This is a genomic window from Mycoplasma sp. 4044 (genome assembly GCF_053851695.1).
This window is the reverse complement of sequence record NZ_JBSQBD010000001.1, coordinates 288,358-346,028: the sequence shown is the minus strand read 5'-3', so window position 1 is coordinate 346,028 and position 57,671 is coordinate 288,358. Positions and strand designations below refer to the sequence as shown.

Genomic DNA, 57,671 nt, shown 5'->3' with positions numbered 1-57,671 from the left:
TCTAATTTTGTCAATCAGTGTGGTTTTCCCATGGTCAACGTGCCCCATTATTGTAACAACCGGTGGGCGTTGTGTAAGTTTAGCCCCTTCATGACTAATAACCAATGAGTCAACAACATTTTGGGCGTTAACATTTTCACTTTTGACAAAGTCATAGTCAAATTCTAAACATAGTTCAGCAATTTCTTCTTCAGTTAATGATGTGTTCAGCGTTTTAGCAATACCCTTTTTGAAAAAGTGCATAATAACATCATTTGGTTTGATTGATATTGACTGACTAAAGTCCGAAATAGTCATTGGTCCAGTAAAGTAAAAAACACCATCTTGCAACTTTATTTCAGCGTTTTTTAAATGACTTTTTACGTCTTCTAAATTTGATTTTCTTTTTGTTTTGCAAGCCATATTTTCACCTCTTCTTCTAGTTGTTTATAAATTTCTTGTTGAATGTTCATTCTAAAGGCGCGATTTAGGTATTTACGACTAAACATTGTATTAATAGTTTGTTCGTCGTTTAAACAATATCCTCCTCGACCTCCTAATTTATGTTCAGGATCAAAATGAAACGTATTATCTTTAAATTTGGCAAATCTTAACATTGAGTTTGCACTATATACTTTATTGTCAACGCAATTTTTGCGTAAAACTGTGTCTTTTTTCAATGTTAATCTCAGTCCTCGTCGTCTCAGTTAATGTTTTCAAGACCACTAGCTAAATCTTTGTCAACTTTAAAGTCTTTCATTTTGGTTTTGGTAATTTTTTCATAATCTTCAGAAGGTTGTTGTTTTTGTTTTGAGTAAACATCACTATCTTCTTTTTCATCTAGCACCATTGATTCTTCTTCATTTTGCATTTCATCTAGATAGTTTTTAATCATGTCGTCGCTAATGAAATCTGTGTTAGCATTCATTTCCATCAATGCTTTCTCAAAGTCATCATTTTGGTAGCTGTCCATTTCTGAGTGGAATTGAGCAATTTCAGACTCTCACATTTTGTCAATGTTGAAGTTTTCGAATTTTCTTTGTGATTTTTTTTGAACAGAAGCTTTAGTAGGAACACTAACTTTCAATCTGTGTCCTCTTTCAAGTTGTTCAACTTCTTCTTGTGTAATGTTCCCGTTTCACTCAAAATGAATTCCATTTTCAATAGCTATACTCTGTGAAATAACATTGATTTTTGACTTAGTTAATTCAACAGCCAAAATAACATTGTTTCCTTTTCTTCCGATTGCAAGGGTGTGTTGGCGATCTGGAACAATTACATCAAAAGCTTGCATTGTTTCAGTATCAAGTGATTCATTTCTAACAACATCAATAACTCTTGCTGGTGTCAAAGAATTAATGATGTATTTTTTAATGTCAGAACTTCAAGCAACGATTTCGACTTTTTCACCATTAAGTTTTGATTCAATACTTTGAACTCTATTTCCATCTGGTCCAATCATTGTTCCTACCGGATCAATGCTTGCATCTTGACCTTCGGCCACACGCACTGAAATTTTCGATCTAATTCCGTATGTTCTAGCAATGTCCACGATTTCAACAATTCCTTGTGATAGTTCAGGAATTTCTTCACGTAGAATTTTTTCTAGGATTGCTCTTTCAGAACCAGAGATGATTACTTGTGCGTTCTTAGACTCTTCTAAAACATCAATAATTACAACATCCATAATAGTTCCTACTGGAACGTTGTGAATGTAATTTCCTGATTTAGGCATGAACGCTTCAGTCCCATCTTCCAAAACAAATAAGTAAGATTTGGATGTCTTGGTTTCCAATCTTGCTTTGATGATTTCACCAATTTTTGGGAAGTATTTACGATATACTGCTTGTTTTTCTCATTCGCGAATGCTTTGTAAAAATAGTGAACGAATTTGAGTATAAGTTTTTCCTGAAAAACGGTCAAAGTCAACTTCTTGACTCATAATATCATCAACTTGTGCATTCGGATTGATTAAACGAGCTTCAGACAGTGGAATTTCACAACTTGGTTCATAACCTTCTTCATCTTCACTCAAGTGACTTTTATCAACATTTGGAACAACGTATTTTGTGTGGTTGATTAACTTAAATTCTTTATTTTTTTGGTCGAAAATAAATTCAAGTTCTGCATCTGCATCAAAATTCTTTTCAAAAATCTTGGTAATACAGTCTTTTACCATTTCTTGAATTTCAGATTCAGGAATGTTTTTAATATTTGACAAATCCGATAATTTTGTATAAAAATTGTTTGACATAAGGTCTCCTATTTTTTAATATCTATAAACTTTTCAATGTTTGTAATGTTAGTTTTATCGATAAGAATTTTTTGCATTCTTCCTTTGTTATTTTTAATTGCTAATAATTGCATTTCTTTAATTTCAACTAATTTTACGACTATTTTATACTCATTAAGGTATGGCTTTGACAATGACAAAACTATTTTTTGGTCAATGTATTTTTCTAGGTCATCTTTTGTAATAGTTAAATTATTTCCGCTTGAAAAAATATCTAAAACAAAAGATTCTGAGTCAAAAGCATCAACAAAAGTATTGATTTGTGCACTTATTTCTTGAACCTGCTCAAAATCCGACACATTCAGCTCAATGTTTAGCACTTTTTGGCCTTCACGATTTTCTCAATATACTTTACTTATTACATTGACAAATTCTTGTTTTAATTTTTCTATCATTACCGCTCCTTAAAAGTGTAAAAAGGCCTGCCATTGCTGGCAGCCCTTTAAAAAATATTTTCAAAATTAGGCTCTATTATTATAACAAATTTAATTATGACTTTTTGCCAAAGGTTTCTTTCATCTGTCTATTAACATGAAAATCATTTGAATTCCATAAATTACTAGTGATGCTGATTGTCACACTGTAGCTATAACAATAGGTAAAATTGACTTGTTTTCAACTTGTAAAATGTGTATTTTTGAAGCTCAGAAAATGATTCAAAAAACGTTATTGAAAACAAAAAGCATGATCATATAAATACTTACACCACCAAAATCTCTATTTTTGAAGCTAAGAATAAGTTGTGGCATGAAAGCAAAGGTTGTAAACACTGGTACGATGGCACCTAGAATTGTTGAAACTGCTGTGTTTTTGATTGTAACATCAATTTTGTTAATTCTTTCATCGTTTAGAACACACAAGATAGTTATTGCGATTGAAGCTAAAACAAAAACTCCTAGAATTGTTGAAACATTAAACAACTTTGCTTTTGAATGTTTTTTCGACCCACTATGGTCGTATTGATAATAATATAAATAAAAAACTGTGAATGAATAAATAATGATTGAAATTAAGTTTGCTACAGCAGTCTGTAAAAGTGATCCTGGTAAAAATGTACCAAGAACTACTCAAGCAAATAAACCGAAATAAAAGATTCAAAATGAAACAAAACTAACATTTCCGGTTCTTTTCTCTTTTAAAAGTTTGATTAATTGGGGAACTCCTAATAAGACTGTAACAACTGCTGCAAATCAACCAAATACTTCACCGGCATTTATTAAGTGTTGATTTGTTGTCATACATAAAATTTTAACTTATTTTGGTTAAAAAACAACTTATTGAGTGTATATTTTAAAATAACAATATGAACTCAAAGGATAGAAAATGAAGATAGAAAAAAGTGCTGGTACATTGTGTGTTTTCTTGGCTAAAAAACCTAAGATTCTACTAGTCAAAAACAAAAATAAGTCCTGAGGATTTCCGAAAGGACATCTAGAAGGTAGTGAAAAAGCTTATCAAGCAGCAACAAGAGAAACTAAAGAAGAGGCAAATATTGATGCTAAATTAATAGAAAAATTCGCGATCAGCCAATACAACCTTCAACCAGATATTATGAAATTTGTGTACTGATTTGTAGCTACCAGCAACAGCAATAAAGCAAAAAGAAATCCAACTGAATCTTTGGCTGCTAAGTTTGTTTCTTTTAAAAAAGCCAAAAAAATGTTGACACACGAAACAGATAGAAAACATCTTCAAAATTTTGTTTCTTTGTTTGAAAATCAACGAATTGAATGAAATAAAAAAAGCGATATTGAATCGCTTCTTTGGGATTGAGAGACAAATTAGTCTTTTTGCAATCTAATCAAGGCATTAATGTAAATCTCTAAATCTTGTTTCATTTCGTCATATGTGAAGACTTCGTTTGGTGCATGCATTAGCTCCATTTTAGTAGTAGCACCAAAAGCAACACAATTTTCAAATGTTCTTGCATAAGTGCCGCCACCAATCGCTATTGGTTCTGCGCCTTTATCATCTGTTAAGTCGCGATAAGTTTGAATTAGTGTTTGAATTAATCAAGAATCTTTAGGAATATATTTTGCATTTTTATATCCGACCATTTTAAATTCACATTGATAATTATTTTTGTCTAAAAATTCAAGCAAGTCTTTTTGCACTTGATCAGCTTTGATAGTAGCGGGTACACGCATGTCAAAACCGATTGAAACATGGCCATTGGAAGTTCTTAAAAAAGCAGGATTTGATGTCAAAAGCCCGCTGTCATCTTGATAATTTTGAAAAATGTTCGACATTGAAAAATCACTATTTTGGAAGTTGTTGAACATGAATTTAAAAAAATCGTTTTTTAGAGCTTGTGATTCGTTTTTAACTATTGCTTTAACGAATTTTAATATTGCATTGTCGCCCGCATAAGGAGTAGAACCATGTCCTGCCACACCCTTGACAATTAGCTCAGTATCACTTTTTAAAATAACATCCTTTTTGTCGAAATAATTAGCAATTTCTTTTGCTCTATTTGAATGTAGTTTTAAGGCGTCAGGAATTTGGTTGTAAACCTCACCTGCTTCAAGTACAAAATCATCATATTGGCTAAAAATTAAGTCATAATCAAAAATAAGCTTTTCAGCAAAAATAATAGGTCATTCACCATCTGGGGTATAACCTAGATCTGGTGCGCCAAAATCTTGTAAATAAAATTTCATGCTTTCCATTGTTGTTTCTTCACTCAGTCCAAAAATCACTCGTATTGAGTACTTTTTGTTCACCAAGTTGTTATCAAGTAAGTATTTTAGAGTATACAAAGTGATAATTGTTGGCCCTTTGTCATCTAAAGTTCCTCTTCCGAATATTTCATTTTCTTTTATTAGTGGTTTAAAGGCTTCACTTTCTCATTGACTATTGTCACCACTTGGAACAACATCAAGGTGACATAGGATACCAATTAAAGTTTCACCATTACCAATTTGTGCATAACCATAACGATTTTTACTATCTTTGTGGGTTTGAAAACCAAAAGATTTTGATAAATTTAAAACATAATCTAAGACTTTATCAACTTCTTTACCAAAAGGGTATTGACTAGTTAAATCAGACGCTGAAATCGAAGGGATGGCGCACACGTTTGCAATGTGTTGCACCATTTCTTTGAATTCTTTTTCTGTTTGTTTGTAACGCATTATTTTGTTCATATCTAGACCTTTCTATCTATGTTGTTATAATTTTATTACAATTTGTAATAAAGGAGTTGACATGAAATACTTTGATGTCCATACACACCCATTTTTAGAATATTATGAGGATCCAGAGCAAGTAATTTCTTCGTGATTTAAAGAAAATATGAAATTAATGTTTTTTGTAGGAGTAGATGAACCTAGTTCAAAAGAAGTTGTGAAAATGATAGAAAAATTTGACAATCTTTGAGGCATAATCGGCATTCATCCAAACGAGTCACATGGTGCAATTGATGGTGAAATTATCGAAAAACTTTTAACTAAAAAAATTATTGGAATTGGTGAAATCGGTCTAGATTATCACTATGACAACACTCCATCAAAAGAAATACAGTTAGAGTCTTTAAAAAGTCAGGTTGAAGTTGCGAGAAAACACAATTTGGTTGTTATGTTACACATCCGCGATGCTATGGAAGATGCCATCCAATTTGTGTCCCAAGAGCAATATAAGGATTTAACTTTTGTGTTTCATTCGTACAGTGGAAATGCAGAAGAAACAGAAAAATTATTGAGACTAAACAATGTATATTTTTCAATTTCTGGAGTAGTAACTTTCAAAAATGCCAAGTCACTACAAGAAGCAGTAAAAATGATACCAATAGACAGAATTTTTACTGAAACTGACACACCTTATCTTGCACCAACTCCAATGCGCGGTAAAGATAACATTAGTCCTTACGTTATGTATACAACTAAATTTATAGCTGCTATGAAAAATGTGAGTGAAACCACCTTACTAAAACAAATTGAAGAAAATATAGAGAAAGTTTTTAAAGTACATGCAAGTTAAAGCAAAAAAATCATTAGGGCAAAATTTTTTAATTGATAACAACATAATCCAAAAAATAGTAAATGCTGCTGATCTTAAAGATAAACAAGTCATAGAAATTGGTCCAGGTCAAGGTGCAATTACTGAATTAATTGTAAAAAAGGCAGCAAGGTTGACTGCTTTTGAAATTGACAAGGACATGATAGAAATTCTACAAAACAAAATAAATGATGATAACTTTATTCTCAAACATGAAGATTTTTTAAAAGCTAATCTTGAACAAATAGGAAACAATAATATCCTGGTTGCCAACATCCCTTATTACATAACTTCTGATATTTTGTTTAAAGTTTTCGAGAATGTTGAAAAATTCGAAAAAGCAATTATTATGATGCAAAAAGACGTGGCATTAAGGATCACTGCAAATCCAGGTTCAAGTGAGTATTCAAAACTTAGTGTTTGCTGTCAATATCTATCAAAGGTAACAAAACTTTTTGATGTCTCACCCACTTGTTTTATTCCTGCACCAAAAGTTTTTTCGAGTGTCGTGGAATTTGATTTCAATAAAATTGACTGAGAAAAGACTGAACCATTTTTCGATTTTGTTAAAAAATCGTTTGCTTTTAGAAGAAAAACACTTCTTAACAACTTAATGATTTATTATGATAAAAACAAAATAATTGCAGCGATAGAGAAAAATAATTACAAATTGACAGTTCGCCCACAAGAAATTAACGTGTCAGATTATGAATCTCTATACCTAGAGTTAACTAAAAAAGAGACTAGCTAAAACATAATAGCTGGCCTCTTTTTTTTAGTTTTTAATTAAGTTCTTTAAGTATTCCTTGTACATCAATTGATACTTTGTCTTTGTTTGCTTCAATAAACAAGTTTACTAGTGAAGGGTAGTCGATAAATGGATTTCTAATTGCGTTCCCATTAACTTCGTATGTTGCATTATTTCTGTCTACATCAAATTTATCAACTGGATCAGACTTAGATCATTTAACCATTAATTTTAAATAATCTTCAGTAAAGAATGGGTAAACATTGTCTTCTCTAAATACCTTAATTCCATTTTTTTCTTTGTCAACTGTTTTAGCTAATTTACTGTATGAAACCACTGTATATAGGTAAATTCTAGCAATGTCACCTTTGAAAGCATCAATGGGTTCGAAGACTGTGTTACCATTTTTATCTTTTCCTAATTTAGATCCATTTCTAAAAGTTTTGATAACTGTAACAACTTCACCATAAGGATAGTTTGCTCTGTCTTTATTTACTTCAATATCTGTAGGTCAAACCATGTTGAAATCATAGACTAGTGGGGCTTGTCTATTGAATCATGATTGTGGAATTGTGTGCTCACGATTAAATCCTAAACCTTCACTACCGCCAGTACTGTGATCTTTGAAATTTAGTGGGTATTCATAAGGGTCTGAACCTGTTGGGTTTTCTGAATAAATATCTAATAATGTATTATCTTTTTCATAATACTTGTCAACAAAAATCTTTGCAACCTTGTCTCAAGTAACAACTTGGCTTATAGTCTTGTTCGCAGGTAAATTTTTAGTCTTTTCTTCCTGTAAAGTGATTAATGCGTTTAGAAGGCTTTCGCCACTTTTATCTTTTAGTGAGTCGTAATAGTCACTTGCAGCATATGTTGGTTTAAGACCTTGAGTTAAAAAAGAATCCATTTCTACTTTTGGAGTAGTTTCGGGATTTTTAACTGGAGTTTTATCAGTCTCTGGATTTTTATTAACACATGAAATTGTAACAGCGGGCACTAAAGCAGTTAGTGAAGTCAATGCTAATGAACTAATAAAAACTTTGAATTTATTTACTTTTTTCATATCATCCTTAAACAAAATTTAGTATGTACCTTTCAAAATAAGGGCACTATTTAATTATATAGAGCAGTGTGTGAAAATCAACAAAAAAATGAGTAAAAACTACTCATTTTGTGTGCTTTTTCAGTCTTCTATTATTTGACGTCTATTGCTGTTCCTTTATTTTCAAATTTAATACCTTCTGCATTGGTGAAAATCTTTGCCAACTCAGGATAATCGATGAAAGGATTTCTAGTTGTGTTAGTAACATCATAAGTTCTTTGGTTTCTAATGACGTCAAACTTGTCAACAGGATCCATAGCAGCTCATCTAGTCATCATTTCTAGATAATCTTTTTGGAAGAAAGGGAACTGGTCAGTGAATACACTAGCACCGTAACCGTTTGTTTTATTTAGTGAACTATATGAAACTACTGCATAGAAATAGATTCTTGCAATATCACCTTTAAAAGCATCAATAGGTTCAAAAACTGTTCTTCCTTTACTGTCTTTTCCAAATTTAGTTCCATTTTTTGATATATATTTAACGTCTTTTACTTCACCATAAATGAAATTGCTTCTCATAGCATTTAGGTATGTATCTGAAGGTCATACTTGTTGATAATCTGCTGCTAACTTATTTGACTCACCGAATCACGATTTAGGAATTGTGTGTTCTCTATTTCATCCACCAGCTTCACCTTTAGACCCAACTCCACTACTTAATACATACTTGTATGCATCTGCCCCTGTTGGATTTTCTGAATAAATATCAATTATCGACTTGTCGTCATCAAACATTGTGTCACTGAAAATTTTTGCCAAATTTGGTCTTGTAATGGCTTTTTTTCAAATAGTATTAGGCATTTTATCTCTAATAATATCACTTTGCAATTTTATTAAGTTGCTTACTAAATTTTGTCCTGCTAATCCATTTAATGATTTATAGTACTCATCTTTATTGTTATAGACTAAGGTACCACCTAGTAATGAAGGTTTATTTTCAACAGAAAGGCCGTTTTCGGTGTTTGTGTTTTCTTCAGTTGGTAATGTGTTATTTGTATCTTCTTCCTTAGATTCTTCTTTAGGATATGCATACTCAGGCAGATTTGTTAAATCAAATGTTGATTTTAACACTTTTTCACCAATTAAAGGTTTTTGTTTTCTTCCATTATATTGAGCTGCTTTGTATTCAAGAGTAGCAATATTACCTTCTAGTGTATAGTCAATTGTTGCTTTTGGGGAATTCTTTTTACCAATAGAATCAATTGCGTTAGCAATTTGATATTTTGTATCTTTTGGTTTATTTACAAATTCAAGAACTCCATATTTTTCTTTTGAATTATTTCAGTCAGGTTGTTCATTTTGAGGAATAGCTAAAATTACTTGTGCTACGTAATCATAACGAAGTGTGTAGCCTTCTTTTAGTGCTTTAACAAAATATTCTTTTTTGTCTTTAATGATTCTTAAACCGTCTTCTTCTAGACTTTTTTGATAATCAAAGAAGTTATCAATTGCCATTAATTGTTTTGGAGTTTCTTTTGTTTCATCCTTATTTTCTTCTTCATTTACAACTGGTTTTTCAGGTTGTGGTTTTTCTTGTTCATTGCTTGTTTTGGTTTCTAAATTGAAAGTAGTTGTTCATTGTTTAGGACTAACTTGTGCAATTTGGTTTTTAGCATCATAAAGCACGACTTTGTAAGTTAATATCAATTTGTTATCTTTTATTTCATATTTAATGATGCTGTTTGGTTTTCCGTTGCTCTGTAATGGAGAATCGCTATTTACATACTGAATATTAGTAACACTTGGTTTTTTGTTCAGTGTTAAATATGTTTTATTTTCTTTTCTTCAATCAACTCATCCATTAGGAGCGAACACTATTCTTTGTTCTTTAAAATCGTAACGTAGGGCAGCATGTTCATTACTTTGAAGTCCTTGAATTAATTCTTGTTTTGTTTCTTCATTAACGAATTCGAAAACGTTATTTAAGTCTTCTTTTTGATATTCTTCAAATCCTGCATGAATTACTTCATTTTTATCATTGTCTGGTTGGGGAACTGGTTGAGGTTGTTTAGGTTCTTCGGGTTTTGTTTCCGGTTTTACAACATTGTCGCTTTCACTTAAAACGAAACTGTTCGAAATTTCAATGTTAGATAAAATTAATTTATCTTTGTGTTGCAAAGCGATAGTGAATTTGATTGTTAAGACATTTTCATTGATAACTGCACCAATGTTGTCAGTCAATTTTTCAGCAGTTGAATCAGTTCCAACTATTTTAACATCTTTAAAAAGATCTACATATAATGGATTTACAATCAAAACCTTATTGGTTTCTTCTTGTTCATCAGTCAATGTATCATTTTCATTGTCCTTGTAATAAATTGATTGTGTTTTTGAGTTGTAGTGTAATTTTTTTTCTTGATTTACTTTTTGAATCAATAGCTTTTCTTTATTTTCTTCTATTTGGAAAGCCTTAGTGTTTAGCAATATTTCCTCAAGTGATTTTAACGCTATATCAATATCGTCTTCTGTTATGTAATCCAGTAGATTAATAGGAGTTGTGTAAATTTCCACTGAAACTGTATTGTTTAAATTGTTTTTTGCTCGATATTTAAAGGTTACAGTTTTTGTATCAACATCGAAGTCGTACAAGATTTTGTTACTATCGTCCGTCGAGCTGATGATTGTGAAATTTGAATTTGAAGGTAGTAGCTCAGATTTTAGAGAAATAGATAATATTGATTGATTATTATCTACGAAGTCAATTGTGTGTGTTTGTGGATTATATATAGCTTGTTTGTTTCTACTTAAAGCTTCAGTGAATGATTTAATATCCTCTTTCTTTAATTTAAAAGCATTATTTAATTTGCTTCTTCATTCCTCAAAGGCTTGAGTATTATTGGTATCATTGTCGTTAGACTGTCCTGGCTTTGGAGTTGGGTTTGCAATTTCATTATTACATTGAGCCGCAACAAAAGGCATAGCTAATGTTGAAGTTCCCAACAATACACCTAAGATTTTAAAAAGCCTAGTTTTGCTCGTTTTTTTCATTTTCTCTTTCCTTTTTTTAATAAAAAAATAACGGCAAAAATGCCGTCATTAGTGGGTTTGGATTATTAAAAACACAATGGCACACTTGGCCACGAAGGTTCTGCAATTTACAAACTTTTGTGTGTTTTTTTCTTTCATTTCCATAAAAATTATAATCCAAAGGATTTACTTTCTCAAGTGAAAAGTTTTTAACTTTGGATTGGGATTATAACCCCTTCCTGCCTTTGCTATCAACTCTTCATTCAATTTTGTTGCATCCGCACTGAAATTTACTCATATTTTAAGTAGTGAAGCACCCACTCCGTACCCGTCCACTGGAGCGTTTTGAGACTCAAATTCAGCAATCTTTTGAACATTAAATCCACTTGAAACATATATTTTTACGTGCTGTCCATTGTTTTTATCCAAGGCTTCACGAAGTCTTTTAATTTGGTTAACAGTTACTCCATATTCTTGCTCGTTATCTTGAAACATTTTATCTTTCATATTTTTTGACGTGTCGACACGTACTGCAAATAATTTTTTGCCAAATACTTTTAAGACCTTTAGACTATCAGTTATAACATCATTGTGAAAATCCACAAGAGCAACTAAATTATCATTTGGATAAAGTTCAGTATAGTACTGACAAGCTTTTACTAAATCACCCTTAGACATTTGAATTAAAGCATGTGGCATTGATCCAAACACTTTTGATTTTTTTGATACCGCGCTTGCTTTTGTTGCATGGTTATATATTCCACCTATTTCTATAGCTTTAGCATCTGAGCGAATATTACGGTAGTGATCTGCTCTGTCGGCCATAGAAATTACTAATTTTTCTCCTGCTGCTTTTTTAACTCGATAAGCATTAGTTGCAATTGAGCTTTGTCTAGCTAAAATTCCATCGATAATTCCTTCATAAAGTCCGAATTCATGATAAGGTCCAATCAGTTCTAGGACAACTTCCTTACTTTGTAGATGGCTTCCTTCGGGCAAATATTTGATTGCATAATTATTAATATTTGTATGTTTTTTAAGCAAATTTAGAACTTCTGTCATTCCACACAGGATTACATCGTCTTCCCTTTGAAAAAATTGCAAAGTTACAATTTGGTTATTATAAAAAGTCTTTGAAATGTTTGCTGTCTTTGAAAAATAAATGGCTGTTTTGTCTTCGAGTTTCATTTTTTTATCTTCCTAAGTAATTTATGAAAAGACCCCCTTCAAATTTGGGATCTTTTATTTTTAATAATGAGTTTGATTTGTATTAAGCAGTTGTTGTAGATTCTGTAGTTGCTGGTGCTGTTTCTGAAGGTGTTGTAGTGGCTGCTTCTGATGAAGGCTGTGATTCAGTGGTTTGTGGTTTGTAAGCACTTAAATCGATTGTTACTGAATATTCAGTTTGACCAATTTCTGGAGCAGCGTTCGGAATGAATTTAGCACCTTTAAATTTTAGTGTTAACTTGCTGTCTGTAAATTCATATGTTATTTGAGATGAGATAGCTGTTTGGTTTCTTTTATTAGTGTAGGTTGGATCTGTAGGGTTAGCAAGTTGAACATTTTGATTTAGATTTACTGATGAGTCTTCGGGTAAAACTAATACAGCATTAGCACTCGCTTCGGTTTTTCAAACAGGCGTATCACCATCTGATCAAATAATTGATCTTGAGTTTCTTTCATATCAAAGTTTTTTGTTTGCATTTAGTTTTTCATATAGTGTTTTTCCAGCAGCTTCGTCTTTAACTTTATATCCTTTTTCTGATACATATTTACCATATTCCTCTGCAGTTGCAATATTTTCTACTGTCGGAGTTTCAACCGGAGTAGCGGGAGTATTTGAACCTTCTGCTGGAGTTGCTGGTGTGGTTGCATCAGTGGATGGTGTTGCTGGAGTAGGTGTTTCAGGAGTTGGATTGGCTGGTGTTTCAGATTTTTTAGGATCTTCAGTTGTGTTATTGCATTGAGCTGCAATAGCAGGAACTGATAATAGTGATACTGATGCTATGGCAACAGTTGAAATCAAACTTCAAAATTTTTTAGTTTTTTTCATTTAGACTTTTTTCTCCTTGTGTTTGAATGAAGAATGACAATTCTCCATAATTAAATTATATTATATTTGCCATTTTAGTCAAAAAAGTGTGTTATTATGAGTGCTTTTTCAGTAAAAAAACGCCCCAAATTGGGCGTTAAATACAACTAAATGGTGAATGTTAGCGAGTAACTGTTTTGTGAAGCTTCTGGATTAGACTCAGAACTCAATGCTTTAAATGATACTGTTAATTGACTGTTTGCAGCATCATAAGTTGATGAAAGATAATAGTTAGGAACTTTCTTTTTCTTTCCATTTATAGGTCTGGAATCATTTGCTAAAACATATCCTGACTGGTTTTGTTTTTCTGATTTTAGTGACAGTAGAACGTTAGCTTTTTCTGCCTTTTTAGCAGTAGGTTTATCGCCTTCTGTGAAATATAGTGTTTGGGCATCGGGATCGTAGTGGATACTTGTTCCTTTTTCTTTTGCTAATAATTCTTTCGCTTGGTTAAGTTTTTCAGTATCACTTGTTAGGGTGAAATCTTCACTTGTTAATGATCTAGCTCAAGTTTCGTAAGCTTGTTCATTTAAAGGAGTTTCAGTTTCAGGTGTAGTTGAAGAACCTGAAGAAGAATCATTATCTTCTGTATTAGATGAATCTTGTCCTAAATTAAATGTAAATGTATAAACTTCATCAGAAACATTGTGAGGGCCTTGTTTTCCTTTGTATTCTAATGCTTTGAATTTAATAGTTAGTACGTTGTTGGCCACTTCAGTTTCAAGTTTTCCATTAGCTTCTGTTGTGCCTTGCTCTGAATCTGGAGAAGCAAGTTGGTAACTTGTATTTGTTGGTTTATTAACTAGCTCAAAGATGGTATTTCTTGTATCAAATTTTTTACCAGTTTTGTTAACGATTGTTCCTGAACGGTAGTAGTAATATAAGTCTAATTTATTGTCTTTGATTGCTTTTTTCAGTGCATCTAACTTACCATCTTTTAATTTAAGAGCATTAGTTTTTAGACTGTTTTTAAAATCATCAAATGTGTTTATCTCAATATTTTGATTTTCATTTCCTTCATTTGAAGGTTGTGTGGTGTTTGTATCTGAAGCTGGAGTTTCAGAAGATGAGGCAAGGTTGATTTCGTATGTAGTTTTTTGTTCTGAAACTTTAGGTTCTCTATCACCTGGCAACATAAACATTGTTGTGTAGTGAATTGTTAATTTAGCGGCTTGTTGATCGTATTCATAAGTTATAAACTTGTTTGGAGAATATGTTACTTCACCAGTTTCTTTATTTGTTTTCTTAGTGTACTGTTTTGCACCGCCATTAACAACTAGATATCTATCATTAGCTGGATCTAGTTTAGTTTTTAGTTCAAGAACTGTATTGTCTGTTGCAAGAGTTCCACTATTTGGATTGTCTTTTTTGCCTACAATGAAAATACTTTGAGTGTTTTCGTTGTAGAATAATTTGCCTTCTTTTTGAAGTTCAGAAATTAAAAAATCTTTTTTGTTTTCGATCACTTGGAATCCGTTTGTAGCTCCTACAGCTCAAGTGTCGAATTCATTTGTGTCAATAGGTAGTGAAATTTTAATTCTTAAAGGTTCTTGACTCTCATCTTTATATTCTGTTCCTTCATTTTGAATATATGCATGGAATAGAATGGTTAACTCTTTAGTTTCATCATTGTATTCAGTGTTTAATCATTTGTTATCAGTATCTGAATCGTTTTTGATTAAAACATTTTCAGGAAGAGCTGTTAATAAGTTAACAACATTATTTTTATCTAAAGTTGTTTGTTTTGGAGTTTTAGATGAAGATCAAGCAATTGTATTACTTGCTGCATTTAAGAAGAAGTGATATTTACGTTTTATTGCACTAGTTAGCTTTTCTTGATTAGTAATCTCAGTCTTGAAATTATCCTTATTTGAATATCAAGAAACAAAATTTCTTCATGTTTCACTTGCTTTAAATTGTTGTTCTGGATTTGGTGCTGGTTGAGGATTATTTGCATCAGGGTTTTCAGTGTTTGAACCTTGATTATCAGTATCGTTGTGTGTTGGCGGTGTTGGATTTTCAGTGTTATTATCAGTATTCGGTTGTTCTTGTTGCTCTAAGTTAACTTGAATTGTAATTGGTTGTTCAAGCTCTGCTTTGTATAGTTTATTTTCGTGTGAAATGTATGGGTAGAAAGTAATTGATACAGTCTTATTAGATTCATCATAGCTGAATGTAAGACTATCTTTTGTTTCGTCATTTGGATTTCTTAGTACAGTGTTTTCTGGGAATGTAGTTTCAAAAACAAATGATTTATTCTTAGTTCTTGTTGCTTGTGAGGGTGACACACTTGTTGATCATGAAATACTATTTTTACCACTTGTGTCTTTAGAATCGTTAAAGAATAGATTTCCTTTTGTTAGTCTTGTTTCAAGCTTTTTGTCTTTATCTTGAACTTTCACTTTGAAGTTTTCTAGATTTTGATATCAAGTTTTGAAATCATTTCATTCTTGACTTTGTTTAAAGTCTTGTTGTGAAGGTGGTGTAACTGGCTCTTCATGAACTTGTGGCAAGACCACACTTGCTTCAATTGGTTGTTCAAGCTCTGCCTTGTATTTTTTATCTCCGTCTTTAATATAAGGGTAGAATTTTAGAACTAATTTTCTTGTCTCTTGATCATAGGTGTAATCCATCAAATCACTATTTTCGTCATTAGCATTTCTTAAGACTACATTGTCTAATAGTGGAGTTACAAAAGAGAAAGTTTTATTCTTTTCTCTAGTTTGTTCAGTTGGATTAAGTTTTGTAGATCAAGAAATTGTGTTGTTTGAATCATTGAACAACAAGTGTCTTTTTTGTTTCAATCTTGATTCTAATTTATTGTCAGGATCATTGATTTGAAGATTGAAGTTTTCAGTATTTGAATATCAGTTAACAAAGTTAGTTCATGCTTCACTTTGTTTAAAAATTTGCTCTTCAGTCAATGGGGGTTTTTTCATGAACAAGAGCCCTGGTATTTGAATCGAAGTTTGGTATGTTTTTTGGCTGACTAAAGGTGTTTGCAAGGTTTTGTAAACATATGCTTCTTTATATTTAATAGTTATTGTTTCAGTTTCGGTATCAATTGAGTAATTCAATTTAACATTTGGTAAATTAAAACTACTTACCGGTGTTTCATCATTAACTAAGATTAATTTGTCACTAATAGCTGAGTCTAACGTAAACATCGGAGCATTTGAATTTGAAGCAAAATATTGATCGTTAGGAGATCAAAATACTGTTCGATTAGTTGTGTTGAAATATAGGCTTATACCTTCAGCAAAAACTTTATTTAAAATTGTTGGATTGTTTAGTGCTAGTTTCAATTTCTCATTTGCATCAGTCAGGATTTTTTCAAATTCTTGAGTGTATTTTTGTGTGTCTAGTGCTGCTTTTTTAAGATCTTTTTTGCTTACTTCACGAATTTGTGTTTTCTTTACTAAAACAGATTCAGTACTACGGTTTTCTTCACTTAAAAGTGGTGAAGTTGCTTTGATATCACTTGGCAACTGACTCACAAGATTTTGTGCTTCAATAACGTTAGAAACTGAAGTTTTTGAAAAATTATATTCTCCGTTACCATCTAAAACCGCAACTTTAAATAGAAATGTTATGTTGTTATCATCGGTAATTTTCGCTTTAATTTCATGATTGATTTGTTTAACACCATCAACGTCGATAATTGGTAAAAAGTGATTAGCTAAATCAATTTCATCAGTTAATAAACTAGTTTTTTCGCTGTTTATACTAAGAACAATATTATTGTCATTTAGCTCATTAACTAGCAATTCTTTATTAGCAAAATAAACTGCTTGCTTTTCTTTATTTCAGAAAAATCTTTTTCCTTCGCTAATTGCGTCTGTCAAATTCTTAGTTGAAGATGAGTTATTTAAAACAAGACTGTTTTGTAGATCTTTGGCAAGTATTTGTGCTTTATTTATTGCTCCTGTATTAGTGCTTAAAGCTGGTAGGAATTTAATACTTACTGGCTGATTATTTATTCCTGTTTCGGGGTCAATTTTCTTAGTTTTATTTACTTCTAAAACTATAAAAGGCGTAGCAATAATTGCAATACTTGCAACAAGTCCTGCCAAGGCTAAAAGCTTTGTCTTTTTGGTTTTTTTCATTTTGTCTTTCCTTAGTTCTTTCTTCTTAAATGTTTTATCAATTTAATTATAAATTAAATTAAAAAGCAGCCCATTAAAAAGGCTGCCTTAAGTTTAAGTAAAAAAAGATAATAAAAAAAGCGACGCCCTATTTTCCCTTGCAGGTATCGTCGGCGCTGAAGGGCTTAACTGCTGAGTTCGGAATGGGTTCAGGTGGACACCTTCGCTTTGGTCGCTATGAATATATTGTAGCACAATAAAAAGTATTTTGATAAAAATTTTTAATCTAATAAAGAACGATTTTTTCTTCTTTGTTCTTCATCATATTGTTTCTTTGCTTTAAGTTGTTTAGTTGCTAATTTTCTATTTAGTAAAACCACTGGTGGAATTGTTAAAAATAAGATAGCAACAACTAGTAAACGGACAAATCATAAGTCATTTAGCCCGCTTGTGACTGTAAATGAGAGCATAACTAATGAAAGGGGAACAAAAAAGTTATACGCTTCAAATCCGAATCAACGAAATACTTTAATAAATAAAAAGGCAAGAAACATCAATAATGCTCAGGTTCCTAGAGTAATTAGTGTTAGATGTCATCAAGTAAAGTTTTTTGAATAAGCTTCGTAAACAGTAGGAACATCTTTACCTAAAACAAAATACATAATAATGGCAGGTATAACAATGAATACCATACCAAAAAGAGCAATTCTCGCATGGTAAGAAAGGCCTAAAATTTTGGCTACACGATAAGATTCAATTTTTTTAGACATTTTATTTTAATTCTCTTTTTAATTTAGTCAAGTGATTTAGCAATTCTTCTTGTGAGTAAGTTGTAGTTTCTTGTGAACCATAAGCACGCAAGCTGACAGTTTTTTGCTCTTTTTCGTTTTGTCCTAAAATAGCAACATATTTTGCTTTTGACATTTGCGCTTCACGAATTTTCTTTTGCATTCTTTCGTTTCTTGCATCTAATTCAACATTAAAATCGTTCAATAATAATAATTCATAAACTTCACGAGCATAATCCATTTGGTCATCACTAATAGGGACAATAACCACTTGTTTTGGACTCAATCAGAAAGGTAAAACTCCTTTAGTTTGTTCTAAAAGAATAGCCACAAATCTTTCGTAAGTACCAATTAATCCTCTGTGAATTAAAACAGGAGTAACTAAATTTTGATTTTCGTCGACATATTGCATTTCAAAACGGTTTGGTAGTAAGAAGTCTAATTGAAGAGTCGACATAGTAATGATTCTTCCAAGAGCTGTTTTAATTTGAATATCAACTTTTGGTCCATAAAATGCAGCTTCTCCTTCAAATTCTTTATATTCAACATTCAACTCTTGCAAAACTTCACGTAAATCATCTTCAGCTTTGTTTCACATTTCGTCGTTATCAAAGAATTTTTTCTTGTTTTTAGGATCTCTTAAACTTAGTGAGATGTGATCAACTTCAATATTGAAATCCTTTAGTGCTTGTAAAATCATTTTGTATAAATGTTTAAACTCGTCTTTGATTTGGTCAGGACGAACAAAAATGTGTCCTTCAGTCAAATCCATTCCTCTAACTCTTTCAAGACCAGTTAAAGCACCACTTTTTTCATAACGATATAAACGTGATTGTTCACTGTAACGCATAGGTAGGTCACGATATGAACGTCTTGTCATATTAAAAAGCATAATATGGTGCGGACAAGTCATTGGACGTCCAATTAATTGTTCATTATCCATCTTAATAGGTTTGAACATTGTGTCTTTATAGTGAGCTCAGTGTCCTGAAATTTCATACAATTTCTTTTCGCCAAAGTGCGGGGTTAAAACTTCTCTAAAACCATAAAGTTTGTCTAGTTTTAAAACATAATCACGAATTGCATTGTGGATTTTCATTCCATCTTCAAGTCAGATCGGAAAACCTTGACCGCATAGAGGATTTAGTGTGAAAATATTTAATTCTTTACCTATTTTACGGTGGTCTCTTTCTTTTCTTTCTTTAAGAATTTCAAGGTATTGCATTAGTTCGTTTTTTGTAGGTCAACTTGTTCCATACACACGAGTTAGCATTTTGTTTTTTGAGTCTCCTCTTCAGTAAGCGCCTGCTAGTGAAAGAAGTTTAAAGTGTTTAATCTCCTTTGTTGAATGAACATGGCCTCCAGCACACAAGTCAACAAACAAGGTTTCATTTGTTTTGGTGTTTTTCAGCGCATAAAAAGTGATTTTACGTTTCTTTTTACTGAATTCATTAAACAATTCTTGCTTATATGGTTGATTTGAAAGATCATATTCATCTTTACTTACTTCAACCATTTCATAGTCTTGTTTTGCTAATTCTTGCATTAACTTTTCAATCTTAGTTAAATCCTCTTCAACTAGTGGTTGTTCGAAATCGAAATCATAATAAAAACCATCTTCAATTGAAGGTCCGATTGCTAGTTTTGTGTTAGGGTATAGTTTCAAAATTGCAGCTGCTAATAAGTGGCTGGTGGTGTGATTTAATTTTGATTTGTAATCATTTTTGTCATTCATTTTAGAACCCCATTTTTGTCATTAATTCATTAAGTGTTTCTTGTGCTACAGGACGAGCTTTTTGTGCTCCTTCTTGCGTTACTTTTTCTACATCACGTAGTGCTTGTTGGAAATTATTTTGGATTTTTGTTAGTAAATTTTTAACTTCTAGAGCAACCGCTTCTTTGAATTCTTTATAGTTTTTGTCCTTAAAGAATTCTTCTGCTTCTTGTAGAGTTATTGATTTTAAACTTGCATAAATATTTAGTAGATTTGTCACTCCAGGTTTTTGTTCTGAAGCATAAACTTTGTTTTCTGAATCTGTCACTGCTTTGAGAACTTTTTTGTAGGCTTGTTCCGGATCTTCAAGTAAGTAAATTGTTCCTTTTGAGCTTTTTTCACTCTTCGACATTTTCTTAGTTGGATCTTGTAAATCCTTAATTCTTGACCCCACTTTAGGAACGAAGGCATCAGGAATCTTAAGATTAGTTTTGTATTTGTTATTAATTCTTTTAGCAAGTGTTCTTGTTAGTTCGATGTGTTGAGTTTGATCTTCACCGACAGGAACGGCATCAACATTATAAAGAAGAATGTCTCCGGCCATTAAAGTTGGATACATCAGCAATCCAGTTGGAATTGTTTCAGTCCCATTACTCAATTTGACTGCTTTTTGAGCTTTATCTTTAAATTGAGTCATTCTGTTTAACTCACCCAGTGACGTTTCAGTACATAGCAGCCACTGAATCATGGCATGCTCTAGAATATCACTTTGGTAAAAAATTACTGATTTATTTGGATCTAAACCACAAGCCAAGTATAAAGCAACAACTTCTTGACGGCTTTTTGCTAATTCTTTGGCGTTGTTATCACCCATTGTTAAGGCATGTAAATCAGCAACAAAATAATAAGTTTGATAATCGTTTTGCAAGTCAATAAAATTTTTTAAAGCTCCAATGTAATTACCTAAAGTAAGCTCTCCTGTCGGCTTTATTCCACTAATTATTTTTTTCATAAAAATCCTTTGTAAATAATATTTTATATTATATTACATTTGAAAGCATTCAAAAGCACACATAGATAGAGACCAAAACTTGATTTAAATTAAATATTAATATTTAAAATGAAGCCCAAGCGTTAAATTGTTATAATTTCTTATATTTAAGCACTTTGGGGTTAAGTATGAATAAAAATAAAATTAAATATTACACATTAATTATTTGCACGCTAGGTTTAATAAAACTCAAATGAAAGAAATATCGTCAACAAGAAGTTAAAGATCGCTTGTCAACTACTGAAAAAATAGATTTTTCAATTAATGATCTTATTTTGTTTTTGGGTGGTGAGAAGAATATTTTAAATGTCGAAACATCAAACAAAAAGATTAAGATTGGTTTTAAAGTTCGCCAAGATATAGATATTGAAAAAATAAAAAAATTAGATGGAATTTCAGGTGTTGTAGCAACATCATCCTCTATAAGTTTAGTTACCGGGAATAACGCTGCTTATATTAAAAAATTAATTATGGAAAGGGTTGAAAATGTCAAATAAACACAATTACGATTTTTTGCTTACAAACCTTTTAGACATCAACAATAACGACTCTTCACTTTATTGTCAAGTTGACAATGAAAGATTTTTTGATATCTTCAAAATGAATGGTGAAAAAACTTTCGAAAAGATTTGTTCAAGAGCTGATTTTGAAATTTTATTTAATGAGTTCGGGCACAGAGATTTAATTCGTAAAGTTCAAAATGCACAAACAGTTGAAGAAATTACTGACTCGTTTAAAGAATTTAATATTCCCTTACCTGAAAATGCCAATTCATTACTGAATGGTGATTTTGAATTTGCGAAAAAAGAGTTAGTTGTCAATTTAGAAAATCGTTATCAAAAATCAATTACTAAGTGAAAAAAAATCCTTAAAAAAGCACAAGACATCAATATTGAAACAAACATCTGACCTTTGCATGTTGGATTTTTCTTTGTTGGAGTAAGAACTGAGAAAAAAGACATTTTTGCACCCTTGTTCTTCAAAGAAGTAACAATTGAAATTAAAAACTCACAAGTTTATTTAAAGAGTGCTTCGGAAATTAAAATTAACTCAAAACTTGTGGCTTTCTTGCAACAATTTGGATATTCGTTAGACACAAGTTCGTACGATTTTACTAAGAAAACCATTTATGATGTTTACAACGATTTCAGAAATTCTTGAAATAAAGTTTTCAAAATTCCTGAAAAATTTAAAGATACTATTCCAAAAATTTCTGTTGATGAATTAGATCGTAACATTGTTTTCCATGAAGGATTGATTCTAGGATTTTTCAATGTGTCAAGTGGTTACTTATGAAACCAAATGAAGAAAATTATTGAAAACGATGAGCTTGACGAAATCTTGGCAACTAAATTTAACAAAAACGAATATCGTGAAAAAATCGATGATGTTATTTTTAATAAAAACTTCAAGTTTTACAAAATTCAGAAAACAAACTTTTCACAAGACTGTGCAACCGTTAGTGCTCTATACCAAGATACAATAATTTGAGGTCCTCCAGGTACAGGGAAAAGTCAAACCATCACAAACATCATTGCTAATATTCTAGCTCGTGACAGAAGTGCTTTAGTTGTCAGTCAAAAAAGAGCAGCCCTCGAAGTGTTGAGAACAAGACTTAAAGAATTGTCTATTTTTTGTATTTTCTTGCTAAATGACAAAAATATGAAACTTGATCAGTTTTATGATCCTTTAAACGACTTTTTAAACAAAATTGAGAACTTTAACTCAAATGCAAGTGAGCCATACATTGAAATTCTTACTCAGGAAGAAAAAAGATATGTTGACTATGCAAAAGAAATTCGTTCAATTCCAGATTATGAAAAAGTAGTTAATGTATATTCAGGGATGGCTAACGCCGAGATTAACGAACAAACCTTAGAGGATCTTAAAAAATTAGACCCTTATCTAAATTACAGCTTCAAATCTGACACCACTGATTACAATGAAATTGTTAAAAAACTATATGAAGTAAACAATAATAAGAAGCAAAATAAACTGCTTTCACTGATTAATATGTATCCAAAAAACATTAAGGATGCTGCTATGGTTTTAGCTTCAAATCCTAACTTACTTAAAATTAATATTAATCGTGTAGTAAAAAACATTCAAAGTGTTGATATTGATGCGTTAAAAAAGATTGATTTCTTCTACAAAATTCAGTTGCGTAACAAAACTCTTGAAGTTAACACATCGAAAGTTTTAGCAAAAATGTTAATTGAAAAAATCGTTGCTAAAATGTCTAACTTTACAAAAGAAGAAGAAAAAGAATATCGTGATTTTGCTTTAAGTGTAAGAAGTGCTAACTTAAAACCTTACAAGTTTTTCCACAAGCACAAAAACATGATCAAAAAGTTATTCCCGGTTATTGTTGCAACTCCTGATACTGATTTGTCAATGTGAACCAAAAACGAAATCGACTATGCTATTTTGGATGAGTCTAGTCAAATTTTTCTTGAAAAAGGATTGCCAATTCTTTATCTTGCAAAACGTAAGGTGTTTGCGGGAGATGACAAACAAATGCAACCCACCAAATGATTTAGTGCTTCATACACAGTTGAAGATGATGAAGATTTAGGAAGTATTGAAAGTTTATTAGATTACGCTATTGCTAGAGGAGTTTTCAAAATTCTTTTAGACAAAAACTATCGTTCAAAAAGAGCTTCTTTGATGACCTTTAGTTCGAAAATTTTCTATGATTCAAAATTGGATGTTGTTGATGATTACAAAATTGATAATGATGAACAAACAATTGAAGTTATTCAAACTGATGGATTTTGAGACAACTCATTGAACCAAAAAGAAGCAAATATCGCTATTCAAAAAGTAAGGGAAAATCTAGATAAATACAAAAAAATTATTCTGCTTGTTTTCAACGTTAAGCAACAAGAATACATCTTTAACAAAATTTTCTCTGATTTTCCAGAACTAGAAAGAGCTTTACAAGATGAGCGTTTGAGTTTAAAAAACATTGAAAATATCCAGGGTGATGAAGCAGACTTAGTAATTATTAGTGTTGTTTATGATGCTAACACAAACCTTTCATCAACTTATGTTGCTCGTCCTGGCGGAAAAAACGCCTTGAACGTTGCAATATCAAGAGCTAAAGAAAAAATGATTGTTATTAAATCTATTTATGCTGATGACATTAAGTTAAATGAATACTCATCTAAAGACTTGATTACCTTGCGTGAATGATTGAGATTTTTAGATTTAAGTGAAGCAAAAAAGAAAAATTACATTGAAATGGATAAAAAAGAAGATTGAACTCAAACTTCGGTTATTGATGTTAATTTGGATTTATTAAATGAAGTATATAAAACACTGAATCCACTAGTTCGTGAGTGACCTACATTGCAACTATATTTAGATTATTCAATTGGAACAAAAAAAATAGATTTAGCTATTGTTGATAATGACACAAATAGAATAATTCAAGGTTTTGTTATCGACAATTACTCATACGGTGGGAATGAAAAGGCTTATTTAAAATTCTATGATCAACTAAAATTCTTAGAATCAAAAAATTATCCAATTGTTTTAATTCATGAGATTGAATGAAAAGTAAACAAAGACATTTTTATCACAAAAGCCAGAGAAGCAATCAATAACTACTTTAAAACTCTAAAAGAAAAAGAAAAGAAAATAGACACAACAAAGACTGAAAATAGTGATCTAATCGAACAACAAAATGCATATTTTGACACAAATAAGACTGAAGATATTTTAGTTGAAGATCAAAACGAGATTGAAATTCAAAACGAAGAGTTCGCTAAGATTCAGAGTCAAGAAACAGAAACACACAATATATTTGATGAACAAAGTGAAGAGTCTAATTCAAACAGTAGCGGACAGGAGTTTTCTTTAAATCCGTTTGATGATGAAGAAGGTGGGTTAAATGTTTAAAAGAAACAATGAGCCTGAATTAGGTTTTGAAAAGAAAGAAAGTTTTTTCAAAAGATATCGCAAATTTATTCTTTGAGGAACTTTGGGAATTTGCATTATTGCAGTTGGTACATCAGCAATAGTTTTAAGAGCAAACGGCAATGAATGGAGACTTTATTCATACAAAAATAAAATTTATGATGAAAAAGAAATCAAAACTTTTTATGTAGATGTCACACCTAAAGAAAATGTAGGTCAGATTTCAGCAAAAGATTTTGTTGCACAATTCAGTAAAACAAAAAAATTCGACAATAAAACGTTAAATGAATATTTTGATGTAAAACTTGCCGACCCAAAAATGGACTATGACATATTTAATTTAAGAATTAATGATTCAACAAATTCAGTGATTTTCACGGTCGGGGCAAATAATAAATTTTTTGATATTGAGCTAAAAGGTTTTGAACAAAGTGAACCAACTTTTATTAGTGATGAAAAGGCAAATTCATTCAAATTTAGTGCTGTATTTGATTTAAAAAATGAAACTTTGCAAGATGTCGTCAAGAGAATTAATGGAATTCAAAACATGGAAGAAAAAGCTAATGCTTTTGTTAGCTCATTTAAAACATCGTTCTCACGAAGTGTGTCTTTCTACATTAATGGCGACATAAAGATTGAAGCAAATAACAAAATTGTTGTACCTTTAGTTTTTTGAACCATCGAATATTCAAGAAACATTGGGGCTTATATTCAAATAAATTCAAATACCATCTCCAAAGAATTAAGTTGAACGAATGAGCAAAAAAGCTAAAAAATTTAATTGAAAATTCTTCTGAGTTTTATTTGCTGTAGGAGCATTGATAGTTGTTGTTCCAATAATAACCACTGTTTCAATTATTTCTATTTCTTCTAAAAATAAAAAAGAAAAACAAACTAAAATAGAAAAACTGCTCTTACAAGCTCAGGAGATCCAGGAAAAATATCTTGCAAAACTTAACACAACAAACAATTTCCCTGTAGAGTTTTTGTCAAAATTACAATTAAGTATTGAAAGAGCTGAGAAAGGACTAAAAGACTCCAATTTGAGTGAGCAAGAATTCAAAAGCCTTGTTTTAGATTTGGAAAACTCAATTCGCAATGCTAGTGCTGTTTTAAACTTGCAAAATTTTAATAAATAGATTTACTTATCAAACAAAAAACACCCTGGTTTTCGGGTGTTACATAAATTGCACCTCTACACTCCAGAAATACTGGGGTGTTTTTAATTCTTGCTTATTGTTTACATGTGGTTTTTTGCAGCAGGGTTTTAATTTCCTCAATTATTTGTTTAAACTCTAAATTCTTAGTAAAGCTATATAAGTCCTTATACAAATTTCACTTAGAGTGAATGTCATGGTTGGTTTCGATCTCTTCTAAAATAATTTGTCATGAATCAAGCAAGTTAGCTTTTTGCCTTTTTATACAAACATCTTTGAGAGTTAAAAATAACTTTTTCAAATCTATTTCCTCTTCTTTTAATTTTCACAAAATATGCAGATCGTAAAAATCTTTCATTCTTGTATTAAAAATTCCATGATATAAAAGTGTTTGGAGTTTTTCAGCCAAAATCATTTCTACTGTGTATGAATTAATAGTAATTGCTTTGTTTTCTATTATACTTTTATATTCAAAATCTATCGCTCTTTCAAGTAAAACATCATTAATTACTATATCAAAGACTATTTTGTTAGTTATTTTTCCTAAAGTGAATTTTAATTTAACTTCGTATCCAAGAAAAATGTTATGAAATTTGGTTTTCTTTATTTCTTCCAACTCTATTTTTACACTATCATTTAAGCTAATTTTCAGTATCTCTAATAGCATTACTTCCAATTCTTTAAGTCCTAGTTTTTTTCCAATAACTGTTGCATCCAAGTCTTTCGTTGTTCTTCTATCTATACCAGTTATTGAAGATATTATTAACCCACCTTTAATAACAAATTTCTTTTTATGAGAACTTTTAGCTAATCTTTCAAGGAACCTTTCTATGAAAAAAATATAAAATAACTCGTCGTTTCTAAGGTTGAACTTTTTTGCAAGATTTTTTAGCCTATCTTTAACAGAACTTTCGTTATACATTTAAAAATGTTAGTACTCTCTTTACTTTGTTTAAAATATTCATTTTCTCTGCATATGTCAGAAGTTTGGTTAAATTTTTATTTTTGTTCTGAAAATACTTTGAAATAGCACGAGCAAAAATCTCAGGATCAATATTTTTTTGTCATTTAATTACATCGCAAATAGTTCTTTCAACGTCATAACAAGGAACCGCATCACCAAAAATGGTTTTTTTTGTTGACATACCTAATTCAAAAATCTCTTTTTTTACATAATGAACGTCAACATTTCCGTGCTTTTTGATTATATGTTTTGCATTATAGCCTTGCATGACTGTAATGTCATATCTTAAAGGTTCTCTTAGTGATAAATCATGAAAACTAAGCGCGGTAGCGTGAGAAAAAATAATGTTATTGTTCAATGAAATTTCTTTATAAACACTAAAAGGTAAATCTTTTTCTTTGTAAATACCTTTTTTAATTCTTTCTACAATACCTTTTTTTTCTAAATATCTAATTTTTCGTTGGCTTATATTCAAGCTTTTTAAATCATTAGAATTAACGAAGTTATTCTCGTTTAAAAAATTAAATAGTTTTTCCATATGTTATCCCTAATAAATTCATAGTCTGGTTAATTCACTGAGTGTACTTTCGATTTTTAAAAATTTCGCTGTTTTATGCAAAAGATTGGAATCGAATTTTGTACTCATAAAGTAGTCTTCAATTATTGAAGCAAAAAAAATACTTCCATTTTTAAATTTTGCTTTAACTAAATCACAAAATGTTCTCTCTCAGTTATAAAACTTAATTTTCACATTATCAGAAATCTCTTTTTCGATGATTCCAAAATCGAAAATTTCTTTTTTTACATAATGAACTTTGACATTTTTATATTTTTTTGTAATGTGAATAACATTGTAACCTTGCGGAACAGTAATTTCAAATACACGAACTGGATCTTCATTTTTAAGGAGATTGACGGCTGATGAGTGTGAGAAAATGATGTTATTACTTTTTGAGGCAGTCTTATAAAAATCTAATTTTTTTGTCAGTCTTGTTTTCATAATTTTGTCACTTTCACTCTTTAAAAAACAAAAGTTAAAGAGTTTTTTAGATATTTAAATTTTAAATTAATAAATTTATTTTTATTGTTTTTTGCGTAACAAACTGTCTCTTATATGTAAAAATCAACCCAATTTGTAAGAATTATTAAGCATATAATGATTTTTGTACTAAACAATTTTCGTGTATAAGTAAAAATAAGATAACTGATAAATGTGTTTTAAAAAGACTGAATTTTGAATTGTAAAATTGTTTTTAAATATGTTTATTTTAAAGTTTAACTTTTGGTAAATATTAATGTTTATGTGTTTTTATTTCATTTCTAAATTTCACCCATTATAAGTGTTATGGGTAAAATTTTAAGGTTATTTTCTTTTACTTAAAACTCAAAAAAATGCCAATAATTCAGTCTTTTTACTTGTTTTTTTTACTTAAAAAGTCTTTTAATTTTTTTGTTTTTTTCGTCCTTTAAAATTTCAAAAAACTTGTAATTTTACCTTCTGAAATTAAATATAATATTGATGCAAAATTATTACACAAGAAGGAAGAATATATGAAAAAGCTCGATATTTTAAATGCGGTAGCAACCCCATTACAAATTAATCCACTTATACAAGATCCTATATCTGCAGTAACAATTACTAATAATGCTATCAATAACAAAGAAGATATCAATTTAGTTAAACAAGATGATAAAATTACAAGATTTATTGAAAAAATTAAAAGTGACAGCTATATAACTGATGTACTAAACGAACAAAGAAGCAACAAAAAAATAACAAATAAAAGTTTGTCAAAAATTGTTTCACATGTAAAAAGCATACTTTCTAATGAAGGTATAGAAATTCAAACTATTTCAGCTTCGGAAGAAAAAAATATGCTTAGCAAAGTAAAAAAATCAATAGATTCCATGCTCGCTAATATAAACAATGCTTCTACTCGAAAACCATCGAAAGATTTGCAAGTAAAAGATTCCGTAATTATAGATAAAGAAAAAGGGTATTCAATAAATTTCGATAGCAGTGATATAGGTCAAAATTCTAAAGACATACATTTAAAGCTTATTGAAATAAACACAAAATTAAAATATTTGGTTTCTCAAAAAGATGCTTTGAGCAATTTGAATCAAGGTTTAATTAAAGCCTCAATCGCTATTAAAACGGCCGCAGCTGTTGCTGCCGGAATCTCCGTCGCATCCTTTGTTGGTTCTTTTTTATTTCCCCCGCTAGCAGCTGTTGCTACTACTGCAGGATGGTTTGCAGGGATTTGCGGTGCAATTTCTCTTGGTATCGACATTGCCGTGAGCAAGAGAATGAACAATATTAATAACATTATCAAATTGGCTGAAGAACAAAGTTCGTCGCTTAAAAATGGAGTAGCATCCTTAATACTTGGAAATGTTTTAAACAAATCTATTTTTGAAAAAATTAGCAACTTAGCTTCTTTATCTAACATTGAAATTGCACAAATAGGAACAAAAATAGGATCACTAGCACTTTCTACCATTTCTTTTGGACTTGATATTAAAGATGTTGTAAGTGAATTTCAAAAATTCTATGAAATAAATAGTTTAGTAAGTGAAATTAGAAATGAAATACAAAACTTGAATAAAATAAGTAAGAATTATCTAGACAATGTTAGATGGGTTGTTATAGATGAAACCAAACAGTACGGTAATTATTCAGAAGAAGGTTATGGTGGTAAGAATTTAGTTATTAAAAACATAAAAACTGGAGAAATTTTCAATGTAAATGATTTAATAAATAAATCACAGTTCGAACTTAGATTGATGGGTCTACAAAAAGTTAATGATAGTATCAAAGGTTGATATGTGAGAACAATAAAGAATAATACCAAAATTGATAATCTTGGTTAATTAACAACTTAAATAAAGCGGGCAGAACTAATAATTCCTATCTCGCTTTTTTTATATGTTAATGTCTATTAGGGCAATTGCCTTTATGCATTTTGCAATTTTACTTTGTAAGAAGCACAAAATAAACATTAAATCAGGTTTTTTGTATCAATAAATTTTGTTGTAATTCCGTTTTTTTTTTTTTTTTTTTGTTTTTGTTAGCTTGTTACGCGTGTTTTTATTTTATTTTGTAAACATAAAAAATCACTGAAACTTAGTTATTTGAATATGCTTGTATTTTTTGGTTACAACATTTTTGTTTTATGTTTTCTTTCATTATTACTTTATTATTATTAATTATTCACAAATGAGTATTTACATTTTTTAAATATATCTACAACTGAGACTTAACCAAGGCTACATGATAGAGTTATATTTTATTGCAACATTTTGATATTAATCACTTTTCGAGTATTTCAATACTTTTAAATCGACATTTATTAAATGATATACATTAGTGATTAATAAACGTCTCTTTAACATTCTAGATGTTAAGTTTTTTTTTTTTTTTTGTTACACTAATATTTCAAATGTATAGTTTATACCCAATCACATAAGAAAGAGATTATATGAAAAACATAAATTATGATTTGACTTTAAGTTCAAAACGAAATCTTTTGCCAGAGATCTTTTGTATAGAACTTGCTGTTTTTGGTTGTATTTTGCTTTTTGCACCTTTATTGTTACTTATCAGTAAATTTTTTCGAAAAAACAAATGAATTTCGAAGAGTGAGTATATTTCTGCTATAAGTCTTGTAATTTTTAATACTGTTCTTTTGTTTGTCTCATCTATATTAATGATTGTTTTTCATGAGCAATTGAAAAAAACAATTTTCATAGGTAATGTAAGTTGCTTTAATTTTGCTTGTATTTTTTTTCCTTTTTATGTTGTTAGTCTTCTTCTTTGGATTCCTATTTTACTTCAAATTAGATATTTAATAAAAAACGGACAAATTTATAAGTGTTTCGATAAAAATAAAATTTTGAATATGGATTTCAAAAAATATTTATCCTTATTTGTTAAAGATGAATATTTGAAAAAGATAGAGCATAAATTTAGTAAGTGAGCACGTTATTACACAAATTGAGAAAGAATCAATCTAAATTTTGGTTTGTATAGACGAGTATGTTCGTCAATTTCAATTTATGCCTATAGAGTATTGAGTTTTGTTAACAAAACAAAAATATGAAAATTAGATCTTAACGGACAAGAAAAAGCAAAAATTTTAATTTCCTTTGCTTGCAATTTCTTGGACGAAGCATATATTGAACGTTTTTTTGCTTTCCTTGATAGTCAAGTAAGTAAATCAAGAAAAAAAATAAACCAAGATAAAAAAGAATAAATCCTTTCCTTGGTTTATTGAGTTATTTTTTTAGATAGTGTGACAACAATTTCAATGTGGTGAGTTTGCGGAAACATATCGAAAGGTTGTACAAACTCAATATCATAATAATCTTTCAATTTAACCAAATCTCTCACTAATGTATGAACATTACAACTGATGTATCCAATTTTTGAGGGGTTTGTTTTTGTTATATAGTCTATAACTTCCTGACTTAATCCAGCTCGTGGTGGATCAAGTGTGATTACGTTGAAATCTGATAATTTAAGATTATTGATTACTTTTGAAGCATCGCCCAGAATAAATTCAATGTTGTTTAGTTTGTTTGTTTTCATAGCTTCGTTAGCATTAACGATCGCTTGTTTAATATTTTCGATACCATAAACTTTATTGACTTTTTTAGATATAAATGAAGTTATTGTTCCAACACCACAATACATGTCAATAACTTTGTCACCTTCTTGTAGATTGAGTTTATTAATCATTTTTTTATACATCAAAACAGCTTGTTGAGTATTTACTTGGAAGAATGAGTGTGGGTATATATTGAATTCGAAATTTTCTAACTTTTGTGTCAAAAAATCAGTTCCTATCAGTGTTTTTAGATCGGTTCCAACAAGATTGTCTTTGTTTTTTGTGTCTTCTATGCCGCTAACGATTGAAACAACATTTAACCAGTCATTCGTAATTTTTTGTATGAAATCTTGTGGCAATTCTTTCTTTATTTTATTGACAAAGACGATTTGTAGAAAATTCTCTATATCTGAACTTCGTGCAACAATTCTACTAATATTTGTTAATTTATATTTTTTAATTAGCGGATTTAAATATTGCAAAAATTTATTTATTGGTTCACTTGCTAAATCAAATGATGTTTGTTTTATGAATTCATGGCTATTCTTTTTATAAAAACCTAACTCAAAATCTTTAACAAATACAACTATTTTGTTTCTATAGTTTCACTCTTTATCACTTGCCTGAATTTTATTGATATCAGTAAAATCTAACTGTCTTTTGAATAGATATTCAACTATTGATTGCTTGAAATTTAATTGATCTTGGTAATCTAAAATTGCAAGCGGTGCTACACCACTTGTAACTAGATTTTTGTTGTTAATTTCTATTCTTTTAGGATTAGCTTTTATTAATCTGACTACTGAAGCAAAAGCAAAACGAGAATTAGCTTTAGTAATTTGAATGTCCGCCACTTCGTCTTCTAGCATCCCGAAAACAAAAATAGCATAATTTTCTGTCCGATACACACCTAAACCTTCATAACTGAACTCTGTTGTGTGTATATTTGTGAGCATTTCATTTATTTTATACATTATTTACCTAAGCAAAAGTTTGAAAATATTGAGTCAAGCAAATCACTTTCTTTACCTTTTCCAATAATGCTTGAAACTGCTTTTCATGCTTCAGTCAAATCAACAACAATAACTTCAGTACCAAAACCTTGTTCAAGAGCATCTAAAGCGTCGGAAAGATTATTTTTAGCGCTTTTAATCAACGAAAGTTGACGTGTATTATAGATTAGATCAGGGTTATTGAAATCAATGTTCGCAAATTGCTTCTTGATTAAATCCAAAAGCGACTCTATTTCGTTGTTTTTAGCCGAAATAAGAGCTTGATTAGGTTTGTGAGATATTTTATTAGTTGTTATTAAATCTGTTTTATTTAAGGCTTGTAAATAAATTTTCTCTTTGGCAAGTTGTTTAATTTGTTCGTCAATTTCATTTCATTTTTCTTTTTGGTCAACAACGTGAATAACAAGATCACTTTTTTCAATAGTTTGCTTTGCTTTTTGAATACCAATTTTTTCCACTATGTCTTCAGTGTCTCTAATACCCGCAGTGTCAATAAGATTAAACAAAACTCCGTCTAATTGAAATTGTGCCTCAATCGCATCCCGAGTAGTTCCTGCTATCTCAGTTACTATCGCTTTTTCTTCTTGTAATAAACAATTAAGCAGTGAAGATTTCCCGGCATTCGGTCTTCCTACAATAGCAACTTTTATCCCTTCATAAACCTTCTGTGCATCAGAGCTAACTTTTATTAATTCGTCTATACCTTTGATTAAAGATTTAATTTTTGGTAAAAGAGTTTCATTTGTTAAAACTTCAATATCTGTTATTTCTGGGTAGTCAATATTAACTTCACAATTTCCAATTAAATACTCGATTTCATTCAAAAAAGCAGTTATTTTGTTTGAAAGCCTATTATCAAACTTATTAACACTCATTTTAACTTGTTTTTCGCTTTTTGCATGAATCAAATCATTTATAGCCTCTGCTTTAATTAAGTCGATTTTGCCATTTAAATATGCTCTTCTGCTGAATTCACCAGGATCCGCAATTCTTGCACCATGTCTTAAAATTAATTCCAAAATCATATTTGAAACCACAACTCCACCGTGAGCATTAATTTCCACAGTATCTTCGCCTATATAGTTTTGTGTTCCGGGGAATCATGCTACTAAAACTTCATCTATTTTTTGATTGCCATCAAATATTGATCCAAAAGTTATTTCCTTATTTTTACCTTCTTTACCTCTAAAAATTTTTTTAATAATATTTATTGCTTCAGGACCGCAAATTCTAATAATAGAAACAGCTTGATTAATTTTTCCTGAACTAATTGCAGCTATTGTATCTCACATAATAAATAAATTTTAAATTATTTAATGTTTATTTTAAGTTTAGTTTTTTGATTTTTCTTTGATTTTGTTTGTTTTCTAGTTTTATTTACTTAATAATATTTATATACTCTGTTTTAAACCCGCAAAACTCAAAAAGAGTCTTGTGTAAAGATATTTTTTATAAAAAAGTACTGTCAAAAAAATGTTTGTAACTAAGAGTTATTGACATTGAGTAAAAATATAGTTATTTTTTTATAATTTAGGACATGAATTGAATTAAAAGCTCTAAAACACAATTAATAAATATTGAAAGTGGTAAATGGAAGAAATTCTTTTACCTTCGTTCAACAAAAATGGGTAGCATTTTAAGACTTTTATTGCTGCCTTTTGCATATTTGTCAGTGTTTTCTATTTTTTATGCCATTTTTGTCATTACAAAAGAAAATTATTTAATTAAAATCAATTATTCGTTTGTTCCAGAATGAATTAAAGTGTTGGAAACTTTATCTAAATTTCTTTTAGAATTGTTTCCTTTAACAATAACAATCAGTATTGCAATGTTCTACTCTAAAAAGTTTGTCTTAGCAACATTTAGCTCAATAATAATATGAGTTGTATTTTGTTTTAGTCAAACGCTTTTTATACATAAAACATCAACAGACGGAATTTATCAAGTATTGTGATACAAAAATATAAATTCGTCTTATATTAATAATTTTTTAGGAATTAGTGAAATAAAAGGATTTTCGTTTAATTTTATTGACGCTATTTTGACAGGTTACTTAATTGGATTTTGTTTAAACAAAACCGAAAAACACAAAACCTTTAAGTACATAAATTTCAATCGTGTTGTAATGTATTTTGCTCCAATGCTTGTTTTTGTTCTAATTTTTATTCATCTATTATTTATGGGTTTTTTTGCAACAAGTCTTTCATCGCTAAAGAATAACGGGCTTAGCACAAAAACATCAGCTTCTTTTGTTGTGGGATTATTAGAGCAAATTTTGATACCGTTCGGAATGAATAAATCACTTGTGAGTGATTTCACTACAGTTAATTTTGATCTCAATCAACAAGTATGAGTAATAATTAACAATCAGCCACAACAAGTTATTGATTCTTCTACTAAAAACATTGAAACATACAAAACATTACTTAATTCCAATTTAGATTTTGCAACAACAAAAGAACAACTGTTCAATATGTTGAATAGCAATTTAAATAAAAAAGAGTTAATAACAACTTTAGATAATTCATTTTTATTTAATATAAATCAGTTCAATCACAATTCATCTGCCTGATGAAAAAACCAGTCAAATTCAGTATATTTTATTGATCCTAGCACTCAGCAAGCATTCAATTTAATGTTCGGTAAGTTCAATGTAGCCACTTTATTAAATTCATTATTCGTCATTCCATTTTTAGGAATCGTAATGATTTTATTAGCCGACAAAGATCAAAGAATTTTCACAACTCAAGTTGTAATTGCTTCAGTTCTTGGTTCATTTTTCATAGGTACTGAATACACAATAACACTAATTGTTTTAATGTCAAGCCCACTAATGTACATTGCTATTTTCTATTTGATTTCACCAATAATGCAATTAATAATAGCTAGAATTGGCTTGAGTGCAGAAACAAGTAATTATGGCTTCTTTGAATATATCAATATAGCAGCTAGAACACAGAATCAAACAGGAATTGCATTTATATTTATCTTTGCGTTAGTAATTGGTTTATTAATAGCAATAGGATTTTACTTCTTTGCTTTGAAAACAAAGCCTTTTACACCAGGAATGGGTAATTGTAAGTCAATGGATGTATCAATCATCTTCGAATCAAGAAATTTCAAACAAAAACACCCCATTAATCTTGAAGACTCAATACCGACTCAAGAATTTTGAATAAATAACATATCTAACACTGAAAAAGACACACAAAAATACAATTTAGAAAAATCCAACTATAGCGAAACCCAAGTCATGACTGGAGTTTATAACATTGAAAATAAAGAAGTAATTGAGCTAAATTTTGATAACAAAGAAAGAAAAACAGAATTTTTCATTTCTTCTCCAGTTGCGGGTAAAGTTGCTCAATTGAATGCAAACACTTGAGAGTTTAGTTTATCTAAATTTGGCAACAAAATGAACAGCCCAATATCAGGAATGGTGGAATCGTTCAATAATGTAACAAACGAAATAACGATAAAAAATGATAATTTCACAATAAAAATGCAAATTTTGTTTAAAGGTGATTTGAATAAATACACAATTTTTAAACAAATTCCCAACTCTTTTGTTCATCAAGGAAACAAACTTCTTGAATTTAGCTTTGAAAAAAATATTTTTGCTCGCAAATCTTTAAGAATTTTGCTTTCGATTGAAAGTAAAAATAACCAAAAAATAATTAGTCACCATAGTAAAAAATTTAGTGATGTAAATCAAGACACTCTCCTATTCTCAGTGGAGGAATTTAGTTAATGGCAGTAGCAATAATTGCAGAATACAACCCCTTTCATAATGGCCACATTTATCAATTAAAAAAAGCTAAAGAACTATTTCCTAATGATGAAATAGTTATAATATTGAGTTCCAACTATACACAAAGAGGCGATTTTAATGTTATGGATTTTGAACAAAGAAAGACATACGCATTAAAATATGGTGCTAGTAAAGTTATTGCTCTAGACTTTGATTCTTCAACCCAAGCAGCACACATTTTTGCTCATGGAGCAGTAAAATTAATAGCTCAGAATAACATTGACAAATTGTTTTTTGGTAGCGAAACAGATAATATTGAATCATTTTATAAAGCTGCCAGAACTTTAAAAAACAACAAAGAACAATATAATACAAACGTTAAATTTTGACTCAAACAAGGTTATTCATTTGTAAGGGCATCTGCTGAAGCGTTAAAAGAAATAAATGGAGAAAACTTTGTGCTACCCAACGATATTTTAGGTTTAGAGTACGTTAAACAGATAGTAGAAAATAACTATAAAATCGAAGCATTTTGTATGAAAAGGACCATAGGTTTTCATTCTTTAGAAACGAAAGAAAATTTTGCCAGTGCTTCAAAAATAAGAGAGATGATTTTTGATAAAAACGAAAATTATAAAAAATACACTCCTGTTGTTTTTTATGAAGAACCAGACAGATTGAAAAATCATTTTAGCTCAATCAGACAAAAAATAATAGACACAGATCCAAAAATACTTGCTGAATACAAATTAGTAAGTGAAGGCATTGAAAATTTACTCAAAAAACACTCAAATATTACTGATTTCGATGCTTTTGTTGATGCTTGCACAAGTAGACGCTACACAAAAACTAGAATTCAAAGAATTCTTTTATATATTTTTTTAGATATCAAAAAATAGAAAGCACAGAGAAAGCCATTTGTGCTTTTTTTGTTTGAAAAAACAAAACAAAAACACTCAAAACGAGTGTTAATAAATTATCTTTTTCTTTAATTTGTCCATTATTTCTAAAAGTGCTTTAGCAATAGGTTTTTCCCTAGAAGAGTGTCCTGCTTGTTCAATTATTTGTAGGTCTACAAATTTCAATTGTTTTGCTAATTCATAAGCTCCAGAAAGACGACAATCAACATCATATCTTCCATGAACAATAGTTGTTGGTATCAGTCTAATTCGGTGCATATTTTTTAAAATTTGGTTTTCTTCTATAAAGCAATTGTTAGCAAAATAATGAGTTTCCATTAGTGAAAAATTTATGGTATCTTGAACTCTAGCGATGTCTCTTCTTTCTGGAACGAGAGTAACAAGACCACTTTCTCAATCTGCTCATTTTTTTGCAGCTACGAAAGATTTACGCATGTCAGGAAGTTTGATTTTTTCATAGTAGAAACTAATTAGAGTTTTTACATCGGTTGTTTCGGCAAAACGAGTAAAAATTTCATAATCACGAGGGAAGAAATTACTTGCTCCATTTGCACCATACAATCACTCTAAATCACTTTGACGACCTAAAAATATTCCCCTTAACACCATTTCTATTACTTTATCAGGATGAGCCTGAGCATATAAAAGACTCAAGGTTGTACCTCAAGAACCACCAAACAGAATTCATTTTTCAATTTGCAAATGCTGTCTAATTTGTTCCATGTCATTTATTAAATCTTGAGTTGTGTTGTTTTCTATTTTAGCTGCTGGTAAACTTTTACCACAACCACGCTGATCAAAAAGAATAACACGATAATATTTAGGATCAAAATATTTGCAATCATCACGACTAGTGCCGCCACCTGGACCACCGTGAACAAAAATTACTGGTATACCATTCTTTTTGCCAGAAACCTGATAGTTAACTGTATGTCCATCAATTTCTAGCTGGTATTCTTCAAATTCGTTGTGTTCATAAAACATTATAATTTTTTCGAAACTCCTATTGAAATTGAGTCTATTCCAGCGTGAATCATTGTTGAAGAAGAAGCTAAACGAGTGAAAACAGGCACAACTGAATACTTAGCTAATGTTTCATTAGCAAAATCTATTAATTGTCCGTCCCCGGTTTGCAATATTCAAAAATCATAAAATTGAATATTTTTTTCACCACCAATGAATTCAATTAGTTTTTCTACTACTTTTACAACAGCCGATTTGTGAGTTTTCTTTACTCCATCAACAGTAACTCCATCTTGATTTTTAAGTAAAGGAACCAGCTTTAGAGAAGTCATTAAAATCTTTTTAGCTCCCTTTAATCTTCCACCTTTAATAAATGGATCTAATGAAGCAGGAACAATGAAATTTAACGAGCTTTCGTTATATTCTTTTAAAAACTTAATAACTTCAGCATCCGATTTGCCATTTTCAAGCATGCTTTTTGCTCTTTGTGCCATTCATAAATATTGCTCGCCATTAAAATTATTGTCAAAAATAATAAATTTTGATTTGTTAATATCGGCAGCAATCGTTTGAAGATAACCACATTCACTTGATAAATTACTATTAATAGGAAGAATTACAACTTTATCATACTTAGAGTCTAATTCTTTCATCAAATTTTCCATATATAAGAAAGGTGGAAGTGAAGTTTTAGCTTCTTTTTTTTCTCTTAATTTCAAAAGAACTTCAACCTTGTCAATCTCTATACCTTCTAAATAATTATTATTGTTAATATTTATTTGAAGTGGTAAAAATTCAAAACCATATTCTTTTAATTCGTCTTTTGTGTACCCCGAATACGAGTCTAATACTACTCCTATTTTAGTCATTAGTTATCCTTTCTGTTAGCAAAACGTCCTTGTTCACTTTTAGTATTTTTGCTAAAAATTTGTCTTTATTAAAATCCTCAATTACAACCTTAATGTTACGTTTCTTAGCATATTCCAAAAAGCTCATGAATTTTAGAAAAATGTTATTGTCATTAAACATGTTAGTCATTTTCTTAGAAATGAAAACATATTCAGGTGGATAGTTACTGATCATTGAGTAAAAAGTTGTGTTAATTTCAACAAAACCTCAATACGTTTCAATGTTACGTTGTTTAAATTCATTCATTCTTTTAATGACTTGTTCTGATAATTCTTCACTTTCTAAAAAACAAATTAGTTTCTGTTTTGTAGGTTCTATTAAAGGAATTGTACTATCCCTTAAGAAAACATATTCACTATCTTTGAAGGAAACGAACTTAACTTTGTCAAAATTATCCTCATCAAGTGGAAAAGTATTATTGTAGTAATTTGTCTTTAATGATGATGTATTAAGAATTAAACTACTGTAGTTATCTAAACTTTGCAACTCAGAATCAATTTTCATTGCAACAGTTTGATTTTGTGTGTCTATAACTAAATGTTTATCTTCTATTATTAGTTTCTTTTCAACAAGAGCCTGCGTTTTCTTGTAAGCTGAAGTAAATTCATAAATAACATTTTCGTCAAAATCTTGCACTTTTACTTGATAAAAATTGTCGTGCTTTGCTCCTAATAGAGTTAAGTAGTCCAATAGAATTTGACCACTCAATAGACTGCAGTCAAAGTGTGCATCAACAAAAACAACTGTTTGGCACTTCTTTTGATTTACTAAATCTTGCATTTTAGCAACAAAATACTTGTGTACCTTTTTGCTAACTACTTGACTTTTAGGAACAACACTTAGTACAATTGCATTATATTGTCTATAAAAAACATAGTTTATGTTGTGAAATTTAGCCAGTCTTTTGTATATTGAGTTCAGTACATTCGCTCTTTGTGAGTACTGGTGCTCGCTTAGCAAAACAACAAAATTGAGCGATTTGTTCATTTCCATAAACTCAAATGGCTTACGTAAAAAGAAAATATTAGTTTTGTGGCTTTTAGAAACTTTTTTTCAAGCAATAACACCTACAGTTTTTGATTTTGTTGCTAACTTTTCAATCATTAAACGACATTGATATTTTTCTTTGTCTGTGACATTTTTAAGATTTAAAACAATATCAATATTTTTGTTGTTGTCTAAAAAGTTTGCAAGTGAATTCACACATAAGCGAGCACTCTCTGTAACAAAACTTTTACTAAAATCCTCAAATGATATTCAATATCCGCGGGTTAAGTTTTTATTATGAAAAATTCTAGTTTTATTTTTCTTATTAACTTCTGAAGCTAAAAGTTTTACCCTGTTTTCTTCAAAGTCAAATGTAAAAGAAACAGTGGCATTATTGTTGACAATAAACTTGTAATAACAAAAGTAAATGATAATTCCAAGTGCTGCCAAACAAATAATTAGTACCACAATTAAATAACCAAAATTCATGATTAATCTTCTTTTTTGCGGATAGATGGGTGAGTTTTGTTTAGTGTTTTAATTCCGTCACCCTGGAATTTAACATGTATTACATCACCTTGCACTTGAAGAACTTTTCCTTCTCCAAATTTAGAGTGAATGATTGAGTCACCTTCAATAAGATTATTTGTATCTTCGGTTTCACTTTTCGCAAACATTGAGGCAATATGAATACCTCTTTTTCCACCTTTTACACCCGCTTCACTAATAAAACGACTTTCTTGTCCATTTCTTGCTGCTGAAAAGCTTAAGAACAATTTCTTTTTAGCTCGTGTAAAAGCAACATAAGCCAGACGTCTTTCTTCTTCTAGTGCTTCAATCTGTTCTGAAGATAGTTTATTAAACAATAAACCTTTTTTCTTTGTGGAGTCATTGTTTTTAACATTAAGAGCACGCGCATTAGGAAAGACTCCTTCAGCTAAACCAGCAACAAAAACGTAGTCAAATTCTAATCCTTTAGCATTGTGTACTGTCATTAAAGCAACAGAACTTAAAGGATCTCCACCAGGCTTTTCATTACCTAAAATAACAACTTCTTGTAAGTAGTCGGTTAATTCTTTGTTTTTGTTTTGTTCTTCTCATGCGTCAATAGCATTAATTAAAGCATTGAAGTTTTCTTCTTTTGCTTCCAGTGTTTCAGGTTGTACCTTTAACGATTCAAAGTATTTTAATTCGTCGTACATTAATTTTCTAAGAATTAGTGTAGGTTTTTGTTTGTGTTTAAAAATTTGAGTTCTTGCTCATCTAACTTTATTAACAACATCAGCAAGACCTTTCATTGTTTTCATATTAATTTTCAGTGTTTCGTAAATTTCTTTAATATGTTCTTCAATAGCCGTAAACATTAAAACATCTTTTTGCAGTGAAAAATCATAAAGTTTACGTACTGTTTCCTTACCAACCGCTCTAGCAGGCTTGTTAATAACTCTTTGTAAAGATAAATCATCAGGAGCATAAATTAGTTGAAGGTAGGCTAGGGCATCTTTAACCTCTTCACGTTCATAGAATCTTTGTGTACCAACAACATAGTGATTAGTGTTGTCATTGATTAAAGAACCTTCAATTGCACGTGAGTAAGAATTTGCACGATAAATGATAGCAATATTCTTAAGTTGCACACGGTTTTTCTTTAGTTCATTGATTTTCATTGATATTCAACGCGCTTCATCTTCATCGCTGAAACCACAATTGAATTCAATGTCTTCACCTTCTTCATTGTCGGTGTAAAGTTTTTTCTTAATTCTTAATGAGTTGTATGAAATTAAGTTATTAGCAGCATTAAGAATCTTTTTAGTTGAACGATAATTTTTTTCTAACAATATAGTTGTAACGTTTGGAAAATCCTTTTCGAAGTTAATAATGATATTAATATCAGCATTTCTTCAAGAATAAATAGTTTGGTCAGGATCTCCAACTATTGTAATATCACCTTTTTTAGCTAAAACTTTTACAATACCATACTGAACGTGGCTTGTATCCTGGAACTCATCAACTAAGACATAATCAAATTTAGATTCTCATTTGTGACGAGTAGCTTCATATTTAGGATTATGGAATAGATCATGTACATAGACTAGCAAATCATCAAAATCTAAAGCTTTACTTCTCTTTAGATATTCAACGTATTCTTTATAAATTGTTGGTCTTAAATCATTTTTATCTTCTGCATTTTCAAGACTATGTTTTGGTTTTCTTAGTGAGACTTTTTCTTTAGAAATATAAGAAAGCACAGAATCATAAGTGTAATCTTCATTAGTTATATCGAGTTTGTCATAGACTAATTTTAAAATTTGCCTTTGCTCAGGGTCATCAATTATCTTAAAATCATTCGGTATACCCATTACATGGATATCACTTCTTAAAATTTTGGCACATAAACTATGGAAAGTAGAAACGTGTGGATGTTCTTCACTCGAGCCGATAATCCGCACAACTCTATCCAGCATTTCATCTGCTGCCTTTTTAGTAAAAGTAACGGCCAAAATTTTTGACGGAACAATTTCTTTTTCTTTAATTAAGTAGGCTACTTTGGTAGTTAAAACTTTAGTTTTACCACTACCTGCCCCAGCAATTAATCTCAGTGGTCCTTGGGTGTGTTTTACTGCTTCTAGCTGCTTTTCATTAAGCATAGTCAAATCGAGATGTTCTGTACTCATTCAAAACCTCCTAGTCTTAAAATTGAATGTCTATGTCAGGTAAGGGTCTGCTTTTTGGCTTTACAGACTTTTGATCTCAACTACTAATTCTTTCAGTAGTGTATTTGTTTTTGTAAACTGTGTATGTTTGCGATAGTGAGTCATTTCATCCTATTTTGTTAGGTTTAGCAACCGAAAGAATGAACATAACTTCAATCAATAATGCTAATGATGTTAGTGATAAAGGAAAGGTGACGAAAGCTCTAGTTATCGGTGGTAGTTCAGTTAAATGTTTTCTTTGGAATGCTACTTGTTCAAAACTTTCTGGACTTATTAAAATCATTCAAGCCAACATTATGATTATTCAAAAAATTGCTCCGAATGATTGTCTTGACAGTAAAGCAAGAAAAAGATTTTGTTTTTTCTTTTTTGGAATGATTTTGACTCTAAAAATTCACATTATCACTGTTTGACCTTTAGTTAAGAATGGAATTAATATTCATCAGCTAAAAATAAAGATTATTATTAAACTTAGTCAAACGTAATACAAGTAATTTTGTCTAAAACTAACATTGTTTTTGTCTGGACTTATCATTGCGAAAGTTATTGCGAATAAGAAGATTAAGAAAACAAATAGATCTGAGAATGTTATGGTGAATCTAATTCAAAAACCAACTTTTTTATTGGTTGTTACTATTTCATTTTGTGCCATTAGTAAATTTTGTGAAAAATATCAGATCAGTATTTTTCGTCAACAAGTTTAGGATCGATTAAAGCAGATCATTTGTATCAAGCAAAGTAACGATTTTGTGTTAAGTCAGGATTTGAACCATAAATAGCAACCAACTCTTTTGCTAGTACATCTTTAATGTTTTGTGTTTTCAATGTTTTTCCTAGAACAATGAACATTTTTCATTGTTTTATGAAACCAATGTATCCTGCTAGAAAAAGTTGATAGTGAATAATGTGTAGCAAGTTCAAAGCATCTTTTAAATCATCACTTGCTTCTTTTGTTTGGTTCAAAATTTGTTTTCATTCAAGATTGATTGATTTAACATTCAAGTTAGTAAGTTGGTAGTTTCAATCTCTAACTTCAATGCTTGATGTGTAAAAATATGTTGCTGCTTTTAAAAAAGCGTTAACTGTAATATCGATTGAGTATTGTTTGTTTGTAGATTTTAATGTTTTATTGTTTTCGTAGATACTTAATGCAAGTTTGTTAGAAAAAACTTTATTGAAGACAATAGGAGAAGTAACTATCAATGGTTCTCAATTCTCCTTTAAATTAATAGTTTTTTCTTCAAACGGTTTTGTGGGTGCATCATGGCGCACTAGACCTCGATAAACCGCTTTGAACTCAATGATGTCTGCTTGTTGTGATTTCTTGATTGCCTTTGTTACTCTTGTAACGAAGTCTTCATCCAATTCAGTGTTTGAAAACAAAATGTAAGAATAAGGTTTATCACTTTGTTTTAAAGCTTCATAAATGACTGAATTTAAAGGTTGATGCTTTGAGTTAATAACTAACTTTATTTTGTTTGCATCAAAGTTTTTTAGAGCTTCATTAATCGCTACCAAGTGTTCATCTGTTGGTTTATCAATAACGATTGAAACTGAAAAGTTCCGCGAATTTTGTTTATAAACTTGTTTCAAGATTTCATGAACTGAATTGTCTGGGTTGTAAATAGGAATAATTATTTCTAACATAAAACCTACATCTTCAAGTTTCCAGTTGTTCTTGGGTAAGGGATAACATCGCGAATATTAGACATTCCAGTTACATACATTACTAATCTTTCGAAACCAATTCCAAAACCTGCAGATTGAGCATCACCGAATCTACGCAAATCTAAATATCATTGCAATGGTTCAATATTCATATTTAGTTCATTCATTCTATTTAACAATTTGTTGTAATTTGTTTCCCTTTGTGATCCACCAACTAATTCACCAATTCCTGGAACTAGCAAGTCAAAAGCAGCCACTGTTTCGTTGTCTGGGTTTTGATACATGTAAAATGCTTTGATTTGTTTTGGGTAGTTTATAACTGCCACAGGCCCACCAATAATTTCTGAAGAAAGAAATTTTTCATGCTCTGAAGCTAAGTCAGTACCGAAAGCAAAGTTTTGCTCTTCAAATTTTTCTTTGTTTTGTTCAAGAATTTTTAAAGCTTCACGATATTCAAGTTTTGTTAATTTAGTATTAATGAATTTATCCAATGTGTCAAGAAGATCAGCTTTAACATTTTTAGTCAAGAATTCAAACTCAGCAGGATGTTTTGCAATTGTTTTTTTGATAACTGTTTTTAATAAATCGTCAGCGAGATCAATGATTTTATTTAAATCATAGAAAGCACATTCAGGTTCAATCATTCAGAATTCAGCGGCATGACGTGATGTGTGTGACATTTCAGCTCTAAATGTAGGAGCGAACGTATAAACATTCTTATACCCTAGGGCATAAGATTCAGCATGCAATTGTCCAGTTACTCCCAGAGTTGCTTTTTGCTTGAAAAACATGTCTTCATTCTCGTCGTCAACAACAAAAAGTTCCCCAGCACCTTCTCCATCATTCGAAGTGATAATGGGACTATTTACATAAACAAAGTCATGATTTTTAAAGTAATCGTGTACTTCTTGAGCTAGTGTTGAACGGATTAACATAACAGTTTTAAGTAGATTTGTTCTGTGTCTTAAGTGTGGAACTTCTCTTAAAAAATCTAATGTTGTTTCTTTCTTTTGAATTGGATAGTCTTCATCAACGTTAGCAAGCAATTTAAAAGAATCAGCTTTAAGTTCGACAGGTTGTTTTGCTTGTGGTGTTAGAACTAATGTTCCACTTACCTCAATAGCAGCCCCACTTCTTGCTGATTCAACTTCATCTAGATTAACATTTTGTTCGTTTAGTACAATTTGTAAGTTTTGCACTGTGCTTCCATCATTAATTTCGATAAATCTTATTTTTTTATTTCCTCTATTTGTTGCCACCCATGCTTTAACTGCAAAGTGTTTACCATCATGTTGTTGGAGTGAATCATATAATTTTTTTATTGTCATCTTTTATCCTTTAACCATTAAATAAATATATTAATATTTATAATTTTACCAAAATATAGTTACAAAAGCCTCTTGTAGTGAGTGTGGAATGAAAAAAAACACGGAAAATCCGTGTTATTGTCCTACCGGTAAGTCGGTTACATTTTTATTTGGTCCGACACTATCATTTCATTTTGAAATATGATAATTCAATCAAAAACCATTTTGTTTTACAAATTGCTCTCATTGGCAAAATAATTTTGGAGCAACGTCGCCTAAAGTGTTGGTGTGGTATATAAACTGGTGATAGAAATGTTGAAACTGAGTATACAAGATTTGTTTATCTTCACTAAAACGATAAATAAAGAATGGAACTTCGACTGAAGGTTGTCCATTTTTTTCAGTCAGTCAAAGTCTTATAAAGAAGTTTTGATTAATTTTTGCTGCAAAAACTCCACTGGCATCAGAATCAACATTTTCAATTGGAACAATACTTTCCACTTCAGGTCATTTTGAACGATAAGTCAAACTCACATATTTAGAAGGATTTTGTATGATGTCTTTTTGTGCGCTTGAATATTCCACTGAAGGCTTAAAGTTATATAACTTAGGAATTTGCTCAAATTGACTATCAACACCTGAGAATGCAAAATCGAAATGATTTAAATGTGTTAAGTATCAGTATCATTTGTCACTTAAAAGTTGAGAAATTTCAGTTTCCAAATTACTCATTTTCAAGTTATTTGCTTCAGTGTTTTCACTGAAAAGAGACTGATATTCAGTAATTTTTTTATTTAAATCACTAATTCATTCCTGACTAACTTTTTGACTTTCTTTAAAAGTGTTGATTTCAGCATCACCCTTATTAGCAAATACGAAATTTTTCAAGAAACTATCAATGTTAACGTTACTATTTTCATCAACTTTTTTGATTGGTGCAGGAATAGGATTTTCATCAACAAACTTGATTGAACAAGACACACTAGCAAACGAAATGGTAGTTAAAGACAATAAAGAAAGCAAAGAAAGTATAAAGAATTTTTTATTTCTTAGCATAATAGCTTTCCACTTGACTGAAATAGAATTGTTCCAAATCGTCTAAAGGATTAAAATTGCCTGAGTAAACAATATTTCCCTTGTCAATAATGGTTACATAATTAGTGAAACGATTAACTTCATGAAGTTCATGTGTAGAAATAAATATTGAACGATTCTGGGCAACGAAACCATTAAGAATATTAAATAACTCACGACGAGATTCTGGATCCAAGTTAGCGGCAGGTTCATCCATTATCATCAATTGCGGTTGACTAATCAAACATTGAGCAAGCAGTGCTTTTCTTTTTTCACCACTCGAAAAATTGATTGGTTTTTTGTTTGCAAATGACTTAATGTTTAGTTTTTCAATAATTTCTTCAGTACGTTTTTTTGCTTCATTTTTACTCAAACCACTCAATAAACCAAAAGAATAAATGTATTTTGTTAAATTCAATTCTTTAGGGAAGTTTGGGTTTTCCGGCATGTAGGCAATTTTAGCTTTTGCTTCGGCTTGTGTATTTTTTAGTCCGCCAATAAGAATTTGTCCTTCATAGTTAGCATAAGCGCCAACAATTGATTTAATAGTTGTTGTTTTTCCAGAACCGTTTGAACCAATAAAAACGTGAAATTTACCAGGTAAAATATCAAAGTTCAATTCTTTAATAGCGTAATTTTGCTTGTCATAACTTTTTGAAAGTGATTTAACTTCAATAATTTTTTCCATTATCTAAAATCCTTTCTACGTTGCGCTCAAATAGTAATTAATGTTAAGAAAACAATTAATATCACTCACACAGGAATTACTGCGGACGCAGGAACTATATTTGCTTTTCTTTGAATTAAATATACATTATTTATGTGTGAAAAAAGATTCATATTTGAGTCTTTTGTTAGTTGGTAACGAGCAACTTTTTGATTGGTTTTATCACTATCATTTTCTGGTTGTAAGACAGTCAGGATAGGCATAAATGAGCTATATCCTCCAACAAAATAATTTCTTGTCTCGTATTCATTCATATAAACTTTGAATTTATATTGCTGTGGTTTTTTTTCGTTATCCTGAGTGTTGTAATTTAAAACGACTGATTTGTATAAAGAACTTTGGTTGAAGTTATAAAACAGATTATAGTATGCTACCACATATAGATAAATTTGTTTTTCATGATTTAAAACAGAAGAATCGAATCATTTTGCAATTTGGTTTAATTCTAAATATTTATTCATCAATTGATAAATTTTGTCATTAAATTCATCAACGGTTAATTGCTTATTGAAATCATTTTTGAAATCGTTTTTGAATTCATTTTGATAAATAGAACTATGCAAGAGAGAAGAAATAATGTTTCATTTAAGCCTTCCAACAAAGTTTTCGATATTTGAAAATCCAAAACTATCTTGTGCTAATTTTTCGTTAGTATCAGCTTTTTCTCAAGCGTAAATAATTTCATTAGTAGGTCATTTTTGTTGAGCATAGTCAATGTCGTCATTGATCAGTGGTGCTGTAGGAACTAGTGACACAATGTTTTTTTGCTCTTGACTCATTTGTTGACTATTAATTAGTTGATAACTATATTTCAAATCATTGTTGTTTGAATAGTTAATGATGTTATCTAAAAATTTGGACTTATTGTTTTGTAATGTATTAATTAAATCCGTTCCGTTTTGTGTCATCATTGTTGACATTTGGTAAGGAATATTTAATCAGGCAAGACTTTGAGCGATTGCAGCATTATCTTTCACTTGATTGAATAAAGTATTCAATTTTTGTTCTGGAGATGTTGAATAAGTTGACTCATTAGAAGGTTTTATACCTCCTTTAATGTCTCTTGGTTGTCTATCAACAATGTAAAAACTGTCATCGTTTTTGTTAGTTGCAAAAGAATATACATTTAAATCGTTGTAATTATTATTTAATTGCTTAGCCATTGATTTAATAGCAGGCTCAGCAAAGTAAGAACTGAATGTTCCTAGTAAAAATAATGGTACAAAAACAGTAGAAGCCAATGTTGAAGCTAGTCTTCTTGAAGAACGTGTACAAATCAGTGCTGTTATTAAACCAAAGAAGCAAAATCCGAAAAGACTTGTGACAAACGAACCACCTACTAAGTATTTATAGTAAGTAGTGTATTGACTTGCAACAGGACTTAATCCTATAACAAATGCAAGTAACACTAACAAGGCGTTTAATAAACTAAAGGCAAAGAAAATTAAAATTTTTACATTTACCATACTATGTCTACTTACTGGTTTCGAAGTGACAATTAATTCCATTCCGTCTGTTTCAATACTTTTAAAAATATTAATAGCTAAAAGATTAGAAAACACAACTGTGTTGACTAAAGATAAAACAATCGGTGCGATCATAAACATTTGCAATTGATACAAATTGTTGGCTGCAAGACACATAAAACTTAGTCCAAGAGTTAATGCAAAACCCAAAATCGGCATCAACAATGTCGATTTCTTATTTATCAAGTAGTAAAGTAAGAACTTTAAAAAGTTTGTTTTTAAATTGATATTAGTCATTTTTATCTCCTTGAACTATAAAATCTGCAAATATTCATGAAACATATGAACCAAATTTATCTTCTACTTTTGCTAACTCAAAATCCGGATTTCATCCTGAATCAGGAATGTCTAAGCTAATAAAATCATTTTTTGCTACCAAGTCTCTTGAAATATCAATAATGTATGGTAAAACTTCAGAAGCTGAGTAGTCTTTTACCTCTTTGTTGAATGTTCTTTGAAAACTTCTGAAAGCATTATCGGGAGCAAAAGTTACAGTTTTCAGTCTTGAAGGTGTGTTATTTGTTCATTTTTGCTCTTTAACAATATTTAACTTTAAAAAAGTGTCATTGGGATATTTGAATAAAAACAATTGCGTCGAAAACTGATAATTATCACCTTCTTTAGGAGTAGGTTGGTCACTCCATAGTCCACTTTTAAGCGGAAACTTTTCACTAGCATAATCAATTATCTGGTTTGAATTCATTTGTCAAGTGATAGGAAGTGAATTGCGATAAGTTGCTCTGAAATTAGTGCTGTCTGATGTTTTAGCAAACTGATAACCAACAGCAGTAAAGCAATTTACACGATAAAGAAGATACAGTCAGTTTTGTCTTTTGAATTCATCTCATTCATCACTGTATTTTGTAAATATCAAAGGATTGTATCGATTAGGTCGTCAAAAATCAATTTTTCTAATTGAAACTATTGCTGCATTTGTTTGCAAACGAGCAAAAGAATAATTAGCATAAATTTTTTCCATTTCTTTATCAAGTTTCTTGATATTTTTTTCTAACAATTGTGAATCAATATATTCTTGCTTTTGCTCGTCTAATTCTTCCTGACTTTGTTCATCCCAAAAATCTTTTTTATAAACTTCATCTAAGACACTTTGGACAGCATTTTGATTCAAAAATGCTTTAACATCAAGGTTAAGATTATTTTTAATAACTGGATTTTCTTGTTCAGTTGTAACACAAGACACAAGACTTAGCGGCGTTAAAATACTCAGCGAAACAGGTAAAAATAGTTTTCATTTTTTAAACATTGTTTAACCTCTTAATGTCATAAGGAACTATATCGATGTCTTTGATTGAATCATTTTTTGTTAAATTTACAACAACATCAAAAGCATCATCCATTGAAATTTCTGCATCTTTATCATCTTTTTTAAATTTGTATATTCTTGGTTCCAACATAATTGCTCCAGTATTGCGATAGACATACATTGCTTGATACGTATCGTCACTGAATTTAAGCATGATTCAATAACTATTTTTATCTTTGTTGTATTGGTATTTCAAATCTACCAATTTGTTAGAAACACCAGTAATTTGAAGGGCTTCATTAGGATAAACCACAGCAAAATCTTGCGGATTGTTGTATGCAAAACTTGGAGCTTGATGTAAGTCACCAACAAAAGTGAAATCACTTCTTCATTTGAGCGCTAAATATCAGTTTTCTCGTAAAAGTTGATAGAAAAATTCTTGACTTGTTTTAATGTCAGGAATTCTCACCAATGTGGAGCTAAGGTTTTGATAAGAAATATCTTCTCCTTTTATATAGTAAAAAGTTTGTCCGTTAAAATAAAGCATCGCTTCACGCACATTTTTAATATAAAAGTTGTCCACTTCTAGTTCTTGCATTCTTGCAAGAAAAGAAGCTTTTTGCAAGTTGGCTTCATCTTGAGTTTTGTCATTTTCAATTGGATCATAAACTAATGAAAGAAGTTCATCCATCTTTGCATTTTTGAACTCTTCCTGATTGTTATTTTCTTCATTTTTTGTGTCATTATGAGTACTTTTTTCACTTTTAAGCTGGTTACAACTCAAAGGGATTCAAGGTGTAATTGAAACAACCGAAACAAACGATGAAAAAGCCAAGATTTTTTTAATTTTCGCTGACATTTTTCTCCTTTGATATATGGCAATTATATATAAAAATCTCAATAATTACAAAAAAAATTAACTCAAAGGTAATAATTTTTTGTGCTTTTATAAAAAAAGAAAACAAAAATTATGTCTTTTTGTTTCCATTTCTTTTGCTTAAAATAAAACCAAGCTATGCTTGGCTATTGTTTTTAAGGGACTAGTTAAACTTGATATCTACTAAGATAGGAGCATGGTCACTAACATCACGGATTAATTCTAGATCAGTTGGATTTGGTTTATCTTTTTTATATCTTTTATAATTCTGAACACTTTCCTGTCTATTTCATAAACTATGCCCGCTTGCATCTTCTTTAAAAGCATTAATAATATCTATTTTGTATGGGTAGTTTTGTCCATAATAAACATTTTTTGTTCCAGTGTCAATAATCGCTCATTTGTCATAAGGCTCAGAATAAGCTTTAACTTTGTTTGAAAGAGATGTTTTGTAATATTCAAGATTAGTTTCAAAATCAACATAACCTAGAGCATATTTTTCACTTTCAATTGCCGAATTGTTTTTTGCCTTAATGTTTGTATCACCACCGAAAATAATGTCGCAGTTATATTGTGTCTTAAGTTCAACCAAAATTTGTGCTAAGGCCTTAGCTTCTTTTATTTCTTGGCTACCTTGTCCCGAATATTCACTTGATTTTGTCTCGCCGTTTTTCGTATTAACATCAGGAGCATCAAAATGACCAAAAATTGAAACAAACTTGTAATCTGATTTTGTTACAAATTCAAATTGCACATAGTAAAGTGGTCTTGCATAAATTTCTTTACCTTTAAATCCTGAATTAAGAACCTTAACTTTATCTTTACGATATAAAACAGCAATCTGTTCTCTAGAATTTTCGAATTCTTTGCGATATGAAGCTACATTGAGTGGACTGATAACATATTGTCAAGTTTCTTCTTGATTGTTTTGGTTAAGAAGTTTCACCAAGTTTTTAACACTTGTTTCCTGTCCTCAGTTAATCTCTTCCAATCCAATAACGTCAGCCTGTGAACTCAAAATAGTAGTTGCTATGTTAATCATTTTGTTTGAGTTATAGGCAGTGTTAGAACCACCGAAATTTAGAACATTTCAGCTCATAAGACGCAAGTCAGAAGTTTTTTCTAAGCTCACTGATGTATTTAAAACTACTTTTTCTTTTTGATTTGCAAAGTAGTATCCCACTCCCCCACCACCAGCTGCTAGCACGATTAAAGCTGTTAGTAGTGAAACTAAAGTTTTTGGTTTTTTTGATTTAGTATTTCTAGATTTAGAATTTTGTTTTTTAGCCATTATTTACTCCAAGTTTAGTAATAAAACAATTTTAATGAAAAAGCTTTATTTTTGAGTGTTTTTTTGATTAGAAAATATTGTCCTATTTTAAAGTATTTTTTGTGATAAAATATTAATGCAATTTTTAATTGCCTCTAGCAAGTGGGAGATTTCTATGTAAATCATTTGCACCACATATTTCGAAAGGAAACATACAATGGCTAAGGAATTAGTTAGAATTGCTAAATTGCAATTCAATGCTGGTCAAGCTAAACCGGGTCCTGCTTTAGCTGGATTAGGAATTGTTATGCCTGAATTTACAAAACAATTCAACGACGCTACAAGAGATCGTGGAAGTGAGCCAGTTCCAGTTAAAATTTGAGTTTACAAAGACAAATCATTTGATTTTAAAACATATACATCACCTGCATCATACAAATTAAAAGAAGCTGCAAAAATCAAATCTGGTTCTTCAAATTCAAGAACTACAAAAGTTGCAACTATTTCAGTTGACCAACTAAAGGCTATCGCAGAATACAAACTTCCTGACCTAAATACAGATTGCCTAAAATCAGCAATGAGAACAATTGCTGGTACTGCTAAAAACATGGGTATTGTTGTTGAAGGATACGATGAAAGTGAAGGATGCAACTAATGAAAAAAGTTTCTAAGAATCTAGCTAAAGCACGTGCATTAGTAGATAAAAATGCTGTTTATTCACTAGAAGAAGCTATTGAATTAGCTAAAAAATCTTCATATGCAAAATTTGATGCTTCAATCGATTTAGCAATCAAATTAAACATTGATACTCGTAAAGCAGATCAACAACTACGTGGAGCAGTTGTGTTACCACATGGAACAGGAAAAGTTGTAAGAGTTTTAGTTGCTACAGATGATGCAACAGCTCAACAACAAGCTAAAGAAGCGGGAGCAGATTTTGTTTATTCAGGAGCAGAATTAGCTGAAGTTTTAAATCAAGACAAATATGACTTTGACATCATTGTTGCCGACCCTAAAATGATGGTTGTTTTAGGAAAATACGGAAAAAAACTTGGGCCTAAAGGTCTAATGCCTAACCCTAAAACAGGAACAGTTACTGTAACACCAGGAAAAGCTGTTGAAGAAATCAAAAAAGGGAAAGCAAACTACCGTGCTGAAAAAGGTGGAATTATTCACTCACTTATCGGTAAAAAATCAATGTCTACAGAACACCTTGTAGAAAACGCTCAAACTTTAATCCAAACAATCAAAAGATTAAAACCAGCTGCAGTTAAAGGGACATACATGCTAAACCTAACAGTTTCAGCAACAATGGGACCAGCAGTTAAAATTAAAATTGATTAATATATGCTAGCGAGAATATCAGTCTGCGGACTGGTATTTTTTTTATAACTTGTAACTAACAGCAACAAAAAAAACAAAAAAAACAAAAAAAACAAGACCTTCGCCTTGTTTAAAAATCAAAATTTAACAACTTATTCTTCGTCTGTGCCGACTTCATCAATTCCAGAGGGAGATACTAATACGTGTGAGCTGTTTGGTATCTCAACACTCGGTAAAAACTTTTCAAATTTACCAACATTTTCGATGTTTTTAAATACAGTAGAACTTTTACCCACTGCTTTTGTAAGTGTGTCTACTGATCTTTGACCCCATTTTTTTGCGTCTTCGATGTCAGTTAGAAGTGCTGTAACGCTCTTTTTCAAAGTTTTAGCTTGCTTTACAAGTTCTAACGAGTTGTATGAGTAAGCAGCAACTTCGTTAATTGTTTTAATTGTATTAATGATAGCAACTAAAGTTGTTGGTCCACAAACCACAATATTATTTTCTCTTGCTAAACTTACTAAAATGTTATTTGTGGTAAATCAAGCATATAAACCTTCAGAAGGCAAGAACATAATAGCAAAATCTATAGATGTTTCAATTTGATCAACATATCTTTTAATGTCTTTAATATTGTTTTTGATTGCACTTGTTAAATTTTTACTTGCAGTTTCAACCTTGCTTTTATTCCCTTCTTCCAAAGCACTTGTTAAATCTTTTCATTTTTGTAGCGGGAACTTAGCATCCAAAAACAAGTTTCTTGATTCACCGTTCACATCAAAAACTTTGATTGAAAAATCAGGCTTGTAAGTTTTTTCTTCATTTGTTTCTGAATCAGTAACAACAAATTGTTTTTGTATTTCTACTAAAGAATCAGTTTTTCCAAATGACTCTTCAATTAAATCTTGAGCAAATTTTTCACCAAATGCCCCAAACGATTTTACATTACTAAATATTTTTTCTACGTTTTTAACAGAATCTTGCACTGTTTCAAATTTGGTTAAGTTTTTAGAAAGCTCGCTCATTGTGTTTGTTACATTTGCAAAATGTTCTTTCAATTTAGCAGTCATTTCGTTTTCAAAACGTTTTTTGAAAGCATCTTCAATTTCAGTAAGTTTTGTGTCGATTTTTACGTCTAAACCTTCAAATTTAGTGTTTAATGCTTCACTGAAGTCCAATACAAACTTATTTGTGATATTTGTATTGTTGTTAACACCTTCTTTTAAAATCTTATCTAATGCTTCATGATTTGCTTGTGCTTTTGTTTCTCACGACTCAACAGCGCTTGAAAACTTTTTGTCATAATTATTAATAAAGTTTTCAATTTTTGGATTTAATTCTTCTTTGAAATTCTTTATTTCTTTTTCAATGTTTTCTACACTGTTTTTAAAGTCAGCTTTAAGAGTGACAAGATCGTTTTCAAATAATTTGAAATCACTTCTAAATTCTTGTAACAATTTATTTGTTTCATCATTTAATTTATTCGTTTTTTCAATTATTTCCCTTGTTTCCTTATTTGAATCTTTTCATTTTTTTAATTTTATAAATGCATATATTCCCGCCCCAATTGCCATCAATAAAATAATGATGACAAAAGTTAAAATCAATAATTCTACAGCCATTATTTAATTACCTCTTTTTTCATGTATGGTACCAATACTTTAGGAACTGTTATGCTTCCATCTTCATTTTGGCAGTTTTCTAATATTGCAGCAACTACTCTGTCGATTGCTAATCCACTTCCATTAATTGTGTTGGCATATTGAATTTTGCCGTCCAAGTCACGATATCTCATCATTGCTCTACGAGCTTGAAAATCAAAGAAAACAGATATTGATGATGTTTCGCGATATCTTTGTTCACTAGGAATTCAAAGTTCTAAGTCAATAGTTTTAGCACTACTGAACCCAATGTCTCCTGTACATAAACTTAATTCACGATAAGGAATTTCTAAAAGCTCCAAAATTCTTTTTGCATCTTCAACTGTTTCAAAAAAGTCTTGCATTACATTTTCATTGTTCGAAAGTTTTACCAGTTCAACCTTGTGAAATTCATGTTGGCGAATCAAACCACGAGTATCTTTTCCGCCACTCCCCGCTTCAGAACGAAAACACTTAGTATATGCTACAAATTTTTTGGTTTTGCTTAAATCTAAAATTTCACTATTGTAATAGTTTGTAACTGGAACTTCTGCTGTTGGAATAAGTCATAAATCCTCATTTTCCAATTTGTATAGGTCTTCTTTGAATTTAGGTAATTGTCCGGTTCCAAAAAGCATTTTTGAGTTAACCAAGTGTGCTGGCATAATTTCTTCATACCCATTAGCAATGTGTGTGTCAAGCATGAACGATGCTAGTGCACGAACTAATTTTGCCCCATCTTTTTTGTATGTGACAAATCTTGATTCTGCCAGTTTGACTGCTCTTTCAAAATCAACAATATCTAAATCTTTAGCAATTTCATAGTGAGGTTTTACACCTTTAACCAAACCTCTTCCTAAGCTCGCATGTTCATTGATAACTACGTTGTCATTTTCGTCAGCCCCAACAGGAACACTTTCGTGTGGGACATTAGGAATTTGACTTGCTAAGTTTAGTACATCTTGGTTTAATTTTTCTAGTTCAACGTTGTGTTTTTCAATTTCTTCTTTAATTTCATTTACTTTTTGAATCAACTCAGAAGCATCTTGTTTATTTCTTTTTTTGATACCTATTTCTTCACTCAAATTGTTGCGTTGAGACTGAAGATTTTCAACAACATGTGTTGCTGCATTTCTTTGTTTTGTCAAAGTTATCAAATTATCAACAACTTCAACATTGAAACCTCTCTTTTTCAGTCCCTCTTTTGCTATATTTTCATTATTTAATAATCATTTTAAATCTAACATTTTTTACCGCCTTAAATAATTATTTAAATTATACAACAGCACAAAAAAATGACAACTGCTAGTTTTTTCAATAATTTTTTGACATTTTCGCAAACAAAAAAAGCAATTTTTCAGTCTTTCTTTGTGTAAAAATGTTTTTTTTTTTTTTTTATCTAAGCCCTCTAACAAATTTTATAAATTTGTAGTATACTTTTAAAAATATTTTGTATTTTTCAAAATGTTTTAACAATAGATTTTCAAACATTTATTTTCCAAGGAGTAAATATGAACTCAACAGATAACATGCAAGCTGTCGAACAAAAACCAGCTAAAGCAAAAAAAGAAAAAAAACCGATGACCAAGGGACAAAAAATTTGACTAGCAATCGCTATCATACTAACACTACTTTTACTTTTGATTTTGTGTGTAGAGATAGCTTATCTAGCAGATTTTATTCGTTTCAATAACACAGATGCAAACGGTTTACTTTTAACTAAGGCACAAAGAGTTAATGGAATTTTTGGATTCTTCAAAAATAACTAGAAATCATAAATACTAAAACACAAAGGAGATTTATGGCTAAAAGAAATAACAAAAAATTAAATGCTTCAATTTTTCTTGGAACAACTCTAGCAGCGGCTGCAGGACTTGCAACTGCCTTAGCTCTTGTTCATGAGTCAGATTCAAAAAATGAAAACTTCGTAAAAGATAAAAATATTTATCAAGCATTACAACAACAAGTAGTTGACACAAAAAAACAATTAGCAGATAACAAAAATCTAGATGCAAATAATGTTGACAACATCAATGATCTTGTAAAAAGAGCTGAAGAATTAATTAAGCAAAAGAATTCTGATATAAACACAATGTATCAGTTGAAAAATGAATTAGTTGATAAAGTTGCAAAAGCTCAATTTGAGTCAGTGGTAAAAGACACTAATGCCACAACAGACCAAGTTGATGCTGCTCTAAATAACCTAAGTAACTTAATCAAAGATAAAGAGCTAAAAGTACTTGTTAAACCACTTTACGAAAAAGTT

At 30.3% G+C, this 57,671-nt stretch carries 49 protein-coding genes and 1 rRNA gene (2 of these 50 only partly in view); 15 read left to right on the top strand and 35 right to left on the bottom strand.

Annotated features, from left to right (window positions below; all coding sequences use genetic code 4):
* From infB to ACWXVN_RS01530, 5 genes are all read right to left on the bottom strand, one after another.
* Window positions 1-402, bottom strand: partial view of a translation initiation factor IF-2 gene (gene infB / locus ACWXVN_RS01550; RefSeq protein WP_455978889.1) — the beginning only. 1,407 nt of this gene lie to the left of the window's left edge; the window shows 402 of its 1,809 coding nt (coding positions 1-402); its start codon is at window positions 400-402; the stop codon falls past the left edge of the window.
* Window positions 369-659, bottom strand: coding sequence for a YlxR family protein (locus ACWXVN_RS01545; protein ID WP_455967676.1), 291 nt, complete (start codon window positions 657-659; stop codon window positions 369-371). Before ACWXVN_RS01545 ends, infB begins: the two co-directional genes overlap by 34 nt.
* A 2-nt stretch (window positions 660-661) precedes the next feature.
* Window positions 662-2,233 (bottom strand): transcription termination factor NusA, encoded by a 1,572-nt coding sequence (nusA, locus tag ACWXVN_RS01540; protein ID WP_455967675.1) that lies wholly within the window; start codon window positions 2,231-2,233, stop codon window positions 662-664.
* Between the two features lie 8 nt (window positions 2,234-2,241).
* The gene (locus ACWXVN_RS01535; RefSeq protein ID WP_455978888.1) at window positions 2,242-2,667 is read right to left on the bottom strand and encodes a hypothetical protein; all 426 of its coding nucleotides are present in this window, start codon (window positions 2,665-2,667) and stop codon (window positions 2,242-2,244) included.
* A gap of 90 nt (window positions 2,668-2,757) precedes the next feature.
* Window positions 2,758-3,510 (bottom strand): PQ-loop domain-containing transporter, encoded by a 753-nt coding sequence (locus ACWXVN_RS01530; protein WP_438341468.1) that lies wholly within the window; start codon window positions 3,508-3,510, stop codon window positions 2,758-2,760.
* Window positions 3,511-3,595: 85 nt separating this feature from the next.
* Here ACWXVN_RS01530 and ACWXVN_RS01525 point away from each other — a divergent pair, with 85 nt between their 5' ends.
* Entirely contained in the window at window positions 3,596-4,057 is a 462-nt protein-coding gene (locus tag ACWXVN_RS01525) for an NUDIX domain-containing protein (protein WP_455978887.1), read from the top strand.
* On the opposite strand, the gene ACWXVN_RS01520 is transcribed toward ACWXVN_RS01525, so the two are convergent.
* The gene (locus tag ACWXVN_RS01520) at window positions 4,054-5,418 is read right to left on the bottom strand and encodes a Sapep family Mn(2+)-dependent dipeptidase (protein WP_455978886.1); all 1,365 of its coding nucleotides are present in this window, start codon (window positions 5,416-5,418) and stop codon (window positions 4,054-4,056) included. The genes ACWXVN_RS01525 and ACWXVN_RS01520 overlap by 4 nt on opposite strands.
* A 61-nt stretch (window positions 5,419-5,479) precedes the next feature.
* Between ACWXVN_RS01520 and ACWXVN_RS01515 the strand changes: the two genes are divergently transcribed.
* Window positions 5,480-6,250: a TatD family hydrolase gene (locus ACWXVN_RS01515; protein ID WP_455978885.1), complete on the top strand. Its 771-nt coding sequence runs from the start codon at window positions 5,480-5,482 to the stop codon at window positions 6,248-6,250.
* Window positions 6,240-7,019 (top strand): 16S rRNA (adenine(1518)-N(6)/adenine(1519)-N(6))-dimethyltransferase RsmA, encoded by a 780-nt coding sequence (rsmA, locus tag ACWXVN_RS01510; protein WP_455978884.1) that lies wholly within the window; start codon window positions 6,240-6,242, stop codon window positions 7,017-7,019. Before ACWXVN_RS01515 ends, rsmA begins: the two co-directional genes overlap by 11 nt.
* A 31-nt stretch (window positions 7,020-7,050) precedes the next feature.
* Here the strand turns inward: rsmA and ACWXVN_RS01505 are convergent, their stop codons facing one another.
* The 9 genes from ACWXVN_RS01505 to trpS all read right to left on the bottom strand — a co-directional run bounded on the left by ACWXVN_RS01505 (window position 7,051) and on the right by trpS (window position 20,781).
* The gene (locus ACWXVN_RS01505) at window positions 7,051-8,082 is read right to left on the bottom strand and encodes an endonuclease (RefSeq protein ID WP_455978883.1); all 1,032 of its coding nucleotides are present in this window, start codon (window positions 8,080-8,082) and stop codon (window positions 7,051-7,053) included.
* A gap of 131 nt (window positions 8,083-8,213) precedes the next feature.
* The gene (locus ACWXVN_RS01500) at window positions 8,214-11,111 is read right to left on the bottom strand and encodes an endonuclease (protein WP_455978882.1); all 2,898 of its coding nucleotides are present in this window, start codon (window positions 11,109-11,111) and stop codon (window positions 8,214-8,216) included.
* Between the two features lie 165 nt (window positions 11,112-11,276).
* Complete coding sequence (locus ACWXVN_RS01495; protein ID WP_455978881.1) at window positions 11,277-12,278, bottom strand: nicotinate phosphoribosyltransferase; 1,002 nt, start codon at window positions 12,276-12,278, stop codon at window positions 11,277-11,279.
* Window positions 12,279-12,360: 82 nt separating this feature from the next.
* Window positions 12,361-13,143 carry a hypothetical protein gene (locus ACWXVN_RS01490; RefSeq protein ID WP_455978880.1) on the bottom strand — a complete coding sequence of 261 codons (783 nt, stop codon included), beginning with the start codon at window positions 13,141-13,143 and terminating at the stop codon, window positions 12,361-12,363.
* 146 nt (window positions 13,144-13,289) lie between these two features.
* Window positions 13,290-17,288, bottom strand: a complete 3,999-nt coding sequence (locus ACWXVN_RS01485; protein ID WP_455978879.1) for a hypothetical protein — start codon at window positions 17,286-17,288, stop codon at window positions 13,290-13,292.
* Between the two features lie 114 nt (window positions 17,289-17,402).
* Window positions 17,403-17,507, bottom strand: a 5S ribosomal RNA gene (gene rrf / locus ACWXVN_RS01480).
* 41 nt (window positions 17,508-17,548) lie between these two features.
* Window positions 17,549-18,037 (bottom strand): hypothetical protein, encoded by a 489-nt coding sequence (locus ACWXVN_RS01475; RefSeq protein ID WP_455978878.1) that lies wholly within the window; start codon window positions 18,035-18,037, stop codon window positions 17,549-17,551.
* A 1-nt stretch (window position 18,038) separates the two neighbouring features.
* Window positions 18,039-19,790 (bottom strand): threonine--tRNA ligase, encoded by a 1,752-nt coding sequence (gene thrS, locus ACWXVN_RS01470; RefSeq protein ID WP_455967669.1) that lies wholly within the window; start codon window positions 19,788-19,790, stop codon window positions 18,039-18,041.
* Window position 19,791: 1 nt separating this feature from the next.
* Entirely contained in the window at window positions 19,792-20,781 is a 990-nt protein-coding gene (gene trpS / locus ACWXVN_RS01465; protein ID WP_455978877.1) for a tryptophan--tRNA ligase, read from the bottom strand.
* A 167-nt stretch (window positions 20,782-20,948) separates the two neighbouring features.
* Between trpS and ACWXVN_RS01460 the strand changes: the two genes are divergently transcribed.
* Genes ACWXVN_RS01460 through ACWXVN_RS01445 form a run of 4 tightly spaced genes read left to right on the top strand, consistent with a single transcriptional unit; the run spans window position 20,949 to window position 25,880 of the window.
* Complete coding sequence (locus ACWXVN_RS01460; protein WP_438341481.1) at window positions 20,949-21,317, top strand: hypothetical protein; 369 nt, start codon at window positions 20,949-20,951, stop codon at window positions 21,315-21,317.
* Window positions 21,307-24,723, top strand: a complete 3,417-nt coding sequence (locus ACWXVN_RS01455) for an AAA domain-containing protein (RefSeq protein ID WP_455978876.1) — start codon at window positions 21,307-21,309, stop codon at window positions 24,721-24,723. Before ACWXVN_RS01460 ends, ACWXVN_RS01455 begins: the two co-directional genes overlap by 11 nt.
* Complete coding sequence (locus ACWXVN_RS01450; RefSeq protein ID WP_455978875.1) at window positions 24,716-25,513, top strand: hypothetical protein; 798 nt, start codon at window positions 24,716-24,718, stop codon at window positions 25,511-25,513. The genes ACWXVN_RS01455 and ACWXVN_RS01450 overlap by 8 nt, the downstream gene beginning before the upstream one ends.
* Entirely contained in the window at window positions 25,497-25,880 is a 384-nt protein-coding gene (locus ACWXVN_RS01445) for a hypothetical protein (RefSeq protein ID WP_438341484.1), read from the top strand. The genes ACWXVN_RS01450 and ACWXVN_RS01445 overlap by 17 nt, the downstream gene beginning before the upstream one ends.
* A 94-nt stretch (window positions 25,881-25,974) precedes the next feature.
* On the opposite strand, the gene ACWXVN_RS01440 is transcribed toward ACWXVN_RS01445, so the two are convergent.
* Genes ACWXVN_RS01440 through ACWXVN_RS01430 form a run of 3 tightly spaced genes read right to left on the bottom strand, consistent with a single transcriptional unit; the run spans window position 25,975 to window position 27,862 of the window.
* Window positions 25,975-26,820: a nucleotidyl transferase AbiEii/AbiGii toxin family protein gene (locus ACWXVN_RS01440; protein ID WP_455978874.1), complete on the bottom strand. Its 846-nt coding sequence runs from the start codon at window positions 26,818-26,820 to the stop codon at window positions 25,975-25,977.
* A complete protein-coding gene (locus tag ACWXVN_RS01435; RefSeq protein ID WP_455967667.1) occupies window positions 26,813-27,400 on the bottom strand; it encodes a type IV toxin-antitoxin system AbiEi family antitoxin domain-containing protein in 588 nt (195 codons plus the stop codon). Before ACWXVN_RS01435 ends, ACWXVN_RS01440 begins: the two co-directional genes overlap by 8 nt.
* Before the next feature lie 9 nt (window positions 27,401-27,409).
* Complete coding sequence (locus ACWXVN_RS01430; protein ID WP_455978873.1) at window positions 27,410-27,862, bottom strand: type IV toxin-antitoxin system AbiEi family antitoxin domain-containing protein; 453 nt, start codon at window positions 27,860-27,862, stop codon at window positions 27,410-27,412.
* 551 nt (window positions 27,863-28,413) lie between these two features.
* On the opposite strand from ACWXVN_RS01430, the gene ACWXVN_RS01425 reads away from it, so the two are divergent.
* Together ACWXVN_RS01425 and ACWXVN_RS01420 are read left to right on the top strand one after the other, a co-directional pair.
* Window positions 28,414-29,736 (top strand): hypothetical protein, encoded by a 1,323-nt coding sequence (locus tag ACWXVN_RS01425; protein WP_455978872.1) that lies wholly within the window; start codon window positions 28,414-28,416, stop codon window positions 29,734-29,736.
* A gap of 608 nt (window positions 29,737-30,344) precedes the next feature.
* Window positions 30,345-31,118 (top strand): hypothetical protein, encoded by a 774-nt coding sequence (locus ACWXVN_RS01420; RefSeq protein ID WP_455978871.1) that lies wholly within the window; start codon window positions 30,345-30,347, stop codon window positions 31,116-31,118.
* Between the two features lie 14 nt (window positions 31,119-31,132).
* On the opposite strand, the gene rlmD is transcribed toward ACWXVN_RS01420, so the two are convergent.
* Both rlmD and mnmE read right to left on the bottom strand, forming a co-directional pair.
* Window positions 31,133-32,446, bottom strand: coding sequence for a 23S rRNA (uracil(1939)-C(5))-methyltransferase RlmD (gene rlmD / locus ACWXVN_RS01415; RefSeq protein WP_455978870.1), 1,314 nt, complete (start codon window positions 32,444-32,446; stop codon window positions 31,133-31,135).
* Complete coding sequence (mnmE, locus tag ACWXVN_RS01410; RefSeq protein WP_455978869.1) at window positions 32,446-33,777, bottom strand: tRNA uridine-5-carboxymethylaminomethyl(34) synthesis GTPase MnmE; 1,332 nt, start codon at window positions 33,775-33,777, stop codon at window positions 32,446-32,448. The genes rlmD and mnmE overlap by 1 nt, the downstream gene beginning before the upstream one ends.
* 245 nt (window positions 33,778-34,022) lie before the next feature.
* Between mnmE and ACWXVN_RS01405 the strand changes: the two genes are divergently transcribed.
* Together ACWXVN_RS01405 and ACWXVN_RS01400 are read left to right on the top strand one after the other, a co-directional pair.
* A complete protein-coding gene (locus tag ACWXVN_RS01405) occupies window positions 34,023-36,236 on the top strand; it encodes a hypothetical protein (protein ID WP_455978868.1) in 2,214 nt (737 codons plus the stop codon).
* The gene (locus ACWXVN_RS01400; protein ID WP_455978867.1) at window positions 36,236-37,135 is read left to right on the top strand and encodes a nucleotidyltransferase; all 900 of its coding nucleotides are present in this window, start codon (window positions 36,236-36,238) and stop codon (window positions 37,133-37,135) included. The genes ACWXVN_RS01405 and ACWXVN_RS01400 overlap by 1 nt, the downstream gene beginning before the upstream one ends.
* A 69-nt stretch (window positions 37,136-37,204) precedes the next feature.
* Here the strand turns inward: ACWXVN_RS01400 and pip are convergent, their stop codons facing one another.
* From pip to ACWXVN_RS01335, 13 genes are all read right to left on the bottom strand, one after another.
* Window positions 37,205-38,140: a prolyl aminopeptidase gene (pip, locus tag ACWXVN_RS01395; RefSeq protein ID WP_455978866.1), complete on the bottom strand. Its 936-nt coding sequence runs from the start codon at window positions 38,138-38,140 to the stop codon at window positions 37,205-37,207.
* The gene (locus tag ACWXVN_RS01390) at window positions 38,140-38,988 is read right to left on the bottom strand and encodes a DegV family protein (RefSeq protein WP_455978865.1); all 849 of its coding nucleotides are present in this window, start codon (window positions 38,986-38,988) and stop codon (window positions 38,140-38,142) included. Before ACWXVN_RS01390 ends, pip begins: the two co-directional genes overlap by 1 nt.
* Window positions 38,981-40,504: an MHO_4530 family protein gene (locus ACWXVN_RS01385; protein ID WP_455978864.1), complete on the bottom strand. Its 1,524-nt coding sequence runs from the start codon at window positions 40,502-40,504 to the stop codon at window positions 38,981-38,983. The genes ACWXVN_RS01390 and ACWXVN_RS01385 overlap by 8 nt, the downstream gene beginning before the upstream one ends.
* Before the next feature lie 2 nt (window positions 40,505-40,506).
* Window positions 40,507-42,690 carry an ATP-dependent helicase gene (locus tag ACWXVN_RS01380; RefSeq protein WP_455978863.1) on the bottom strand — a complete coding sequence of 728 codons (2,184 nt, stop codon included), beginning with the start codon at window positions 42,688-42,690 and terminating at the stop codon, window positions 40,507-40,509.
* Between the two features lie 16 nt (window positions 42,691-42,706).
* Window positions 42,707-43,381: an RDD family protein gene (locus ACWXVN_RS01375; protein ID WP_455967658.1), complete on the bottom strand. Its 675-nt coding sequence runs from the start codon at window positions 43,379-43,381 to the stop codon at window positions 42,707-42,709.
* A complete protein-coding gene (locus ACWXVN_RS01370; protein ID WP_455978862.1) occupies window positions 43,381-44,376 on the bottom strand; it encodes a glycosyltransferase family A protein in 996 nt (331 codons plus the stop codon). The genes ACWXVN_RS01375 and ACWXVN_RS01370 overlap by 1 nt, the downstream gene beginning before the upstream one ends.
* 5 nt (window positions 44,377-44,381) lie before the next feature.
* The gene (gene asnS / locus ACWXVN_RS01365) at window positions 44,382-45,725 is read right to left on the bottom strand and encodes an asparagine--tRNA ligase (protein ID WP_455978861.1); all 1,344 of its coding nucleotides are present in this window, start codon (window positions 45,723-45,725) and stop codon (window positions 44,382-44,384) included.
* A 114-nt stretch (window positions 45,726-45,839) separates the two neighbouring features.
* On the bottom strand, window positions 45,840-46,760 hold the full coding sequence (locus tag ACWXVN_RS01360) for an aromatic motif membrane protein (protein WP_455978860.1): 921 nt from the start codon (window positions 46,758-46,760) through the stop codon (window positions 45,840-45,842).
* Entirely contained in the window at window positions 46,747-47,466 is a 720-nt protein-coding gene (locus ACWXVN_RS01355; protein WP_455978859.1) for an ABC transporter ATP-binding protein, read from the bottom strand. Before ACWXVN_RS01355 ends, ACWXVN_RS01360 begins: the two co-directional genes overlap by 14 nt.
* Window positions 47,466-49,268 carry a hypothetical protein gene (locus tag ACWXVN_RS01350; protein ID WP_455978858.1) on the bottom strand — a complete coding sequence of 601 codons (1,803 nt, stop codon included), beginning with the start codon at window positions 49,266-49,268 and terminating at the stop codon, window positions 47,466-47,468. The genes ACWXVN_RS01355 and ACWXVN_RS01350 overlap by 1 nt, the downstream gene beginning before the upstream one ends.
* Window positions 49,261-50,295 carry an aromatic motif membrane protein gene (locus ACWXVN_RS01345; RefSeq protein WP_455978857.1) on the bottom strand — a complete coding sequence of 345 codons (1,035 nt, stop codon included), beginning with the start codon at window positions 50,293-50,295 and terminating at the stop codon, window positions 49,261-49,263. The genes ACWXVN_RS01350 and ACWXVN_RS01345 overlap by 8 nt, the downstream gene beginning before the upstream one ends.
* Window positions 50,288-51,154, bottom strand: a complete 867-nt coding sequence (locus tag ACWXVN_RS01340; protein WP_455978856.1) for a hypothetical protein — start codon at window positions 51,152-51,154, stop codon at window positions 50,288-50,290. Before ACWXVN_RS01340 ends, ACWXVN_RS01345 begins: the two co-directional genes overlap by 8 nt.
* 181 nt (window positions 51,155-51,335) lie before the next feature.
* Window positions 51,336-52,463 (bottom strand): MnuA family membrane nuclease, encoded by a 1,128-nt coding sequence (locus tag ACWXVN_RS01335; protein ID WP_455978855.1) that lies wholly within the window; start codon window positions 52,461-52,463, stop codon window positions 51,336-51,338.
* A 196-nt stretch (window positions 52,464-52,659) separates the two neighbouring features.
* On the opposite strand from ACWXVN_RS01335, the gene rplK reads away from it, so the two are divergent.
* Together rplK and rplA are read left to right on the top strand one after the other, a co-directional pair.
* The gene (rplK, locus tag ACWXVN_RS01330; RefSeq protein WP_455978854.1) at window positions 52,660-53,097 is read left to right on the top strand and encodes a 50S ribosomal protein L11; all 438 of its coding nucleotides are present in this window, start codon (window positions 52,660-52,662) and stop codon (window positions 53,095-53,097) included.
* Entirely contained in the window at window positions 53,097-53,786 is a 690-nt protein-coding gene (gene rplA / locus ACWXVN_RS01325; RefSeq protein ID WP_438341508.1) for a 50S ribosomal protein L1, read from the top strand. Before rplK ends, rplA begins: the two co-directional genes overlap by 1 nt.
* Window positions 53,787-53,917: 131 nt before the next feature.
* Here the strand turns inward: rplA and ACWXVN_RS01320 are convergent, their stop codons facing one another.
* The gene (locus tag ACWXVN_RS01320; protein ID WP_455978853.1) at window positions 53,918-55,387 is read right to left on the bottom strand and encodes a DNA recombination protein RmuC; all 1,470 of its coding nucleotides are present in this window, start codon (window positions 55,385-55,387) and stop codon (window positions 53,918-53,920) included.
* Entirely contained in the window at window positions 55,387-56,652 is a 1,266-nt protein-coding gene (gene serS / locus ACWXVN_RS01315; RefSeq protein WP_455978852.1) for a serine--tRNA ligase, read from the bottom strand. Before serS ends, ACWXVN_RS01320 begins: the two co-directional genes overlap by 1 nt.
* 264 nt (window positions 56,653-56,916) lie before the next feature.
* Between serS and ACWXVN_RS01310 the strand changes: the two genes are divergently transcribed.
* A complete protein-coding gene (locus tag ACWXVN_RS01310; RefSeq protein ID WP_455978851.1) occupies window positions 56,917-57,174 on the top strand; it encodes a hypothetical protein in 258 nt (85 codons plus the stop codon).
* Between the two features lie 32 nt (window positions 57,175-57,206).
* Window positions 57,207-57,671, top strand: the 5' end (the start) of a protein-coding gene (locus ACWXVN_RS01305) for a hypothetical protein (protein WP_455978850.1). It continues 7,998 nt past the right edge of the window; only the first 465 of its 8,463 coding nucleotides appear in the window; its start codon is at window positions 57,207-57,209; its stop codon lies beyond the right edge, outside the window.